Annotated in this window: 57 protein-coding genes (1 of these 57 cut by a window edge); 20 read left to right on the forward strand and 37 right to left on the reverse strand. The window is 55.5% G+C overall.

What is annotated here, in order from left to right; all coding sequences use genetic code 11:
- Window positions 1–102: 102 nt before the first annotated feature.
- The 4 genes from ABLU86_RS19835 to ABLU86_RS19850 are packed head-to-tail and all read right to left on the reverse strand — an operon-like array spanning window position 103 to window position 4820.
- Entirely contained in the window at window positions 103–1575 is a 1473-nt protein-coding gene (locus tag ABLU86_RS19835; protein WP_032715765.1) for an MdtP family multidrug efflux transporter outer membrane subunit, read from the reverse strand.
- Window positions 1572–3503 carry an FUSC family protein gene (locus tag ABLU86_RS19840; RefSeq protein ID WP_047466429.1) on the reverse strand — a complete coding sequence of 644 codons (1932 nt, stop codon included), beginning with the start codon at window positions 3501–3503 and terminating at the stop codon, window positions 1572–1574. The genes ABLU86_RS19835 and ABLU86_RS19840 overlap by 4 nt, the downstream gene beginning before the upstream one ends.
- A 9-nt stretch (window positions 3504–3512) precedes the next feature.
- A complete protein-coding gene (mdtN, locus tag ABLU86_RS19845; RefSeq protein WP_032706346.1) occupies window positions 3513–4541 on the reverse strand; it encodes a multidrug transporter subunit MdtN in 1029 nt (342 codons plus the stop codon).
- 6 nt (window positions 4542–4547) lie between these two features.
- A complete protein-coding gene (locus tag ABLU86_RS19850) occupies window positions 4548–4820 on the reverse strand; it encodes a YtcA family lipoprotein (protein ID WP_015369860.1) in 273 nt (90 codons plus the stop codon).
- Window positions 4821–5242: 422 nt separating this feature from the next.
- On the opposite strand from ABLU86_RS19850, the gene yjdI reads away from it, so the two are divergent.
- Both yjdI and ABLU86_RS19860 read left to right on the forward strand, forming a co-directional pair.
- On the forward strand, window positions 5243–5473 hold the full coding sequence (yjdI, locus tag ABLU86_RS19855) for a 4Fe-4S mono-cluster protein YjdI (RefSeq protein ID WP_020078004.1): 231 nt from the start codon (window positions 5243–5245) through the stop codon (window positions 5471–5473).
- A gap of 11 nt (window positions 5474–5484) precedes the next feature.
- Complete coding sequence (locus ABLU86_RS19860) at window positions 5485–5757, forward strand: GNAT family N-acetyltransferase (protein ID WP_015369862.1); 273 nt, start codon at window positions 5485–5487, stop codon at window positions 5755–5757.
- A 36-nt stretch (window positions 5758–5793) separates the two neighbouring features.
- Here the strand turns inward: ABLU86_RS19860 and ABLU86_RS19865 are convergent, their stop codons facing one another.
- From ABLU86_RS19865 to ABLU86_RS19915, 11 genes are all read right to left on the reverse strand, one after another.
- A complete protein-coding gene (locus ABLU86_RS19865) occupies window positions 5794–7272 on the reverse strand; it encodes an EAL domain-containing protein (RefSeq protein WP_221914136.1) in 1479 nt (492 codons plus the stop codon).
- Window positions 7259–8164, reverse strand: coding sequence for a fimbrial protein (locus ABLU86_RS19870; RefSeq protein ID WP_045359466.1), 906 nt, complete (start codon window positions 8162–8164; stop codon window positions 7259–7261). The genes ABLU86_RS19865 and ABLU86_RS19870 overlap by 14 nt, the downstream gene beginning before the upstream one ends.
- A 17-nt stretch (window positions 8165–8181) precedes the next feature.
- Window positions 8182–8685: a fimbrial protein gene (locus ABLU86_RS19875; RefSeq protein ID WP_020078006.1), complete on the reverse strand. Its 504-nt coding sequence runs from the start codon at window positions 8683–8685 to the stop codon at window positions 8182–8184.
- A 12-nt stretch (window positions 8686–8697) separates the two neighbouring features.
- Window positions 8698–9225 carry a fimbrial protein gene (locus tag ABLU86_RS19880; RefSeq protein WP_171824740.1) on the reverse strand — a complete coding sequence of 176 codons (528 nt, stop codon included), beginning with the start codon at window positions 9223–9225 and terminating at the stop codon, window positions 8698–8700.
- Between the two features lie 13 nt (window positions 9226–9238).
- On the reverse strand, window positions 9239–11872 hold the full coding sequence (locus ABLU86_RS19885) for a fimbrial biogenesis usher protein (RefSeq protein WP_348796379.1): 2634 nt from the start codon (window positions 11870–11872) through the stop codon (window positions 9239–9241).
- An 81-nt stretch (window positions 11873–11953) separates the two neighbouring features.
- Window positions 11954–12640: a fimbria/pilus periplasmic chaperone gene (locus ABLU86_RS19890; RefSeq protein WP_020078009.1), complete on the reverse strand. Its 687-nt coding sequence runs from the start codon at window positions 12638–12640 to the stop codon at window positions 11954–11956.
- 74 nt (window positions 12641–12714) lie between these two features.
- The gene (locus ABLU86_RS19895) at window positions 12715–13254 is read right to left on the reverse strand and encodes a fimbrial protein (protein ID WP_046883054.1); all 540 of its coding nucleotides are present in this window, start codon (window positions 13252–13254) and stop codon (window positions 12715–12717) included.
- 72 nt (window positions 13255–13326) lie between these two features.
- Window positions 13327–13875, reverse strand: coding sequence for a type 1 fimbrial major subunit FimA (gene fimA, locus ABLU86_RS19900; RefSeq protein WP_015369870.1), 549 nt, complete (start codon window positions 13873–13875; stop codon window positions 13327–13329).
- A gap of 495 nt (window positions 13876–14370) precedes the next feature.
- Window positions 14371–14967: a type 1 fimbria switch DNA invertase FimE gene (gene fimE / locus ABLU86_RS19905; RefSeq protein ID WP_045373908.1), complete on the reverse strand. Its 597-nt coding sequence runs from the start codon at window positions 14965–14967 to the stop codon at window positions 14371–14373.
- Window positions 14968–15549: 582 nt separating this feature from the next.
- A complete protein-coding gene (locus tag ABLU86_RS19910) occupies window positions 15550–16155 on the reverse strand; it encodes a tyrosine-type DNA invertase (protein WP_045396578.1) in 606 nt (201 codons plus the stop codon).
- Between the two features lie 833 nt (window positions 16156–16988).
- Window positions 16989–17600, reverse strand: a complete 612-nt coding sequence (locus ABLU86_RS19915; RefSeq protein ID WP_045396582.1) for a LysE family translocator — start codon at window positions 17598–17600, stop codon at window positions 16989–16991.
- 138 nt (window positions 17601–17738) lie between these two features.
- On the opposite strand from ABLU86_RS19915, the gene ABLU86_RS19920 reads away from it, so the two are divergent.
- The gene (locus tag ABLU86_RS19920; protein WP_032706451.1) at window positions 17739–18212 is read left to right on the forward strand and encodes an Lrp/AsnC family transcriptional regulator; all 474 of its coding nucleotides are present in this window, start codon (window positions 17739–17741) and stop codon (window positions 18210–18212) included.
- Window positions 18213–18248: 36 nt separating this feature from the next.
- Here the strand turns inward: ABLU86_RS19920 and ABLU86_RS19925 are convergent, their stop codons facing one another.
- Window positions 18249–18494, reverse strand: a complete 246-nt coding sequence (locus tag ABLU86_RS19925) for a hypothetical protein (protein ID WP_045396584.1) — start codon at window positions 18492–18494, stop codon at window positions 18249–18251.
- Between the two features lie 350 nt (window positions 18495–18844).
- On the opposite strand from ABLU86_RS19925, the gene ABLU86_RS19930 reads away from it, so the two are divergent.
- From ABLU86_RS19930 to ABLU86_RS19945, 4 genes are all read left to right on the forward strand, one after another.
- Window positions 18845–19411: a fimbrial protein gene (locus tag ABLU86_RS19930; protein WP_045396586.1), complete on the forward strand. Its 567-nt coding sequence runs from the start codon at window positions 18845–18847 to the stop codon at window positions 19409–19411.
- A gap of 51 nt (window positions 19412–19462) precedes the next feature.
- Complete coding sequence (locus tag ABLU86_RS19935; protein WP_045396589.1) at window positions 19463–20146, forward strand: fimbria/pilus periplasmic chaperone; 684 nt, start codon at window positions 19463–19465, stop codon at window positions 20144–20146.
- A gap of 18 nt (window positions 20147–20164) precedes the next feature.
- Window positions 20165–22648: a fimbrial biogenesis outer membrane usher protein gene (locus tag ABLU86_RS19940; RefSeq protein ID WP_348796378.1), complete on the forward strand. Its 2484-nt coding sequence runs from the start codon at window positions 20165–20167 to the stop codon at window positions 22646–22648.
- A 487-nt stretch (window positions 22649–23135) separates the two neighbouring features.
- On the forward strand, window positions 23136–23657 hold the full coding sequence (locus ABLU86_RS19945) for a hypothetical protein (RefSeq protein ID WP_226933607.1): 522 nt from the start codon (window positions 23136–23138) through the stop codon (window positions 23655–23657).
- 43 nt (window positions 23658–23700) lie between these two features.
- On the opposite strand, the gene ABLU86_RS19950 is transcribed toward ABLU86_RS19945, so the two are convergent.
- The 11 genes from ABLU86_RS19950 to ABLU86_RS20000 all read right to left on the reverse strand — a co-directional run bounded on the left by ABLU86_RS19950 (window position 23701) and on the right by ABLU86_RS20000 (window position 33535).
- Complete coding sequence (locus tag ABLU86_RS19950) at window positions 23701–24981, reverse strand: MFS transporter (RefSeq protein ID WP_045359475.1); 1281 nt, start codon at window positions 24979–24981, stop codon at window positions 23701–23703.
- A 131-nt stretch (window positions 24982–25112) separates the two neighbouring features.
- The gene (locus tag ABLU86_RS19955; protein WP_045396603.1) at window positions 25113–25607 is read right to left on the reverse strand and encodes a flavin reductase; all 495 of its coding nucleotides are present in this window, start codon (window positions 25605–25607) and stop codon (window positions 25113–25115) included.
- 11 nt (window positions 25608–25618) lie between these two features.
- Window positions 25619–26587, reverse strand: a complete 969-nt coding sequence (locus ABLU86_RS19960; RefSeq protein WP_045396606.1) for a PDR/VanB family oxidoreductase — start codon at window positions 26585–26587, stop codon at window positions 25619–25621.
- A gap of 24 nt (window positions 26588–26611) precedes the next feature.
- Window positions 26612–27352, reverse strand: a complete 741-nt coding sequence (locus ABLU86_RS19965) for an SDR family NAD(P)-dependent oxidoreductase (RefSeq protein WP_045396610.1) — start codon at window positions 27350–27352, stop codon at window positions 26612–26614.
- 7 nt (window positions 27353–27359) lie between these two features.
- On the reverse strand, window positions 27360–27839 hold the full coding sequence (locus ABLU86_RS19970; protein WP_045396614.1) for an aromatic-ring-hydroxylating dioxygenase subunit beta: 480 nt from the start codon (window positions 27837–27839) through the stop codon (window positions 27360–27362).
- Complete coding sequence (locus ABLU86_RS19975; protein WP_348796377.1) at window positions 27839–29143, reverse strand: aromatic ring-hydroxylating dioxygenase subunit alpha; 1305 nt, start codon at window positions 29141–29143, stop codon at window positions 27839–27841. Before ABLU86_RS19975 ends, ABLU86_RS19970 begins: the two co-directional genes overlap by 1 nt.
- A gap of 22 nt (window positions 29144–29165) precedes the next feature.
- A complete protein-coding gene (locus tag ABLU86_RS19980; RefSeq protein ID WP_047044174.1) occupies window positions 29166–29678 on the reverse strand; it encodes a nuclear transport factor 2 family protein in 513 nt (170 codons plus the stop codon).
- Window positions 29679–29696: 18 nt separating this feature from the next.
- On the reverse strand, window positions 29697–30863 hold the full coding sequence (locus ABLU86_RS19985; RefSeq protein ID WP_045396622.1) for an acyl-CoA dehydrogenase family protein: 1167 nt from the start codon (window positions 30861–30863) through the stop codon (window positions 29697–29699).
- A gap of 39 nt (window positions 30864–30902) precedes the next feature.
- On the reverse strand, window positions 30903–32048 hold the full coding sequence (locus ABLU86_RS19990; RefSeq protein ID WP_348796376.1) for an amidase family protein: 1146 nt from the start codon (window positions 32046–32048) through the stop codon (window positions 30903–30905).
- Window positions 32049–32395: 347 nt separating this feature from the next.
- Complete coding sequence (locus tag ABLU86_RS19995; protein ID WP_015369893.1) at window positions 32396–32866, reverse strand: MarR family transcriptional regulator; 471 nt, start codon at window positions 32864–32866, stop codon at window positions 32396–32398.
- A gap of 162 nt (window positions 32867–33028) precedes the next feature.
- Entirely contained in the window at window positions 33029–33535 is a 507-nt protein-coding gene (locus tag ABLU86_RS20000; RefSeq protein WP_020078023.1) for a MarR family transcriptional regulator, read from the reverse strand.
- 80 nt (window positions 33536–33615) lie between these two features.
- On the opposite strand from ABLU86_RS20000, the gene ABLU86_RS20005 reads away from it, so the two are divergent.
- Complete coding sequence (locus ABLU86_RS20005; protein ID WP_015703345.1) at window positions 33616–34482, forward strand: EamA family transporter; 867 nt, start codon at window positions 33616–33618, stop codon at window positions 34480–34482.
- A gap of 112 nt (window positions 34483–34594) precedes the next feature.
- On the opposite strand, the gene ABLU86_RS20010 is transcribed toward ABLU86_RS20005, so the two are convergent.
- Window positions 34595–34807 (reverse strand): YdgH/BhsA/McbA-like domain containing protein, encoded by a 213-nt coding sequence (locus tag ABLU86_RS20010; RefSeq protein WP_015369896.1) that lies wholly within the window; start codon window positions 34805–34807, stop codon window positions 34595–34597.
- 369 nt (window positions 34808–35176) lie between these two features.
- Here ABLU86_RS20010 and ABLU86_RS20015 point away from each other — a divergent pair, with 369 nt between their 5' ends.
- Both ABLU86_RS20015 and ABLU86_RS20020 read left to right on the forward strand, forming a co-directional pair.
- Window positions 35177–35494: an antibiotic biosynthesis monooxygenase gene (locus tag ABLU86_RS20015; RefSeq protein WP_142689278.1), complete on the forward strand. Its 318-nt coding sequence runs from the start codon at window positions 35177–35179 to the stop codon at window positions 35492–35494.
- Between the two features lie 21 nt (window positions 35495–35515).
- Complete coding sequence (locus ABLU86_RS20020; protein WP_015369898.1) at window positions 35516–36217, forward strand: winged helix-turn-helix domain-containing protein; 702 nt, start codon at window positions 35516–35518, stop codon at window positions 36215–36217.
- Between the two features lie 21 nt (window positions 36218–36238).
- Here the strand turns inward: ABLU86_RS20020 and ABLU86_RS20025 are convergent, their stop codons facing one another.
- The 5 genes from ABLU86_RS20025 to ABLU86_RS20045 form a co-directional block, all read right to left on the reverse strand.
- A complete protein-coding gene (locus tag ABLU86_RS20025) occupies window positions 36239–36829 on the reverse strand; it encodes a helix-turn-helix transcriptional regulator (protein ID WP_015703343.1) in 591 nt (196 codons plus the stop codon).
- Window positions 36829–37533 carry a hypothetical protein gene (locus ABLU86_RS20030; protein WP_015369900.1) on the reverse strand — a complete coding sequence of 235 codons (705 nt, stop codon included), beginning with the start codon at window positions 37531–37533 and terminating at the stop codon, window positions 36829–36831. Before ABLU86_RS20030 ends, ABLU86_RS20025 begins: the two co-directional genes overlap by 1 nt.
- Before the next feature lie 400 nt (window positions 37534–37933).
- Complete coding sequence (locus tag ABLU86_RS20035) at window positions 37934–38800, reverse strand: aldo/keto reductase family oxidoreductase (RefSeq protein ID WP_348796375.1); 867 nt, start codon at window positions 38798–38800, stop codon at window positions 37934–37936.
- A 115-nt stretch (window positions 38801–38915) separates the two neighbouring features.
- Window positions 38916–40145 (reverse strand): amino acid permease, encoded by a 1230-nt coding sequence (locus ABLU86_RS20040; protein WP_015369902.1) that lies wholly within the window; start codon window positions 40143–40145, stop codon window positions 38916–38918.
- 139 nt (window positions 40146–40284) lie between these two features.
- Window positions 40285–40746 (reverse strand): multidrug/biocide efflux PACE transporter, encoded by a 462-nt coding sequence (locus ABLU86_RS20045; RefSeq protein WP_015369903.1) that lies wholly within the window; start codon window positions 40744–40746, stop codon window positions 40285–40287.
- Window positions 40747–40848: 102 nt separating this feature from the next.
- On the opposite strand from ABLU86_RS20045, the gene ABLU86_RS20050 reads away from it, so the two are divergent.
- From ABLU86_RS20050 to ABLU86_RS20065, 4 genes are all read left to right on the forward strand, one after another.
- Window positions 40849–41724, forward strand: a complete 876-nt coding sequence (locus ABLU86_RS20050) for a LysR family transcriptional regulator (RefSeq protein WP_020078028.1) — start codon at window positions 40849–40851, stop codon at window positions 41722–41724.
- Window positions 41725–41835: 111 nt separating this feature from the next.
- Window positions 41836–43014, forward strand: a complete 1179-nt coding sequence (locus ABLU86_RS20055; RefSeq protein ID WP_015369905.1) for an acetyl-CoA C-acetyltransferase — start codon at window positions 41836–41838, stop codon at window positions 43012–43014.
- Window positions 43015–43380: 366 nt separating this feature from the next.
- A complete protein-coding gene (gene kduD / locus ABLU86_RS20060) occupies window positions 43381–44142 on the forward strand; it encodes a 2-dehydro-3-deoxy-D-gluconate 5-dehydrogenase KduD (RefSeq protein WP_015703339.1) in 762 nt (253 codons plus the stop codon).
- A gap of 294 nt (window positions 44143–44436) precedes the next feature.
- Window positions 44437–45855 (forward strand): sugar porter family MFS transporter, encoded by a 1419-nt coding sequence (locus ABLU86_RS20065; RefSeq protein WP_015369908.1) that lies wholly within the window; start codon window positions 44437–44439, stop codon window positions 45853–45855.
- Here the strand turns inward: ABLU86_RS20065 and ABLU86_RS20070 are convergent, their stop codons facing one another.
- Window positions 45856–46851: a LacI family DNA-binding transcriptional regulator gene (locus ABLU86_RS20070; RefSeq protein WP_015369909.1), complete on the reverse strand. Its 996-nt coding sequence runs from the start codon at window positions 46849–46851 to the stop codon at window positions 45856–45858.
- 223 nt (window positions 46852–47074) lie between these two features.
- On the opposite strand from ABLU86_RS20070, the gene ABLU86_RS20075 reads away from it, so the two are divergent.
- The 4 genes from ABLU86_RS20075 to ABLU86_RS20090 all read left to right on the forward strand — a co-directional run bounded on the left by ABLU86_RS20075 (window position 47075) and on the right by ABLU86_RS20090 (window position 52002).
- The gene (locus ABLU86_RS20075) at window positions 47075–48316 is read left to right on the forward strand and encodes an MFS transporter (protein ID WP_015369910.1); all 1242 of its coding nucleotides are present in this window, start codon (window positions 47075–47077) and stop codon (window positions 48314–48316) included.
- 18 nt (window positions 48317–48334) lie between these two features.
- A complete protein-coding gene (locus ABLU86_RS20080; RefSeq protein WP_048229795.1) occupies window positions 48335–49765 on the forward strand; it encodes a glycoside hydrolase family 32 protein in 1431 nt (476 codons plus the stop codon).
- Window positions 49766–49874: 109 nt separating this feature from the next.
- Complete coding sequence (locus ABLU86_RS20085) at window positions 49875–51230, forward strand: carbohydrate porin (RefSeq protein WP_063402483.1); 1356 nt, start codon at window positions 49875–49877, stop codon at window positions 51228–51230.
- Window positions 51231–51309: 79 nt separating this feature from the next.
- A complete protein-coding gene (locus tag ABLU86_RS20090; protein ID WP_046883046.1) occupies window positions 51310–52002 on the forward strand; it encodes an aspartate/glutamate racemase in 693 nt (230 codons plus the stop codon).
- Here ABLU86_RS20090 and ABLU86_RS20095 read toward each other — a convergent pair.
- Entirely contained in the window at window positions 51989–52915 is a 927-nt protein-coding gene (locus ABLU86_RS20095; protein WP_046883045.1) for a LysR family transcriptional regulator, read from the reverse strand. The genes ABLU86_RS20090 and ABLU86_RS20095 overlap by 14 nt on opposite strands.
- Window positions 52916–53051: 136 nt before the next feature.
- On the opposite strand from ABLU86_RS20095, the gene lysA reads away from it, so the two are divergent.
- The gene (lysA, locus tag ABLU86_RS20100) at window positions 53052–54314 is read left to right on the forward strand and encodes a diaminopimelate decarboxylase (protein ID WP_015369915.1); all 1263 of its coding nucleotides are present in this window, start codon (window positions 53052–53054) and stop codon (window positions 54312–54314) included.
- On the opposite strand, the gene ABLU86_RS20105 is transcribed toward lysA, so the two are convergent.
- Window positions 54307–55308: a LacI family DNA-binding transcriptional regulator gene (locus ABLU86_RS20105; protein ID WP_161798777.1), complete on the reverse strand. Its 1002-nt coding sequence runs from the start codon at window positions 55306–55308 to the stop codon at window positions 54307–54309. The two genes, lysA and ABLU86_RS20105, sit on opposite strands and share 8 nt — an antisense overlap.
- Window positions 55309–55504: 196 nt before the next feature.
- Between ABLU86_RS20105 and ABLU86_RS20110 the strand changes: the two genes are divergently transcribed.
- Complete coding sequence (locus ABLU86_RS20110; RefSeq protein WP_348796374.1) at window positions 55505–55984, forward strand: GNAT family N-acetyltransferase; 480 nt, start codon at window positions 55505–55507, stop codon at window positions 55982–55984.
- Here the strand turns inward: ABLU86_RS20110 and galR are convergent.
- Window positions 55945–56233: the end of an HTH-type transcriptional regulator GalR gene (galR, locus tag ABLU86_RS20115; protein WP_015703331.1), read on the reverse strand. 728 nt of this gene lie beyond the right edge of the window; 289 of the gene's 1017 nt are visible here — the last part of the coding sequence; its start codon lies beyond the right edge, outside the window — the gene reads right to left on this strand; the stop codon is at window positions 55945–55947. The two genes, ABLU86_RS20110 and galR, sit on opposite strands and share 40 nt — an antisense overlap.

Raw genomic sequence — 56233 nt, forward strand, 5'->3', positions numbered from 1 at the left:
GGTTCTGCGCAACCCACTGCCGGGGCTTCATCAGAACGGTAGCCCGGATAAGGCGTGAGCCGCTATCCGGGGATTTCCCTGCTCGCGCTACGCTTAGCAGGGTTACGGTTTTGCGGAACCCACCGCCGGGCCGCGGTAATCGCCGCCGAGGGCCTTAATCAGCGTGATATCGGTGCTAAGGCGCTGGGCCTGAATATCCAGCAATAACAGCTGCTGGGCGATGGCCGGTCGCCGCGCTTCTTGTGCGGCATAGCGGCTTAACAGGCCGCGCTGGTGATGGGCGCTGGCGCTGCGGGTGGTAGCCATCGCTGCCGTCACCTTCAACTCCTGCAGCGCCACCTGCTGGTTGAGATCGTTAAGCTGACTGGAGCTTATCGCCACGTCCCGTACCGCATCCAGCACCGCCTGGTTGTACTGCTTAATCAGGATATTGCTCGCCGTACGTACCGACTTGAGATTGGCGTTCAGGCGGCCGCCATCGAATATCGGCAAATACAGCCCCGGCAGCAGGTTAATCTGCTGGAAGGACGACTTAAACAGATCGCCGACGCTCAGCGCGTTATATCCCCAAAAGGCTTTAATATCAAAATGCGGATAAAAGGCCGCTTTCGCCGCATCTACCTGGCTCATAGAAGCGGTCACATAACCGCGCAGGGCCTGCAGATCCGGGCGACGCGCCAGCAATTCGAAGGAGAGTGAATCCGGCAGCGTTTCCTGCAACGCCGGCAGGGCGACCGGGTGGATCTCCGGCATACTCTGCGCGTCGGCGCCAATCAGCGCCCGCAACGTTTCACGGTACTGGGTTAGCGTGCCGCGGGCGGTAATCACCTGCTGCTGCGCGCCCAGCAGTTCCGCCTGCGCATTGGCGATATCGACGCTATCCTCCACGCCGCGCTGGGTGCGGTGTTCATGCGCCTGTACCGACAGACGCGCTATTTCTTCTAGCTGCTGCAGCAGAACGATCTTCTGGAAGGTGGCCTGCATGGCGAAGTACAGCTGCGCCACGCTGCTGGCGAGGTCCAGTTCGATACCGGCGGTTTCCGCCTGGCGAGCGTTCTTTTCGCCAATAGCCGCCGCGACGCGGGCCCGGTCGGCGCCCCATAAATCGATATTCAGCGTTGCGCCGACGCCCACGGTATTGAGCGTGTACCACGGGCCGTTTTTATCCACCGGCAGAGAATAGGAGTAGGGCCAGCTAAAGGATTTATCGGTTATACGCATCCGGTTCTGCGCCGCCACGGCGGTCGCCTGCACGCCCATTGCCGACTGCGCCAGCTCGACGGTGGATTGTGACTGTGAGATGCGTAGCCGCGCCGCCTGCATGGTCGGCGAATTTTGCAGCGCGCGGTTTACCAGCATGTTGAGCTGGGGATCGTGATACCCTTCCCACCAGCGGGCCGCCGGCCAGCCGCTATTCGCCAGGTGGATCACCTGCGCCAGCTGCGCCTGTTGCGGATTAACGATCGGCACTTCGCCAGGATCGTCCTGAATCAGCGCGCATCCTGTCAACAGGCTGATGACGAAGGCCAGCGGTGAGTAGCGCAGAAAACGTGCTGCGGCATCCATTTTTATCATGACGGTTCTGCCTGTCGCGTAAATTCAGAAGGTTTGTCTGACCAGTCCGGCAGGGTGGCCAGTAAAGCCGCCAGCGGTTCGCCGAACGGATTAGCCGGATCGACAACCAGCGGCGCGACGGGTGTCGTCGGCTGCTGACGTTCAATATCATCGGCATACGCCTGTAACTGTTCGGCGCAGCGGCTTAAGAAGGGGTCTCCCGGTGCGGCATAAAGCCGGTAGCCCTCGCTCAGGCGTACTATCTCCTGCGCCTGCTGCCAGGTGGCTTTGCTCGGCCAGGATTTCGCCTGCGGCCACGGATGCGCGAATGTGCCCAGCGGCTCGGCGGCGACCCGATGCATCAGCGTTTCGCTGGTGGTCAGCGCCTGGAACAGCGGTACCATCTGCGGCTTATCATCTTTCGTGCGCAGGAAGTCGGCTATCTGGCGATAGAGTTGCGCCAGCCGCGATTTCAGCTGTGGCGCTTCGCTATCCGGCCACAGGTAAAGATGGACGATCGATGAGACCAGTACGCCGAGCAAAATACCGATGACCCGGTCGCGCAGTTCAGTCAGGTTGGTCAGTGGGCCAAACCAGCTGAGGAAGGCCAGCGAGAAGGTAAAGCCGATTTGGATCCCGGCGTAGGCAATACGCTCTGACCCGGCGGCAATCCATGCCGAGAGCGCCATTACCGGCAGAACCATCGCCAGCAGGCCGACGATGGACTCGGTCCATGGCTGTACAAAGACGATCAACAGCAACGCCAGCAGCGTGGCGAGCAGCGCGCCGCCGATACGCAACCAGGTTTTTTGCATCGTCGCCCCCAGCCCCGGCTGGGCGACAATCACGCAGCTCAGCATAATGGTGTGGATCCCTTGCCAGTCCGCGGCGGTATAGAAGACGTAGCACAGCAGCGTCGCCAGCAGGGTTTTCAGGGCGAAATGCAGATAAGCGGGATTGCGCCAGGCATCCGGCAGCAGCAGCGGCGACTTCTCGGCTTCACCCTGCGGCAGGTCGATAGTTTCACCGCGCGCCAGCTTCGCCAGCACATCAGCCATCTTTTGTAAAATCAGCGTATTGGCGCCGCGATCATCAATGGCCGGCGCGGAGAATGAAAACGGCGTACCCTCGTTCATCGACGGCGCCAGCGCCTGTAGCGCGGCGGCGATCTGCTGGCGCGCCGCGGCGTGATCGTCGCCCGGTTGCAGCAGCGCCGCGAGGTGATAGCAGCGCAGGGTGGTCGCCATCAGCGCCTGCCAGCGCGACGGATCGGCGGCAATTTCCGGCGCCGCAAAACGGGCCTGCTTAAACAATCCTTGCAACTGATTAAAACGCCCGGCGATCTCTTTGAAGGTCGGCGGCGCGGCGTTCTGCGTCAGCACGTCGGCGACCTGCCGCTGCATCACCACCAGTTGGGCGCGGAATTGGTAGCCGGGGAAGGCCTGGCGAAAGCAGGCGTTGACCAGGAGCGTGACCAGCGTTGCGGTATTGATCGCCACCCAAAGCCACAGCAGCAGGCGCACCAGAACTTCACTTTGGCTGGTCATCGACGGGAAGGTCTGGGCATAAATCACCGCCAGCGCCACCACGAAAAACGCCAGCCCGAGTTTGCCCAGCACGCGCATCAGATACATCGCGCCAAAGAACAGGCATACCGAAGCGACCAGGCGAATCAGCGGGAAATCATAGGTCCACTTGATGATCAGCAGCACCAGCCCCAGCGCCACGCTGATGGTGACAAAAAACAGGACGCTGCCCAGCTTAATCATCAGAATGTTCGGCTGGCTGACGTAAAACACCACGATCAGCGCCACGGCGAGAAACGGGATCTGCAGGGTCATAAACAGGGTGATCAGCACTGCGCAGCTCAGCGTCAGGCGCAGGGTATAGTTGGCCCGCCCCGGCGCGTCGGCGAGCTCCCGTTGCAGAAACAACCAGAAATTATGCATGCCGGACCCTTATTTCGCCTGCAGCACGGCGCTGGCGGAGGCGCCCATGCGGAACAGTTCCGGGTCGGGATTTTTCACCGCGATTTTAACCGGGAAGCGCTGCGACACATGTACCCAGTTAATGCTCTTCTGAATCACCGGCAGCCCGCCAATGACGCTACCGCCCTCCGGCAGTACGCCTGAACCAACGGAATCGACGACGCCGTCAAAGGGGCGGCTGTGGTTGGTCATCACCGTCACGGTTGCCGGCACGCCAGGCCGAACGTTTTGCAGATCCGTTTCGCGGAAGTTCGCAATCACATACCAGTGGTCGTTATCCAGCAGCGTGAAGACCGGTTTCAGGGCGGATGCATATTGTCCGACGGTGGTTTTCAGGGCGATAACCACGCCGTTAAACGGCGCGCGAACTTCGGTGAACTCCAGGTGCAGTTCCGCAAGGGCGATTTGCGCGACGATCCCGGCGCGCTGCGCGACCATCGCATCGACGCCGGTGACCGCGGCATCAGCCTGTTTAGCCTGCAGCAGCGTAGCTTCCAGTTCGGCGCGGGCGGCTTTTTCCGCGGTACGCGCCTGATCGAGATCTTCCTGCGCGGCGAATCCCTGCGGCACCAGCGGTTCCAGGCGGATACGGGTCGAGGTGGTCTGTTTCACCAGCGCCTTTGCCCGCTCTACCGCGGCGCTCACTGATTGGGCGTTATACTGCTGGGCTTTGATGGTGCGTTGGGTCAGCATAATCTGCGCATCAAGCGCCGCCAGCCGTGATTTAGCATCGTCCAGCATCGCCTGATAGGGGCGCGGATCGATGCGGAACAGCAGATCGCCTTTCTTCACCCGCTGGTTATCGCGGATCGGCATTTCAACGATTCGCCCGCTGACTTCCGGCACCACGTCGATGGTGTCGGCGTAGACGTAGGCGTCGTTGGTTTCCGGCGAAGTCTGTAACTGCCAGATAACCACGATCAGCGCCACAATGGCGGCGAGGACGAGAGCCAACAAGGGCCATTTTTTCCGTAAAACGCTTGGGCTGGATTGAGTCATAGGTATTTAATGTGCGAAAAGAAGAAACCACAGAATAGTGGCAAATAGAAACATTAACGCCAGGTAACTTAATACCAGCGGGGAAAAGCGCGCCTGCCAACCTTTACGGGCAATCAGGATATGACAAGGGATCAGCAGTAATGCGCCGCCTAAAAAGCAGAAGAACCAGCCGGGGAATGCTGCGCCTAATACCGGTATGGCGGGGGATAAAGAGCAACCGGAGACCGCCAAAAGAAGTAATAACAATGCCGGGCGCGCCCGTTTTACAATTTGCTTCAAAGGAAGATACCTGAATGTTCATGCCATTGAACAATTGAGTTTATTCGTTTTTGATTAAATAAACCCTCATACACCGCCTAAATTATAGCGCTGATGGTTTGCTTAGCCGAGTTATGGTTATCCTCTGATAATAGTTTAATTTCGCGTAGGTATTAAAAAGTCGCTTTATCATTAGCGAAATAATTGAAATAGGGCGTTTCTCATTTCTCCATAGTCAGCGGCTATGCCGCGAGCTATTCTTAGAGCCTATCCCAGTAGGCGTAATTGGCGCAGCCAGTTTGAACACGGACAGCGCGCAGAAACCGGAGCGTACACGTAGTACGTGAGGATTTTGAGCACTGCCCAGGTTCAAAATGGCAAGCAAAATAGCCCTAATGAGATAGGCTCTTAGGTAAACATAATAAAAATACTGAGGCAATGTCATGGATAAAGAACTACTGGACGCGGGCTACCGGGCCTATACCGGCGAGAAGATAGATGTCTATTTCAATACCGATATCTGTCAGCACTCGGGTAACTGCGTGCGCGGCAGCGCGAAGCTGTTCAATCTGAAACGTAAACCGTGGATCATCCCCGATCAGGTGGATGTGGCGACGGTGGTCAAAGTGATCGATACCTGTCCCAGCGGCGCATTGAAGTATCGCCACAAATAAGCGAGGAAATGATGGAAATTCTGGAAGGCCATAACAAGTTCTACGTTAATGACGCCGAGGGAAACCAGGTGGCGGAAATTGTCTTTGTTCCAACCGGTGAACATCTGAGCATTATTGAGCATACCGATGTCGATCCCAGCCTGAAAGGCCAGGGCGTGGGTAAACAGCTGGTAGCGAAAGTGGTCGAAAAAATGCGCCAGGAACAGCGCAAAATCATTCCGCTGTGCCCGTTTGCCAAACACGAATTCGATAACACCCGCGAGTACGACGACATTCGCGCCTGAAATATGGCGCCAGCTGTGGCTGGCGCCGTGCTGCGATTATCCGGCCAACCGGCAGGTGGCATGATCCGGTAAAAATCGCGAAATGATCTCTCCCAGATGCTCGCGAGTGACCGGTGGTGAGAACAGATACCCCTGGAAACGATCGACTCCCAGCGCTTTTAGCTGATTAAATTTCTCCAGACTATCTACCCCCTCGGCGATGCAGCGGTTCTGCGTTAGCTGGCAGTAGTAGACCAGGCTTTTAATCAACACCAGCGCGTGCGGGTCGCGCTGAAAATCATTGACGATGCTCATATCCAGCTTGTAGCCGCTAAAACGCGCCGTGCGTACCGGGAACATCACGCTGCTGTGCGAGAAGCAGTCGTCGAGAAAGATGCGAAAGCCCTGCTGCTGAATATTACTCATATTCTCCACCGCTTTTCCTTGCTGCTGTAAATCGACGGTTTCAGCAAATTCCAGCACCAGCCGGTTGGCCCACTGCGGGTTCTGTAGCTGTTGCCAGGCGGTTTCCATCATACGGGCAAGATTATCGTGATAGGCGATGCAGGGAGGGATATTGACCGAAAAATAGAACTCGCCCTGATAGCGATTGATATTCTGCACCGCTTCCTGCAGGACAAAGGCGGTCAGTAATAGCCAGGCGTATTCGGAGTGAATATGCGGGAGAAATTCGCCCGGCGGCAGTACCACGCCATCTTTGCGCCAGCGGGATAAGATCTCGATGCCCTGCAGGCGTAAGCGCTCGTCGACAATCGGCTGAAAGACCGGAAAGATCTGCCGGCTGTGAATAGCATGGATAAACTCACGTTCGAAGGGGGTCAGCGCGGTCATGCCCTGACCTGTTACGCGTTTGCTTCGGCTGCCCGGAAATCGGCTCGCCAGATGCGGATGATACTCCACCATCTTGTTTAGTCCTGAGGTTCTTTGGTTGTAGAGCGTTTTCTGACTGACGCCGCGGATCTGCGCCTGGCTGGTGATGCTGTGGCCATACAGCAGGGCGAGGGTGGCGTTAAGTTCGATTTTGCTTAAGCCCGACGGCGGCTTGCCGCGCGCCAGCGCCTCAATGGCGGAAAGCTGTTGCAGGCCGGGGTAGCTGACCAGGCCGCCTTGCAGCAATGCCGCCAGACGGCGGCACGGTAGATCGGATGAGACCGCCTGCACGGCGGCCAGCAGGCGGCGGTCGCCAACCTGGTGCAGTAAGGTTTGCCACAGCCACGGCGCCGGGCTGCGGCTTAAGATCACCATAGGCAAAGGTCGTTTGGCCTGGTTGAGTAACCAGGCGGCTTCGCGCAGGACGAACAGTAGCCACCAGGGATCGTCGGGCAGAAAAACCACGATTTGCCGGACGTCGGCTGGCGCAGATATCGACAACATGCTCTGCACTCGCGGCTGTAGCCATACCGGCTGGCGGCAACCGTCGTCGACCATGCGGGCTAATCCCGCCGCCGCCATGGCGCAGGGCGACAGGATGTAGTCTGTCGTCGCCTGCGGGATATCGGCTTTACTGGTAGACAAACGTCACCCCAATAATCGACTGGACGTTACCCGCCGTTACCTGGCCGCTGGTGCGCGCGTAGGTGGCGGTCAGCCCGAGATTCACCGGCGAAGTGCCAACTGTACCCAGTGAGACATTGCTGTTGGCCGGAACGACGGTACCGTTGCGTGTCATCTGGACGCCAATACCCTGCGCCGGCGAAGCGGAAGCGGTATTGGTGAAAATGGAGTTGGCGCTATCGGCGGTGGTGCCGGAAAGGTAATAGCCAAGATTCTGGTTCTGCGCGCAGTGAACGGTGACCGGCACCGCCATCGAGCCCGGATAATCGGGTAGGGTCACGGTCACATCGCGGGCGGAGACATCGCAACCGCCGGTCGGCACAACGACGTCGTTATTGGCGTAAATATTCCACACGAACTGGAAGGAGTCGCCGTTGTAGTTGTTGGTTTGATGCAGGATCAGTACGGCAATCAGCGATCCGGCGGTAATCGCCACCCCGCCCGCAGTGCTGACCGGAGTCAGATAGAGTACGGTCGGCCAGGGTTTATCGGTAGTCGAATCGTAGATCACCCGCGAAGTTTCCGTGGTGGTCGGGAACGGATAAGAGGTACCGTTATATTTTACGGTACCGGAAAAGCTCGACAGCACGCCGCCGTAGGCGGATCCGCGCTGTAGCGTCACATAGTCGGTAATGGTTTGCGGATAGTCGTTATGGCAGAAAATTTGCGTCGACAGGTCGACCACCAGGTTTTGCCCTACGTTAACGGCCGGGGTCAGATTGACGTATACGTTGGCCGAGCCGCCGCCGATGGGGATAGTTGCGCCGGTGGCGGTTTTACAGGCGAAGGACCAGGCGTTAATCGACCAGCCCATCAGCAGCAGGGCGGTAAACAGAGCGATGATTTTTTTCATGAACAAACTCTCCTGACTCAGGCGTAGGTATAGGTGACGCTAATCACCGCCTGAATGGTTCCCTGGGTGGCGCCGCCGTTAACCGACAGGGCCCGAACTTGCAGCGGAAAACGCGCCGACTGCGAGCTTTCGTCGACCTGAACCGACTTTTGCGCCCCGTTATTGAGCGTGGTGCCGCTGTCGTCCTGTAGTTCGAGCTGGATATTTCCTGCGGTACCCTGATTCTTGTAATAGCCGGTGCTGTCCGCGGTGCCGCTAAAGGTGGCGACGACGCGTGACGTGCCGACCGGGCAGTTGCTTAAATCCAGCGCGGTGCTGTGCCACGCTGAAGCGGAACCTGCCGACACCAGGCTGAAGGTATAAAGATCGCCGAGGTCAACATTGGCGTTGGTGGTGGAGACCGTACACGGCTTGGCCACCACTTTGCCGTTCACCGTGATGGTGATGTCGGCGGCCTGCAACGGGATAATGTTTAACGCCAGCGCGCCTGCCAGAAGCCATCCTGCGTAGTGTGCTTTCATCTCAGCCTCCGGTTACTGGAATTCAAGGGTAAAGGTGGCGGTGGCATAGACGTGACCGGCGGTCACCGGTACGCGGGTTGCCATCAACCGGGCGTAAAAACCGAGGGTGTTGGTCTGCCCCGGCGTTAAGGTGGTCCAGGCGATCGACGAAGAGGGCGCGTTGACCGGCAGCATCGTCTGCTGGCCGTTGAGGATCTGCACCGCCATGCCCGCCGCCGCGGAGGCGCCGCCGTCGATTTTTAACAGGTCGTTATTGTCGCTATCCGGGGTGCCGTTAAAGCCGACTTTGACCGCCGTCACCGAGCTGCCGCAGGGCGACAGCACGATGCGAAACGGCACCAGCGGCGTGGTCGCGCCGACGGCGTTAAACTGCTTCGCGGCGTTGTCCATCAGATCGACGGTAAACTCTTTCGATTCGGTGGCCACCGCGCAGGCGTTGTCGCGCACGTAGCCGCTGATGGTGATGGTGCTGTCCGCCGCAAAGGCGTTGGCGCAGACCAGCGTCAGGATGGCGCCGAACAGGTTAAGTGGTTTTTTCATCATCATGCGTTCCTTAACGGCACTCTGCCGATAGCTGGCTCAGCGCCTGCCGCTGACTCTCTTCCGGCAGGCGGTAGCTGGCCACGCAGCTGGCGTCCGCGCCTTCGCCCCATTTCACCTGCACGCTGCCGGCGAGCGGCATCCCGCTCAGGTAGACCTGGCCGTTATCGGCCACGATACTGCCGCTCTGATTGCTGCCCGAGGTGACCATCGCGCCAAACGGCACCGGTTTGCCGTTATGGGTCAGCGTCATCAGTAACTTGACCCCGACGTGGGCTTTGAAGTCCGCCCGCACGATAGCGCCGTGGGTAGGGACGACGCTGACCACCGCGTCATCGAGATCGACGTTATCGGCAAGGGTATTGGTATCCAGCGCCACCCGGTTTTCGCGGTATTCGGTGGCGTAAGGCAGCACCGCATAGCCGCGCCAGTCGGTACGCACCCCGGTCTGGTTTTCCACTTTGACATCACCGGCGCCGGGCGCTTTCACCAACACCACGGTGTCATTCAGCGGTTGGCTCAGGGTCACGCCGTTGGCGTGGGCCAGCACACCGCCGCTGACGCCGTAGTAGAGCTGTTTGAAACCGTCGCTGCGGCTGTAGCCGATGTTGGCGTTGCCGTAGCCGCCGCGATAGTTCAGCGCCGCATAGCCGGTGCCGCTGCTATCGCCTTCGCCGCCGCTGGCGTAGCCGGTCTGCACGCTATAGCTCAGGTTATTGTCTTCCAGCAGGGTGCCGTAAAGTCCCGCCAGATTGGTCATCCGACCATCAAGATCGTGCGACATGCTGTAGCTGGCGCTGGCGTGCCGCCATACCGATTTGCTGTCGGAACGCAGCCAGTGGCTGAACGGAATATTGACGTTGACCGCCAGCATCTGGTCGCGGCCCTGCTGCCAGGCGTTTTTGGTCAGGCTGTAGCTCAGCGTCCAGTTGATGTCGTCCACCGCCGCGTTGAGCCCGGCCTGCAGCTGCTGGTCCGCCTTGCCGGTCGACCAGTAGGTCTGATGGCTGCCGCTCAGATAGAGCGTGGCGGTACGCCCCAACTGTTGGGTGACGCTTAGCTGCACTTTGCCGCGCTTGTTGTAGGCGAGGTTGTAGTAATCGGTGAATTTCGGCTTCACCTGGATTACGCCATCCTGGGTCTCTACGTCATAACCGCTCATCCGGCGGTAGGTAGTATCGGCAAAGCTGTAATAACCTTTAGTAGAGTAGCGATAGCCCACCAGTTGGATATTGGTGCCGACATCGCTCAGCGACTTGTTATAGAGGAAGCGAATTGACTGCCCCTGATGATCGCTGTCGTCGGGTAGGGTGGCATTGGCCTGGGTGACATCCAGCGACACGGCGCCGAAATCGCCCATATTTTTCCCCACGCCGAGATTAAAGGCGCGGTAGCGGTCGGCGAGCTGCGTACCGCCATACAGCGTCCAGCCCGCAGGCAGACCGTGTAACACGGTACTCTGAAAGAACTTCGGCTCTTCTTGCTGATCGTTGCCGCTGCGATATTCGCCAGCGGTTAGCGCGTACCGGGTGTGCCCTTCGCGCTGCAGTACCGGCACCGTTGACCACGGCACGCTGAAGACCTGGCTGGTGCCGTCGTTTTCTTTAATCGTCACCTGCAGATCGCCGCCGTTGCCTGCGGCATAGAGATCGTTAATGGTGAACGGGCCCGGCGGGACCGTGCTCTGGTAAATCTCATAGCCGTTTTGTTTGATCGACACCTGCGCGGTGCCGCGGGCTATGCCATGGATCACCGGCGCAAAGCCCTTCTGGCTATCCGGCAGCATGTTGTCATCGCTCGCCAGCTGGGCGCCGCGGAAGTTTATGCCGTCGAAAATATCGCCGTTGGTGTAGCTATCGCCGAGGGTCAGGCGCGAGCGTAGCGGTGTGATGTCGCGCTCAAGCCAGGTGTTGACGTGTTGCCATTTGTTCTCATTGCTGGAACTGCTGCCGCCGCTGCTGTAGCTCCAGGTGGTGTTATCACGCAGCCGCCAGGCACCGAGATTGAGGCCGCTTTGCAGGTTTAAATAAGCGTAGTTGCTGCTGCCGCCGGTATCGTTATGGACGTTGTTACCGGTGAAGTTGTAGTTCAGCAGCCCAGCGTTGATGCCGTCATCCCACATTTCTGGCGGAATATAGCCGCGCGCGCGGTTGCCCATAAAAGCCTGCGGCACGGTGAGGTACAGGCGCTGCTGGCCGACATCGAAGCGCGTCGTGGCATCAGTGATAAGTTCGGTCAGCGGCACGCAGGCGTCGGCGGCGAGGGCGCTCATCCCGTTCACCGCCGCGGTATTGACCCCCATGCCCGCCAGTTGGCTGCGGGTCAGGCACGGGCTTAACCCATGGCCTTTTTCGCCGCGGTTAAAAGTGACATCGCGAGTGGTCATAAAGCCGTCGTTAAGGTAAATATCGACGCGGTAGGTGCCGGGCGGCACCTCTTGCCCGTTTTCGAAACCGGAAAGATCGGCCACCGCCGCAGGGTCGTCAGCTAAAAAACGCGGGTTAAAATAGAGTTCAGCCTGCGCGTAGCCCGCCTGCAGGACAAAACAGAGTGCCACGGGGAGTTTCGCCATGGCCAAAATAGCGCGTGGGCGGAGCCTCGCGCTGCGGGAACCAAAACGGTCCTGTCCATATTTGAGATGTGACATAGTCCCTCCGGTCTCAATTCGCCCGGCTGTCAGTTCTTATTGTTATGCGCGGTTTGGCCCGCCCGGCGGGCCAAACCTGTATTAACGCAGCACGCCAGTCATTTTTGGGGTCAGCGCGCCGTAATCATTAATCGTGCGATAAGTAATGTTGCTACCGGCATCCGGCGGCAGCTTGACGGAGGTTTTACCCATTGGCGGCACCAGCGCGTTTTCCAGCACCCGGGTGCCGGCGTTAAGTTCGGTGACGGTCAGGTAATAAGGGGTAGGGTTAGTCAACGTTAACGACGAACCGCTGCGGCTAAAGCTCAGTTTTTCCGCCGCCTGATCCGGCGGTAGCGCCAGCTTCGCCGGGCGGTAATAGAGCTTGATGCGGCTGATAATCGCCAACTGCAGGGTGTTGTCGCTCAGTTTGGATTTATCCATCGACGGGATGGCTTTCACGTTAATCCAGAACAGGCTTTCGCGATCCTGCGGCAGTTGTTTATTGGTGGCGTCAATGATGCGCAGGGTATTCTCTTTTTTGCCCTGCATGGCGAACAGCGGCGGCGTAATCACGAAGCGGCCATCTTTGCCGCCGTCGGCGTTTTCCACCCACGACTGAATCAGATAGGTGCTGCTGTCATCATTATTGGTCACCCCTAACTGCACCTGTTTTTGCCCGGCCGGATAGATAACCCGCGTGGCGCCTAGCGCAACGCCGGCCTGAGCCCAGGCGGAATAACCGCTTGCGACTATCATCAATAATCCCGCCAGTAGTCCGCGCGTCATCCCCAGTCTCTTTTTCACGTTTACCCCTTTTGTACTCACCGTTGTTTCCTGTTTCCGGCATATTTGCTGGTTAATTACTGATAGGTCAGAGAGAACCAAACTTGCGCGTTTGCCGCTCCCCCGGTGACCTGATTGCCGGTCGCCCGATATTTGGCTACAAAATGCAGCGTGGTGGGGCCGGTATACAGCCGCCGCCAGGCGCCCGGCGGGCTATTCAGCGGAATCAATTGATCTTCGTTATCAAATAACGCGATGCCGACGCCGGTGGCGATACCCGGTCCTTCGCCAACCGAGAGCACATCCGGATTTTTGCCATCGGCCACGCCGCGAAAAGACACGCCGACATGCTGGCTGACTGCGGTGCTGCAATCCTGAAGGTGAATATCGAATGGCACCGGGTTGGCATCTTCCCCGGCTGAATGAAAGCGATTACTGCTGATCTGCCCCATATTGACGGTCATCTGCTGGTCGCCGGCTTCAACACGGCAGGACTCAGCGATGATGACGCCTTGAAAACGCATGTTTCCCCCAGCCACCGTGACATTCCAGTGGTTGCCGGCCAGCACCAGCGGCGGAAACAGAAACATCAGCAGACCTGTCTTCACTCCTTGCATCGTTATCACCCCAATCCCGTAGTGGATAACGGGCCATCCTGGCCCGGAATGCTTCCCTGTCTGATGTTTGAATTACTCGTATTGCACTTTGAAGGTGGCGTCTGCGTTAGCAGTACCGGCAGTAGCCGCGCCAGTGGCGTAGTAACGCGCCTGGAAAGGAATGATGTTGGTGCCGTCGTTCAGCGTGGTGGCCGCGCTGAAGGTAGCGCCATCCAGGCCCAGCGGAGTGCCGGTTTTGTCGAGGATCTGTACGCCGACGTTGGTCGCGCCGCCAGCAGCGGAGCTCTGCAGAGCCAGAACGCTGGTGTTGGTGCTGTCAACCGCGGTACCAGAGAAAGCGACAGAGGCTTTGGTGGCGACAGAGGTATCACAGTCGTCTAACTGAATGTTGAAACCTACAGCGGAGCTGGTGCTGCCCGCGGTAGCCAGTTTTGCCGAACGAACCTGGCCTAACTGAACGGTCTGGTCGATAGAACCGGCATCGACTGCACAGGCTGCGTTGACGATTTCTCCTTTAAAATGCACTGTTCCGCCATTTACCGTGGTGGTATCGGCCAGGGCCGCCGCGGAGCTCAGGGACAGAGCTGACAGGACAACGATTGCCAGTGTTTTGATTTTCATGCTGTTTTCCTTTAAACAAAATCGATATTACGAACCAAAAATGGCAGTCGTCTTGCCTTCCAGGCATTCCATAAATCAGCCGAATGGTGCGACTGCCGGTTCTGCACAGTTTTTGCCCCTACTGATGAGTCAATTGGGGCCATTTTGACTCATCAGGATTTATGGCTTTTATTTTGTTAAGGTTGGTTTGATTTTGGATTTATATACTTCTAATGGTTTGTTTTATGGATTTAAAAGCTATGACTTTGCCGTGAATGGAAAAACGGCGTACTTGGCTTCGATAGCGAAAAGCGGGCGAATGCGAGATAGTCTGACGAGGATAAGTAAAGAAAGGTCGTTGGAGAATTCAATGTAAATCAATTAGATATAATTTTTTTTGATGAAATATGCACTTGTCAGTTGCAAAAGATTACAAAACATTTTTATGATATAGACAGTTTGGCCCCAATTGACTTGTTCGATATTAAAAATTTTCCTTTTTATCAATCGGTTATCCTATTTCTTCCGCGCTTGTAAATTTTCCTCTAACAGATTGTTTCTTTCCCAAATCCCGGCAAAACGCGCTGCATTACTGGCGGTATAACGGACAGTATGACGAATATTACGATGTCCGAGATAATCTTGTATCAAACGGGTATCAGCTCCTCTTTCCGCCAGTTCATAGCCGCAGGCATGACGCAGCATATGCGGATGCGTATGCGTCACGGTTCCCGCTTCTTCCCCGGCGGCGCGGATAATGCGATAGGCCTGTTGCCGTGAAAGCGGGGTGCCGCGGCGCGAGATAAATAGCGCGTCGCTTTTGCCTGCGGCCTTCCAACTGGCCCGTTGTTGCGTCCAGCGCTCTATCGCTTCGCGCTCATCAAAACGCAGCGGGTGCACGGTAGAGAAACCGTTCTTTAAACGCCGTACATTGATGCGCCCTTCGTTGAGATCGAGATCGCGATAGTGCAGATCGAGTAGTTCACTGATACGCATCCCGTGGCGAAACGCCAACAGGATCAGACAGTAATCCCGTTCACCGGTTGGGCCGTGCTGGGCCGCCTGCATCATTGCCTGTACTTCTTTGGCGGTGAGAAAACGACGTCGGTTCACAATTTTGAGCTCCTGAATTTACGTTTACTTATAAGGGATATCCTGAGAAAAAGATCCCAGGATGGATAAAAAATAATCTGAATGCAAAGGCCGTATTATTTGAAGGGGCTAATGACAAAACAGGTATCACATTACATTTACACATGCATAAATTATCGCCACGCGATAATTCTTATTTTTATCTATTTTATTGTTTACCACAATAGAGCCACGCCAGGTCGCTGGCAGGTGCATAAAATAGCAAGGAAAAAAGTTAATGCCAGCTATTTATTGAACGGAAAACATGTGCTGAAAGGATTAATTTAACAATAAATAACGAACTTATATCCTGATAAATTACAGGTGCATAGAAACGTTTTTTTTCATGTTCTAAATAAGAACTTTTAAGAACAATAAACATATTTAACGTATGGTTAATTTTTATTAATGTTTTGCAAGAAAAAATCTATATATGAGGTAAGCTGCTTTTTATCGCAGCCTAAACAGAGCAAATTTGCAACAGTCTTGCCGGGGATAGCGGGCAGGGGCTGGCAGTAGTAGGGGGAACCAATAACGAAACGCCATCCGTGGCGTAAGGTTACCTTACTGGAAAAGCGACGTTCTCTGCTTCTCACGGGATTTATCCCAAATCCCGTAAAAGCGTCCGGCGTTGCTGGCCGTGTACCAGACGGTATGGCGAATGTTACGGTGACCGAGGTAATCCTGGATAAGACGCGTATCGATACCCATATTGGCCAGCGCAAAGCCGCAGGAGTGACGCAACATGTGCGGATGAATTTCCAGCGGTAATCCTGCCTGATCGCCGGAGGCGGAAATAATCTGGTAAAACTGTTGGCGTGAAAGTGGATTACCTTTGCGTGATAAAAATAACCACTCGCTGGTGGATTGCGGATATTCATCACGAATATCCAGCCAGCGCTTTAGCGCCTGGATCTCTTTATTAAGCAACGGATGAGTGGTTGAGAACCCTTTTTTTAAACGGTGGATATAAATACATTTTGAGCGTAAATCAATATCTGAAATTCGCAGTCGGCAAATTTCACTGGCACGAAACCCATGAATAAAACAAAGCAATGTCAGGCAATAATTACGAGCAGCATGTGGTCCACTATTGGCAGCGTTAAGTAGTGACTCGATTTCATTCTGAGTCAGGAAGTTCCTTTTTTTTATTTCGCTATTATTCTTCATTATGTTCCCTTTCTATTGCAGGCGTACATTACTATCCCATAGGCTCTGGTTGGCCTATTACAGGATCCGAAGATAGGTTTCGCATTTTATGAGTAAGCATGATGCGGATCGTTTTTAATATCCCTCAAGTTACAAGGACTGTATCGCGGCAACGCTGCGCGAAATCCAGTGGGTATAATGAAGTCTCCCCGCCGCCGGGGTGAAGTGCGCTGGCGAATTTTTGATGCGATGCGCTCAGGCATTTGATGTATATCGCTTTTCCTGGGGGTTTACACGTCCTGTTCATCCTTTCTCCTCTTGAGTATGCGCGCTTACAGCAAGGTCATTGACTACCAGCTGATAAACTGAGTCCTGGCTGGATAACGTTGTGACCGTTATCCATGAGGATAATTGCCTCAATAAACAGGTTGGTATTGCGTAAATGTTTTACCGTAGGCAAACAGCGTCAGGCACTTGCTAGCATTCACTGCAACACGACAACAGCGATTAAACCATACTGCAAAAATCGTAGAGAGAATAGCGTTAATAAATGTGCAGACGTTTCAAAGAGAGATTTTACTTTTTATCGAGCAGTCGGAATTTTCCGCTCGAGTAATCAGTTAATGGATGACTAAATCGGAGTTTTTCAGCAGTTTTAGGAAGTTATCGATGTTGGCCATTCAGCCGTAACCACTTATGATACATAGATAATTCATCTTCAGGAGCTCAGGGAAATAGATGAGCCAGCTTCCGTGGTTTAGCAACTTAATAACTACCTGTGACCCACGATTATATTTGTTGGTAAGGCCATGCGGCGCTAAAGAAGTTACCCTATGAGCGCCGCTGCTTACGAATTATCTTAACTGCTGGTAGAACAGGATAATAGCGATGGCAATCATAATCACCCCAGAAACCATGCTTACTCCCTTAGCCGCCTGCGGGCGGGCTGCCAGTACCGCGCGCGAACCGTAGCCGACCAACAGATAAATTAGCGTACAGGTCATCAGGTGCATCGCGCCCAGCGCCGACATCTGCAGCGCCAGCGGCCAACTGCCGTGCGGATCGGTAAACTGCGGTAGCAGGGCGAGGAACAACAGAAAGACTTTTGGATTAAGGCCGCTAATACATAATCCTTTCATCGCCCACGCATTCCAGCTGCCAGCCGATTGTTGCGCCGCGCCTGGCGCCGCCGGATGGCGTAATATCGTAACCCCGAGCCACAGTAAATAGGCCGCGCCCGCCAGCGTGATCGCCGATAGCGCTAGCGGATGACCGGCGATTAACACCCCGACGCCAGCGACGACGATAATGGTCGCCAGTAAATGGCCTGACATCAGTCCCATCACCGCCGGAACGACGCGACGACCGTTGATACCAGCGCTAATGGCATAGGCCCAGTCGGCGCCAGGGGTAATAATCAATAGAAACGAAACTATCCAGAAGCTGGCGATCAGGCTCATTTCCATCAGCAACGCTCCGCAACGATATTAGACATCACACACTCGCAAAATTAGGTTATCGTGTGAGAAAGAATATCGACATAGAAGCGAAATGAGCTTTCAATGTTATGTTGAAAACCGGCGATTAAAGAGAAAATCTTCCAAATGGATAGCATAGATCGAAAAATTCTTGCTGAGCTGCAGGCGGATGGGCGTCTGTCGATAACCGAACTGGCGGAGCGGGTGAATTTGAGTCTTTCTCCTTGCCACCGACGTCTACGCGCGCTGGAGCAAGAGGGGGTAATCACCGGCTATCGCGCCAATCTCGATCCGGGAAAAATGGGGTTCAATTTTCTGGCTATCGTGTTCGCCACGTTAAAAGAGGGCGATAAGAAAGCGGTCAGCGCTTTTGAGGAGGCGGTGGCGGAGATCCCGCAGGTTGTGCTGGCGCAACGCTTGTTTGGCGATCCGGACTACCTGATGCACGTCGTCACACGGGATCTTCCTGCCTTTCAGAAACTCTATGATGACAAACTATCGGCGATGCCGGGCGTGCAGCATTTACGCTCAACGTTGGTGATGAAGACGGTGGTGCAGGATCGTCCTTTCCCACTGGAGACGTTAAACGCTTCCCGCTAATGCCCTGTGGCAGGGCATTAGCGCTCGTATGGCGAATCACCATTTCTCATCACGCGCGTTCTGGCGACCCTCACGGCGGTTGTCGCGTTTATCTACGCGACAGCTCATGTTGCTCTGTTGATCGTTTCTCACACAGTCGTGTTTTTCTTCGCGTCCACTCTGGCGCGCATCCTGACGGATATCACGGGCATCCTGGCGTTTTTCCGCGCGGTAGGTGGCGTGCGCGGTGAGCGTCGGCAGCAGCAGGGCGGCGGTAAGCAGAGGCAGGATCATTTTTTTCATTGTCGGAACCTTAAATATAAAAATAAATCACGGAAGGTTATAATTGTGGTTCGTAATCTTATGTAAATCGACACAAAATGTGCTGAACTCTCCTTTTTTTAGTTTATTATTAAACAAGCTTGGTAAATTCTCATTTTATTATTCTCGTTGCTACGTATTTTGGCTTATTACGCTAAAGAGATTACGAATATGGCATCAGGGCTCATTCGCTTTAAGTATTTGCATTGATTTTTATCAACGATCCTTATTCATCCTATTGTGGCGGATATTTAGCCATGCGATGCTCGCGGCATGAGATTTTTCTCAGTCCCCGCAAAGTTAAATGGAATTGTTAATAAAAGGAATATTATATGAAACGTTCAGTTATTGCTGCTGCAGTATTTTCAACCGTGCTGATGAGTGTTAATGCTTTTGCCGCGGCGCCAAATGAAGAGCAGGGTGAGTTAGTTATTATTGGTAATGTTATTAATTCTTCTTGTCGTTTTGAAACCGATTATAGCAGTACAATTCAATTGGCTGATGTTGATGCCACCCGTTTTGCCGGCATGTCGGCCGGTCAAGTCTTATCCGGTAATTTCGCCACCAGTAGCGATCCATTAACTATTGTTTGCCCGGAAGGCACGGTATTGAAATCGATTGATATTAGCGGCGGGACCTATACTGCCGGCGGCGTACTTAATCCTATCGCGACTACAACTTCTGCTAACGGGGTCGGTTTTAAATTAAAACTGGGTGAATCGGAGATTAATGAAAATACCATGTATGACGTCAATAATTTGCCGGGGGCGGTGACTTCTATGGGCAATGGCGTCTATCAAATGAACTTCTCTGCGCAATACGCCCGAATTAATGCCGCCACTCCGGTGACCGCCGGTGAAGTCCGCTCGGTGTTAACGATTGCCGTCTCTGCGGAGTAAGGACCTGTGCCGGCGCTTCGCCGGCAATTATTGTGCTAAGGGTGTGGTGCTATGAAACGGATTTTATTAGCAGGTTTATTTATCGCTATGCAGCCCGCGCATGCCGGAGTGGTGATTTTCGGTACCCGGGTGGTTTATCCGGCTGAGAAACAAGAAGTGGTCGTACAGTTGATGAATCATGGCGCCCGCTCTTCACTGGTGCAGTCGTGGATTGACGATGGCAATACCTCGTTGCCGCCGGAAAAAATCAACGTGCCGTTCCTGCTGTCGCCGCCGGTGGTGCGCATAGCGGGTAACTCCGGCCAGCAGCTGCGAATAAAAAAATTAGCCAACAAACTTCCGCCAAACAAGGAGTCGCTGTTTTATCTCAACGTACTCGATATTCCTCCGAATACGCCAGGAAGTGAGGGGGCGAATACGCTGCGGTTTGCCATGCAAAACCGTATTAAGCTTTTTTATCGTCCTAAAGGCATTGCGGCGGTAAATAAAGATACGTTTAAAAATATTTCGCTGTCTTCCAGAAAAAACGCTCTGCATATCGCCAATGGTACCGCAAATTGGCTGACGATTACTGAAGTTAAAGTCAGTAATGTTAAAGTTAATGAGCGCAGCGTGATGATTGCGCCGTTATCCAGTCAGGATGTCATTTTAAAAAATAATCTCGCCCGCCAGTATTCGCTAACGATGATTGATGATAATGGAAACTTTATTAGCGACAGGCTCAATGTAAAATAATAAATAATGGAGTTGGCCATGTTAAGGATGACGCCGCTTTCCTCAATGATATTGTTGGTTTTATTATCCGGTCAGCTGCAGGCCGCTGAAGAGACTTTTGATACCAATTTCATGATCGGCGGAATGAAAGGTGAAAAATCATCAAGCTTTCACTTTGCGGATAATCAACCACTGCCCGGTGAATATGAATTAGATATTTACGTCAATAAACAATGGCGTGGTAAATATCCAATCGTAGTCGCCAGTAATCCGGATGATACCTGCCTGTCATCGACATTATTAAATCAGCTGGGAATCAAAGCGGATAGCGCGCAGATGGCAAAGGATAACCAGTGCATGACGCTAAAATCCGCGGTGCGCAGCGGTAGTTATACCTTTAATATCAATATTTTTCAGCTTGATTTAGAAATTCCGCAGGCCTACGTGGAGGATCTTGAGCGCGGCTACGTCGCGCCGGAAAGCTGGGACCGCGGCGTTAACGCGCTGTATACCTCTTATTATCTGAGCCAGTATTACAGTGACTATAAAAATAACGGCAATAACAAAAGCACCTACGCCCGCTTCAATAGTGGGCTGAACCTGTTGAGCTGGCAGTTGCACTCTGATGCCACTTACAGCAAAGCCGATAGCGGCAGCGGCGACTGGAAAAGCAATACCCTGTATCTGGAACGCGGCTTTGCGCCGATTTTAGGCACCTTGCGCGCGGGCGACATGTATACCTCAGCGGATATTTTCGATGCGGTACGCTTTCGTGGGGTTCGTCTGTTCCGCGACATGCAAATGTTGCCAAACTCAAAACAGAACTTCACGCCGATCGTGCAGGGGATTGCCCAGAGCAACGCGCTGGTAACCATTGAGCAGAACGGCTTCACCGTCTATCAGAAAGAGGTGCCGCCGGGGCCTTTTGCGATTGCCGATTTACAACTCGCCGGCGGCGGGGCGGATCTCGATGTCACTATCCGGGAAGCCGACGGCTCGGTAACCACCTACCTGGTGCCTTATTCCTCGGTACCCAATATGTTGCAGCCGGGGGTATCTAAATATGACATTGCCGCCGGGCGCAGCCATATCGAAGGTGCCAGCAATCAGGAAGACTTTATGCAGGCCAGCTATCAATATGGCCTGAACAATCTGCTGACCCTGTATGGCGGTACCATGCTCGGTACCGCCTATCAGGCTTTTACTATGGGAACCGGGTGGAATACCCATCTCGGCGCGGTGTCCGTTGACGGTACCTGGGCGCGCAGCGATCAGGATAACGGTACTTTTGAAGGGCAAAGTTATCAGATTGCCTACAACAAATACCTCACCCAGACTAAAACGCGCTTCGGAATGGCGGCTTATCGCTATTCAACCAGCGACTATCGCACCTTTAACGATCATGTCTGGGCGAAGAACCGTAATAGTTATCACCATGATGATAATGACGTTTACAACATTGATGATTATTACCGTTATGATTTTGGCCGTAAAAATAGCTTATCCGCCAATATTAGCCAGTCGTTGCCGGAAGGATTAGGGTCTTTCTCACTGAGCGTTTTATGGCGTGATTACTGGGGAAAAAGCGGCAGTAATAAAGATTATCAACTGAGTTACACCAATAACTGGCAGCGGGTTTCCTGGACCATTTCGGCCAGCCAGACCTATGACGAGGATCATCATGAAGATAAGCGCTTTAACCTCTTCATTTCGATTCCGCTGCTCTGGGGAGAGGGCGATAGCGTGCTGGCACGTCGCCTGACGCTGTCGAATTCGACGACCTTCGATAACGACGGTTTTGCCTCCAATAATACCGGCATCAGCGGTACGGGCGGCCAGCGCGACCAGTTTGACTATGGCGTGAACCTAAGCCGGCAGCAGCAAAACCATGAAACCACCGCCGGCGGTAACCTTACCTGGAACGCGCCGCTGGCGACGCTGAGCGGCAGCTACAGCCAGTCGTCAAAATATACCCAGGCCAGCGGCAGCCTGTCTGGCGGGGTGGTGGCCTGGTCTGGCGGCATCAATTTCGCTAACCAGCTATCGGAAACCTTCGCCATTATTCAGGCGCCGGGCCTGGAAAATGCTTACGTCAATGGTCAGAAATATCGCACCACCAACGCGCAGGGAACGGTCATTTTCGACCATGTCTTGCCCTATCGCGAAAGTTCGTTGCTGCTGAATACCGCCAATACGCAGAGCAAAACCGAGTTGATTGGCAACCGGAAAGCGGTGGCTCCGTACCGCGGCGCGGTGGTGCTGGCGCGGTTCGATACCGACCAGCGTCAACCCTGGCTTATTCACGCCGAACGCCCGGACGGTACGCCGCTGAAATTTGGCTATGAAATTGAAGATAACGACGGACAGAATGTCGGCGTCGTCGGCCAGGGCAGCATGCTGTATATCCGCACCGATAACGTTCCGCCGTCGATTACCATCGCGGTCGATAAGCAGCAGGGCCATTACTGCACCATTACATTTAAACATACCATTGATGAAGGTAAGACCTATGTCTGCCGCTAAAAGGACGATTTTCATGAAATGGATAATTTTGCTGGTATTAAGCTTATGCTCTTTTTTAGCGCGGGCGGGGAACTGTGAATTAACGCCGAGCATCCCTCCGGCGTCGATTGAGGCTAGCGGCAACTACACTTTTAAACCGCTGGCCGCCAACGGGGAGCTCAATTTACGTGATAGTTCACTTCAGGCTAACGCATTCAGCTTTCGCTGCCCCAGTAACTCAAATATTACGGTCTCGGTCAGTCTGCAATCGCCACCACAAACCTCCTACTATGTTGAAGTAGGCAGTAAGATCTATGAGATTAATTTCTCCTTCGACCAGACAAAAATGGAATCGTTGGGAAACGGAAAAATTGTTGAAAACCAAGTATATAATTTGGCAGATATGTTTAATAGTTTGGTCGGCATACGCTATGAGATTAAAGAAGGTAGCGCTAACGGGCAGCGTGTTACTCCCGGTGTGCCTTTCCAGATGCGTTACGGTATAGTTTTGAAGTATTGTAAGAATAATGAATGCCATAACGTTAACATCAATTACACCTTTAACGTCACCCTGCAGGTAAATATCATGACCTGTGGTTTTAACGTCCCGAACCGCCTCATTAATATGGGCGATTACAGCTACTTTGATATTAAAGAAGACAAAGCGCAATATCGCCTGGAACGCGTTGATATCGACTGTAGCCGGGACGAGTCGGCGGTATTCGAACTGACGCCGGGTAAAATTGATTACTACTTTGTCGCCGCCTCCGGCTTTGCCGGCACCAGCAAAATATTGAAGAATGACGATCAGGATGCCGCCACCGGCGCCGGCGAAGTCGGTTTTCATCTGCTCGATAGTCAGGGCGGGGAACTCCAGTACGGCAGCGGTTTCCTTTATCACTCCGACGAGGAGGCCCGGCATGGCAGCAACAACCCGATTTATCTGCAAATCAAGCCGATGAAATATGGCGAGAATATCCGCGGCGGCACGATTAAAAGCCGGGTTATTATCGTCATCAACAATAACTAGCCGTCCGTGCCGCGCGCCTTCCTTTACGCGCGGCATGCCTGGGTTAGGTGGTCGCGACCGCTTCAGGTCGCGGCTGCGGCTGGCGAATACTTATCAGCGCTACCAGCGCCAGTAGCGCAAAGGCCAGCAGCATCAGCGCAATGGGGATATAGCTATCCCACATCATTAAAAAAGCTACCGCCAGCATCGGGCTAATACCACCGGAAATCACCGCCCCAATCTCATGCCCCAGCGCCAGCCCGGTGTAGCGTACCTCCACCGGAAACAGATCCACCATCAGACACGGCTGCGCGGCAATCATCGCGCCATGGCACAATGGCAATGCCAACAGCATGGCGAGCAGCATCGCCGGGAAGGTGTGCATATTCAGCAGCCAGAAGAAGGGGAAGGCGACCAGCGCCATGCCTATCACGCCGATATAGTAAAGCCGCTTACGGCCAATGCGATCGGAAAGCCATCCCCAGCCGAGAATCGTGGCGATCTCCACCGTCATGGCGATGGTAACCGCCGCGATCAGGTCGCGGGTGTCGATGCCGATATGTTTGCAATAGACCACTGAAAACGTGAAGAAGATATACACCGCGCCGTTTTCCGCCAGCCGCAGGCCGATAGCCTGTAATATCGCTCGTGGATGATTTTTGAAGGCGCTGAGCACCGGTAAATGATGGGCCTCATTTTTGCTGTCGTTTTCTGCTTTGCGCGCCACGAATTCCGCATTTTCCTGGATGTTACGGCGAATATAGACGCCCACCAGAAAGATAAACAGGCTGAGCAAAAACGGAATACGCCACGCCCACGACATCACCTCTTCCTGCGGCAGCAGCTGCACCAGATAGAATGCCAGCGAAGAAAGAACAAACCCGCCGCAGACCCCCACCTGGCTCCAGGCGGTGTAGTACCCTTTCTGGCTTTCCGGCGCGTTTTCGCTCAGCATCAACACCCCGCCGCCCCATTCGCCGCCGGAAGCCACGCCCTGTACAAAGCGCAGCGTAATCAAGGCGATTGGCGCCAATACGCCGATATGGGCGTAGGTTGGCAGCAGACCAATTAAGAACGTACTGGCGCCCATCAGCGTCAGGGTGATGATAAGCGTCATTTTGCGACTGTAGCGATCGCCGAGATGGCCGAATATCACGCCGCCGAGGGGGCGGGCGATAAAGCCGATGGCAAAGCCGGAAAAGGCTAAAAATGAACCGAGCAGCGGGTCATTCGTGGCCGGGAAAAACAGCGGCCCGAAGACCAGCGCCGCCGCGGTGCCATACAGGAAAAAATCGTACCATTCCAGCGAGTTGCCGAGAAAAGACCCGATGATTAATTTGCGCATAGGTTGCGCCGGGGGGACCGTTGTACCGCTCACAGCTCCAGACATAAGGTTAACTCCAGTGCAGGTGAATCAGGCGGCGCCTGCTGGCGCCGGGCGATGGGTCGGCAGGGTTTTTATGGTTATGATGAAACTTAACGGCACGACGCCATGCTAAGGGTATGGAACTGGCGATTAAACCAGACCAGCCCGTCGCTGGGGTTGCCGAAGCGGATCTGTTTGACCTCGCAGTAAAATACGCTGTGGCTGCCCACTTCGTGGCTGTCGGCAATGACGCAGTCGCAGTTCGCCACGGCGGAAGCCAGCGCCGGTGAACCGGTCTCCAGCGTCAGCCATTCGTCGTGCAGGAAGCGTTCTTCAGAGCGGATTTGGCCATTGGCGAAAATCCCGGACAATTGTTGATGCTGACCGGAGAGCACGTTAACGCACAGCACGCCGTTGTGCTGGAATTTGCCGTGCGCGAAGGACGAGCGGTTCATACATACCAGCAGCGTCGGCGGCGAATCCGTCACGCTACACACCGCCGAAGCGGTAAAGCCGAAGCGGCCCGCCGGGCCATCGGTGGTAATGATGGTGATCGCGCTGCCCAGCTGCGCCATGGCATTACGAAAATCAGATGTCAGGTTCATAGTAATACCCGTTATTTCAGTTTGACGTATTCGAAGCCTTCAATAACCAGCCGCGGGGTTTTAGCCCGCGAACAGCACAGCAGGATCTGGTCGTTATCTTCGCGTTCTTCTTCGGTTAAATACTCGTCGCGGTGGTCAGGTACGCCGCTACAAACGTTGGCGAGGCAGGTGCCGCAGACGCCCTGTTGGCAGGAGACTTTCACTTTGATGCCGGCTTTTTGCAGCGCGGCGACGATGGTCTCGTTTTCGCCGACGGTAACGCTAAGGTTGAGTTCCGGAACCTCAACCTCAAAACTGCCGCCGCTGGTTTCTACCTCGCGGTTGAAATACTCCTGATGCAGCCGCTCCGCGCTGAAACCGCACCCCTGAGCCGTTTCATTAATCCACGCCATAAAACCCTCCGGACCGCAAACGTACAGGTGACCGGCGGCGGCGTGAGGCGTCAGGAGTTCCTGAGGGCGGATCCTGCCGTTTTCATCGCTGATATGTAGCTGAACCTGGGCGCTAAAGTGGCAATCCGCCAGCTCGGCCAGAAACGCCATTCCCTCACGGCTGTGGCCGCAGTAATGCACTTCGAAGGATTTCCCGGCGCGAAATAGCGTATCGGCCATCGCCAGCATCGGCGTGATGCCAATGCCGCCGCCGATCAGAATGGTATGAGGCGCCGACATCTCCAGCGCGAACAGGTTGCGCGGGGGGCTAATTTGCACCTCGTCGCCGGGCTGTAAAGCGTGCGCCGCCAGCGAACCGCCGCGCGAGGCGCGATCTTTGAGGATCCCCAACCGATAGCGCTGCGGGTGATGGGCGCTGCCGCACAGCGAATACTGGCGCACGATGCCATCGCCAAGATGCAGATCGATATGCGCCCCGGCGCTAAACGAGGGCAGGGGAGCGCCGTCCGGCGAGGCCAGCGTCAGGACTACCACCTCGGCTCCCTGAATTTCGCGTTCTGTGACGCGTACCGTCAATGTTTCAGCCATAGTTTTTCTCCACCCGCGAAGGGCTTAACGCATATAAATGCCGCCGTTGATGTCCCAGGTCGCGCCGGTGATAAAGGTGGCGGAGGGCGCCGCCAGCAGTTCTACCGCGCGGGCGACCAGCAGCGGATCGCCAAGCCGCTTCATCGGGATCATCTCCAGCAGCGCCGGCATTTTCTCTTCCGGCACCGCGGCGCGAACGGAAGGAAGATCCAGCGGCCCCGGCGCAATCGCGTTGACGCTCACCCCGGAGTTGCTCAGGGCGCGGGCGAAGACTTTGGTCAGCGTAATAATGCCGCCCTTGGAGGCTGCATAGTGGGCGCCGGAGGCGGTGCCGCCGTTTTGCCCGGCCAGCGACGCGAGGTTAATAATGCTGCCCCGCTGGCGCTGGCTGAAATAGCGGCCGATGGTCTGGCAGCCGACGAAGGTACCACGCAGATTGGTGCTGGTGACGCGATCGAACTCCTCCACGTCGATCTCCATGATCGGTGTGGTCAGGGTTAAGGCGGCGTTGTTGACCAGCACGTCGAGTTCGCCGAAGCGCGCGCGGATCTGCGCCAGCGCGTCGCTGAACTGTTGCGGCTGGCGAATATCCAGCGCCAGCGGCAGCAGCCGCTGCTGGCTGGGATCGATCTCCTGGGCGCTACGGGTGACCGTATCGAGGTTGAGATCCGCCATCGCCACCTGATAGCCCTGTTGCCAGAGATGGCGGCTAATAACCAGCCCGAGGCCGTTGGCCGCGCCGGTAATAAGTACGCTACGTGTCATAAAGTCCTCACAGGATGTAGCCAATGCTATGCAGGTAATCGTCGCCGTTAATCAGGCGCACGACCTTTTGCAGGATGCGGAAACTGTCGCCCTCCGGCGCCAGCGTCCAGGTGACGTCAGCGGCGTAGTGCTGTTCATTGCCCTTGCGGTACTCGTAAAGGAATTGGGCGCAGCGTACTTCGACGACCTCATCGCTGGCGCTGAGCAGGCGATAACGGCCGCTCATGCGGATAGTGCGCGCGCGCGGGGTGGTGGAGATCGACTCGCCGCTGTATAAACGCTGCACGCGTTTTTCCCGCATCTCGTGGTTGTCGTAGGCGTAGTTGAGCACGTTGGCGAAATCGGTGGTCTGCTGGTCGATGGGGATGATGTACATCCCCTCGGTGCGCCACAGCGCCAGCCATTCGCGAAATTCGCCTTGATCGAGCAGGTCCGCTTCCAGGTTAATAAACTGAATGGCGGCGTTGAGGATAGGTGATGTATTCATTATTGCCCCCGGTGGTCAGCGGTCATGTACTTTTTCCATTGTTGATAGGCGGCGCGCATGCCGGTTTCGGCGCTGACGTCGCTGCGCAGGCCGTCGGCGGTGCGGACTTCGCCGGGCAGGCCGCGGTTGAGCATGATCCACAGATCGTCGCCCGCGCCGCCGCCGCGCTGCACCCGCTCCCAGGCCTCTGAATCATCGGGGGTGCCGAAGCCCATCGGCCCCTGGAAGTGTTCGTGCAGCCGCAGGCGCGCCTGGTTGGCGATCGCCGGGCCATCTTTCATGGTCAGCACCATGTGATGAATTTCCGTCTCTTTTACCGATATCGGCTGCAGCACGCGGAAGAAGGCCATTGAACAGGCGACATTGGGGAACAGGTTAAGGTTAAAACCGCTGCCGCCGACCGCGCGTACGATGCGCCGCACCTGCTGCTCGTCGTGGCCTTCCTCGCGCAGGGCCTGGGCCAGTTCGCTAAAGCGCTCCGGGATTGGCGCATCGAGATTGGCTTCCAGATCGATAAGCTCGGGGATCATCACCATCACGCTGTGGCCGTTGCCGAGATCTTCCACGAAGCCTTTGCCGTCGACGAAGTTGAGCATCTCTTCGGTCTGTTTATCGACCGAGCTTAAAAACGACTTATGGACGATAGGGAAGTGATAGCCGTCGGTGGTATTTTCCAGCTGGATTTTCCAGTTGCCGGGAAAGCGAAAACGGTGCGCGGTGGTAGCCTGCAGCGCGTAGCCAGCCCCCTGTTTCATGAACAAATCCATCCATTTCATCGCCGGGCCGAGGAAGTCGGTCAGCGGTTCAATGTCGTGGTTGAAGCTGGCGAAAATCATTCCGGCGTAGCTTTCAACGCGCAGGCGCACCATGCCGAGCTCAGATTTGTTCAGCGTATCGCCGTAGCTCTCTGGATGCGGTACCCCGCGCAGCGCGCCGTCGAGGCCATAGCCCCAGCCGTGATACGGGCAGGTAAACCCGTTCGTTTTCCCGCTGCGATGTTCGCAAACGGTGGCGGCGCGGTGGCGGCAGCGGTTGAGCAGCACGTTGATATTGCCTTTGCGATCGCGTACGACGATTACCGGCTGGGTACCCACCATCGAGGATTTATAGCTGCCGGCGTCAGGGATTTCGCTCTCGTGGGCGACCCACACCCAGGTACGGTTAAAAATGTTGTCGATCTCGAGGTCGAAAATTTCCTCGGAAGTATAGAGACAGGTATGGACCCGGTCGCTTTGCACCAGTGCCGCCAGCGTTTCGGCGGTATGGCGGGTATCGATATTTTTTACCGGAATACATTCAGACATTGTCACTCTCCACATATCTCTTTTAATGACCATCAGGCACCGGTAAATCGGCGAGCGAATGCCAGTCAGCTACCGGGCGGCTAAATAAATTACGGGTGGTAAAATGATGAATTAACCACTGTTGATCTTGTTTAATAAATTCAATGACGAGCTCCGCGCTATTTAAATGCGAGCCGCCGCGGCGAAACGTCGAAGCCTGCAGCATTTTCCAGCGGCCAACCGCGCGGTTATTTTCGCCAACACAAATATGCTCGGCCGTTAAATAATGTACGTTAATGGCGAAGTGTGACGGTTCGCTAATATAAGCGTTCATCATTCCGACGATCGCCGCTCTGCCGCAATGGCGCCCGAGCTTTTGTTGATATAATTCGCCAATACCTTCCCAAATAGCCGTTTCGCTAAATAGCGCGCCAATTTGCCGGGCGGTATCCGGATGCGTCAGGTCATCACAGAGATGCATATACTGGCTGATGGCGTTTCGGATCTGCACTACGGCTTCCAGCTTCTCCAGGCGTTGCAGCATTTCTTCATTCATTGCCGGCTCCGTGTTGACTTATAAATAGCCGGGCTGCGGCGAGTGGCCGAAGAACATATTGCCGGCGTTGATGTAGGTCAGCTCGCCCATAAAGGCGTGCTGGGTGATGACCATGGAGTCGCGGGCATAGCGCTGCAGCGGGCTACGCATTGAAATACCCGGCATCCCGGCCAGTTTCAGCGCGCGGGTGGTAACCGACGCAGAAACTCGGGTAATGTGGGTGGAAGAGAGGCGCATGGCGTTAATCCGCTCTTCTCCCGGTTCATCGCCGCGCAGAATCGCCTGCCAGACGTCGTCGATGGCGTCATAGAACCAGCAGCGCGCCGAACGCAGTTCCGCTTCACAGTGGGCGATTTCCATCTGCGCGAATTGACGATCCGCCAGGCATGGCGCGCCGGTGACCGAGCTCTGGCGTTCGGCAATGGCGTAAATTTCCGATAACGCCGCGCGGGCGATACCCAGCGCCACCACCGACAGTACCTGAGTGGCCAGCGACAGTACCGGGTAGCGATACAAAGGGCCTTCGAGGTTAAGTTCGCCGCCGCGAATAAAGGTCCACTCCTGCGGCACGAAGGCATTATTCAGCACTACGTCATGGCTGCCGGTACCGGAGAGGCCGACCGTATTCCAGACCGGATCGATGGTGAACTCCCCGGCGGGTAGCACCGCGATGCGCGGCAGCGGACGATCGCTGCCGTCATCGGTCAGAATGCCCACGCCGATAAGTTCGGCGCCGCTGCAGCCGCTGGCGAAGCTCCAGCGCCCGCTGACGCGGTAGCCGCCATCCTGAGTCGTCGCCTTTTGCGGCGGGAAGATCCCGCCGGCAAAGACGATATCCGGTCCGTGGCGGTAAAGCTCATCGAGACTGCTCGGCGGCAGGCCGCCAAGATAAAACGGATTCATGCCGAAACTCGCCACCCAGCCGGCGGATCCGTCAGCCGTTGAGAGCGTTTCAATTAACTGACAAAATTCCGCCGGCGAGATTTCATCGCCGCCGTAGCGTTTTGGCACCAGCGCGCGATAAACACCAATCTTTTTAAAGCGGGAAATAATATCCGCCGGGATATATTTCTGCTGCTCGAATTCCTCGCTGCGCTTTTTAATATCCGCGAGTAATTCGGCAAACTCTATTGTCGTGGCGTGCAGGGTCTTTTCCGCACGCGAAGTTGCAGAGGGGTTTAACATGCGATTTAGCCTCTTCCAGTTAATGAAAGTACGGTTTTATTATTTTAATTTTTCCAGCAAATACTCAGCGTAATTAAGTAAATCGAACTCTTTATTTTTATTGGCGACTAATTGCAGCGCCACCGGGCGATGATTAATTTCGCCAAGCGGCAGGCTCAGGGCCGGATGGCCGCTTAAATTAAATGGGCGCACCAGACGAGTCAGGTTGACCACCTTGAGCGGATCCGCCGCTTCTTCCAGCGTTGGCGGACATTCCGGCAGGGTCGGCAGCAGAATCAGCGGTGTTTTCGCCAACTGGGCGTCCACCGCGGCGCTAAATTGTTGACGCACGCTTTCCGCAGCCCGCCGCTGCTGAGGGCCGATTTCCGCGCCGGCGCGGATCCGCTGGGCGACGTCCGGCGCCAGATTCGGCGCGTTGATGATGCTGTGAAACGCCAGCCAGTTTTCCTGGCTTATCACCGTAAGCCCGGCCTGATGCGCCTCGTTGAACCCCGGTAGTTCAGCGCGAGTCCATGCCAGGCCCGCTTGCTGCAGACGTGAGACGATCAGTTGCTCAATTTCCGGCGTTGCCGTGCCTGCCAGGTAACTCAGTGCGGGCGCTTCCCGGCGCGCAGGAGGAGCCGGTTCCCTCAGCGCTTTTGCCAGCGCCTGACGCAATGTGGCGATATCGCGGGCGAACAGGCCGACGCAGTCTAGTGAACTTTCCGTCGGCATGACGCCTGCGCGGCTCAGACGGCCAAAGCTCGGCTTCAGGCCAGCCACGCCGCAGCAGGCCGCGGGCATCCGCACCGAGCCGCCGGTATCGGTGCCGACGGCGAAGTCGACTTCACCGGCCGCGACCACGGCGGCAGAGCCGCTGGACGAACCGCCGGGGATTAACTGCGGATAATGCGGATTGCGTGGCGTACCGCTATGCGGGTTGATGCCGGTGACGCCAAAGGCCAGCTCGTGCAGGGTGGTTTTTCCGCGCAGCTGACAGCCGTTATCCAGCAGCGCCTCGACTACGGCGGCATGGCGGACGGCGGGCGGCGCATCCTGCAATACCGGGCTGCCGGCGCGGGTCGGAAAACCGGCAATATCGAGACTGTCTTTAACCGCAAACGTCAGCTCGCCTTCGCCAAGGGTGAAGCGCGAGATAAACCCGGATTCTGCGTTTTCTGCCTCTGTACGATGTTCAGTAACCATGTTTCACATCTCCGTGAGGGGGATAATTACCGCGCGAAATGACTAAAAAACGACCCGCTGGCGTTTGAGGTAATCTTGTCAGTAAAACTTGAAATTTCAAGTAATTTGTCACCTGTTTTTTACATCGTAATTGACGATAAGATGATGCTATGAAAGAGAGGTTGTTTTTTAACTTATTGATTTAAATCATTAAATATTGGTGTTTAAATTTTAATCTCTTGAAGGGCGTCACAAAAATAAATGAAAAATATAAGTTAAAAAAATGATAAAAAAGTGTGCGAAAAACGCAGGGGAGGGCAAAACAAAATGAATAACCATTTAAAGTAAATGGTTATTTTCGCAGAGGATCAGTCATCGAGGTTGTGCAGAATGAGCGCCAGCACCTGATTCATCTTTTTTTCCTGCGCTGGGGTGACGCCCTTGAAGGCTTTAGCAAACACGGTTTCCGCTAATGCCCGGGCTTCGGCAACCTTGGCTTCACCGGCGGCAGTGAGTTCCGCTTCGGTGACCCGGCCATCGCTGACGCTAACGTGGGTCGTGAGCAGGCCATCATCGCGCAGACGGCCAACAATTTTGGTCACCGTCGGCATCTTACTAACGGCATATTCGGTGATCCGCGAAATACTAGCGCGGTGGTATTGGTGCACCAGCATCAGTACGCGGAAGCGGGAAAGGTCGATGTCGATTTTTTTGAGCTCGATTTCCATTAATTGGGTATAACGGGCGTAAACGTTAACCACCCAGAAGAAGGGGAACTCTTCTTTATGAAAGCGGCTTTCGTGGCTCTCTGGCGGGGTCGAAGAGTGAGTCTTATCCACAAGCATCTCCTTGCCTGATGACGATAGAATGTGCAGATGGTATGCGCATTTAGCGGTTATTGCAAAACGCAGTACTGCGAAAACCATGCGCTATGATGCCGGGAGGATGGCCTCTTTGTTAGCCGCGCGTTGTTCATCGTAGCAACCGCCTGTCGCCGGAGGTCACTCATTCTCCAGCAGACGCATAAATACCCGTAGCGCCTCGTCTAACTGCTGAAGTTGGGTCTCTGAAAGCCCCGCCAGCAGTTGTTGCTCATTCGCCACGTGGGTGGCAACCGCCTCATCGATCAGCGCTCGTCCCTCTGGCGTTAACGCGACCAGCATGCTGCGGGCATCCTGAGGATTTGCTAAGCGGGTAATCAACCCTCGTTTTTCCAGCGCCTTGAGGCGATGGGTCATCGTGCCGGAGGTAATCATCAGTGTCGAAAAGAGCTGGGTCGGCGACAGCACGAATGGCTCGCCGGCGCGGCGCAGCGTCGCCAGCATGTCGAACTCCCAACGTACCAGCCCATGTTTAACAAATGCCGCCTCCACCCGCGGCTCCAGCAGCATGGCGCAGCGCTTGAGGCGGCCAATCGGCCCCATTGGGCTGCAATCCAGATCCGGGCGCTCGCGCTGCCATTGGGCGAGAATGCGGTCAACGGCATCCGTTGGTGGTAATTTGTCCATGTGTGCTCACTTGTCTTGATATCAAGATATTTATCGATACATACTTGCTGCACAATTTAACTTGATATGAAGATAAAATCATGGCCTTTTTTACTCGTCATCTGGCGGTCGATCTGCTGCTGACCGCGCTGGCTCCCGCCATCTGGGGAACCACTTATATCGTCACTTCGCAATTCTTGCCGCCGGACCGTCCTTTTATCGCCGCGCTGTTGCGCGTGTTGCCCGCCGGGATTGCGTTGTTACTGTGGAGCCGCCAGTTTCCGCAGCGCGGTGAGTGGTGGAAGCTGATCATTACCGGAATATTAAATATCGGCGCCTTTCAGGCGCTGCTGTTTATCGCCGCCTACCGCTTGCCCGGCGGGCTGGCGGCGGTGATCGGCGCGATTCAGCCGCTGCTGGTGATGCTGCTGGCCTGGTGCGTGGATCGCCAGCGTTCGCCGTGGCTGGCGGTGGTTTCCGCCTGCGCCGGGATCATCGGTATGGCGATGTTGCTGCTTTCTCCGCGCACGGTGCTGGATTCGTTAGGTATCGGCGCCGCTTTTCTTGGCGCCGTCAGTATGGCGCTGGGCACCTGGCTGTCGCGGCGCTGGGCGCTATCGTTGCCGGTTGTGGCGATGACCGGCTGGCAATTGTTGATAGGCGGGATCGTGTTACTGCCCATCGCGCTGCTGGTGGACCCGCCGTTGCACAACATCACCCCATTACAGGCGGCAGGTTATGTCTGGCTGTGTGTGGCCGGAGCGATGCTGGCGTATGGATTATGGTTCCGAGGTATCAGCCGATTGTCGCCGGTGGCGGTATCGGCAATGAGCCTGCTAAGTCCGGTGACGGCGGTGCTGCTGGGGTGGATCTTTCTCGGGCAGAAAATTGAGGGGATGGCGCTGGCGGGCCTTATTGTAGTGCTGGCGAGTGTGCTCTCTATTCAGCGCGCGCTGGCGAAACGTTGACGCGAAAAAGCCCCATAAAGGGGCTCGACATTGCCGTGTTTTTTTACGTGGCGGGAGCCAGACCAGCCGTCCTGAGACGACCTGTCCGGCAGCTCCCTCTGCGACCATTCGGTTATTTAGACAGTTCCGCCGTCATGTGTACCTGATTACCGGTATAGGCTTCGGTAATGTGGTAAGAGGCGCCCTGATCTTTAGCGATAGCAGCGATTTTTGCTTCTGCGTTGTCTAGGGTATCAGAGGTCACGCTCACCGGGTGAGCCGCGAAGCTTGCGAAAGAAACCAGAGACAGCATACCAGCAGCAGCAAGTAATTTTACGTTTTTCATGGTGTTTATCCTTTTAACTTTTATGGTGGAAAGCGTTGTGCTTTCGATGGGTTTATAATAAGTCTGCTAACTATAACGTACGTTGCAAAAAGTGCGATTTAGATCACATTTTTATGACGGTTTGATGACTGTAAATGGGATTTTTATTGAAAAAAACTTTGAAAACAGAATGTTATATCTCATCTTCGAGAGTGCTTATTTCCGTTGACCCGCGTTTAGGTCTCAACAGAATTTCGCCTGGTATTGATTGTGTGAATGGTTTGGTGGTTTTTTGGCTTGTTGTGACGGCGATACTTCGCCCGCTGGCGAAGCATTGCTAGCCATCGGCGCGCTACAGTGCGGCTTCATTCATTGCTGGAGGAAAAAACCATGATTGCGGTACTCTTTGAAGCACAGGTCACGCCAGCGCAGCAGGAACGATACCTCGCGCTGGCGGCGCAGTTGAAACCGCTGCTGGAAACCATCGACGGCTTTATCGCCATCGAGCGTTTTCAAAGCCTCAGTGCGCCGGGAAAGATTTTGTCGCTGTCGTGGTGGCGGGACGAACAGTCGGTTGCAGCCTGGAAGCGCAATATTTGTCATCAGGCGGCGCAGCGGGAAGGGCGGGAGTCTATCTTTGTTGATTATCAGATTCGCGTGGCACAGGTACTGCGTGAATACCAGATGCAGAGTTCACGTTCTGCGTAACCAATATTAAGCGGAGGCAGTATGTTGCACCCTGCGGTTGTCATTGATGATGACGAAGCGCTGGCCGTCGCGATGGCGGCGGTTGCCTCGGCGATGGCTGACCCTTCACGAGTGAAGATACTCTGCGCGCTAATGGATGGCCGGGCATGGACGGCGACTGAGCTCTCCGGCGCGGCGGATATTTCGCCGTCGACCGCCAGCGCTCACCTTAGCCGTCTGGTCAACAGTCGCTTACTGATCTGCCTGGCGCAAGGGCGACATCGCTACTATCGGCTGGCGGGCGGCGATGTCGCCGGATTGCTGGAAAATATGATGACCATGGCGGGCAAAAGCGCAGTGCCGCTGACCACGCGAACGCCGGGAACGCTGCGTATGGCGCGTACCTGCTACGATCATCTGGCGGGTGAAGTGGCCGTCGCCATCTATGATTTTCTGCAGCAGCAAGCGTGGCTCACGGCAAATGGCACCGCGCTTACCGCGGCGGGGGAGGCGCATTTCGCCCGCTTAGGTATTACGTGCGATAGCGGATCCCGCCGCAAAGTATGCTGCGCCTGCCTCGACTGGAGCGAGCGCCGTTTTCATCTGGGCGGTGCCGCGGGCGCTGCCCTGCTGCAGTGGGGCGTGCAAAAAGGTTGGTTTATGCCGGTCCCGGGCTATCGCGAAGTGACAATCAGCGAGCCTGGGAAGCGAGCGCTGCGTCAGCACTTTGGCCTGGCGCTGTAGACCCGGCGACAGGATAGCCGTTCAGCAGTGATTCATATTGACGATTTGCTTATGCATCACCTGCGAGCTATTCATTCCCAGCTTTTTCATAATGTGAATGCGGTGGCTGTGTACCGTCTTATGATCGATATTCAGCAGCGAGGCAATTCGCTTGTTGTTATTGCAGGCGATAATAAGTTCCAGTACCTGCAGCTCTCTGGCGGTCAGCTTTCGCTGCGTGCGCAAATACCGGGTCTGCGGAGTTTCATCCTGCGTTCTGGTAATTGCCGAAAATGCGTCTAAAGAAGATTTTTCCGTCAGGATTAACAGGTTTTCCAGATCGATTAATTCCCGGCACAGATTGGCGATATCGCTTTTTACCATCAATACCAACAGTGTACAGCGCGAGAAATGAAAGCGCAGTTTGTTGAGTAATACGACCGTATCGGCGGCGGATATATCCTTGTGGATCATATTGAAGATCACCGTCTCAGCCAGGGGCGCGACGCCCCCTTGCACGATGTCCTGATAACTGGCCTGGGTGATATCCTGGTGAATATCGCTCAGATAATCATGAATAGATTGGCCAATGATATTGTCGTCAGTGTACAGCAAGATATTGTTCAAGGGCATTAAACTCTCTTCTTACGCTTGGCTTCCAGAATCAAATCGATCAGCGTTTTTTCTATTTTCTTCCTGTCATCGCTGCGGCGGAACTTAAACTGGCAGGAAATCTGATAGTAGTTTTCCGGACTCTTTTCTTCGCTATCCAGCGTGACCATCGCCACGTTCTTGATAATCAGATCAACGGTGATTTCGCCATATTCAGCCAGAGACAGAATGGCGTTTTTCAGCGTTGAGTTGTTGGCAAGGAATTTCAGATTTGGACTTTGCGCAATCAGCGCGCAGCCACCATCTGAAATATCTTTGATATCAAAAGCATAGTTTTCGCCATTTTTATGGCGCCCATGACAAAAGAAATCATTCTCATCGCGTAAACGAAATCGCGGATCTCGTCGTCTTTGTACAACCTGGATGCATTCCGGTAACGCAAATGCCACCTTATTGCTATTCTCCGCGCCGCCAGCGGAATTCTTCTGCCGCTGGGAGGTGAACTCGATCTTTCCTGAATCACTATGCAGAATAAATTTGAATTTATTCCCCGCAGGGATTTTGCTATCGCTCTGGATATGGAATTCGGCAAAATCTACACGCGCAATCTGAGTACTGATGCTTTTGTTATTAAAGAAAATTTCTATCTCTGTTTGCTTTCTCTGTTCCTCTCTGAAAATAGCAATGATTTCATACTTACTGGTTTTTATCGTTCCCTCTATCATGGGTAATCCTTGTTGAATCGTTACTGTGCATAGTTAATTTTTTTTACAGCAATAGCGACATACTGATTATGTTAACCAGATGTTTTTGTGAACGTTCGATGATATTGACTATCTTTGTAGCCAAATTGATTTGTATAAACGTCGAAGCCGATATTGTTTTTTCCTGTAATCAAGAGTGTTAACAAAAACCATGGAACAATACAAACGACAACAGCCTCCCAATTAGGAGGCCTAAGAAATAACGTAACTCAATGCAATTTATAAGGTTATTTCCTCGACGAGGAATCAGCATAACCCGATTTGTAGGATATATAGTGCCAGCAGAGATGGCCTAATTCCAGCTTAATATTAAGGGGATAGCCCTTCACGGCAAACGCCGTAAAGGGGGGAGTTGACGCCATCAACCGCTGATGCTATCCAGCTTCGCCAGTGCTCCGGCGGGGAGGGTAAGCGTTGCAGCGGCGAGATTTTCCCGTAAATGCGCCACCGATGAGGTGCCCGGAATCAGCAAAATATTCGGCGAGCGCTGCAGTAACCACGCCAGCGCCACCTGCATCGGCGTGGCGTCGAGCATGGCGGCAACCTCGTTAAGCTCTTGCGCCTGTAGCGGCGTAAAACCGCCCAGCGGGAAGAACGGCACGTAGGCGATGTTTTGCTGCGCCAGCGCGTCGATTAACGCGTCGTCACCGCGGTTAGCGATGTTGTACTGGTTTTGCACGCAGACGATGGGCGTCAGCTTCTGCGCATCGGCAACCTGTCTGGCGGTGACGTTACTCAGACCGATGTGACGTATCAGACCGCGGGCTTTTAGTTCCAGTAAGGTCGTTAGCGGTTCCTCCAGCGAACCCTCCACCGGGCCGTGGGTGCCGAGCATGCTGCGCAGATTGACCACCTCCAGCCTCTCCAGGCCGAGGTTACGCAGGTTATCTTCGACGGCCTGGGTGAGTTCCGCCGGCGACATCGCTGGTAGCCAATTGCCTTTCTCATCGCGGCGGGCGCTGACCTTGGTGACGATACACAAGTCGTCGCTATAGGGATGCAGCGCCTGACGAATTAGCTGATTGGTGATATGCGGGCCGTAGAAATCTGAGGTATCGATATGATTCACCCCGGCGGCGACGGCTTCTTGCAGAACGCGAATGGCGGCGCCGGGATCTTTTGGCGGCCCGAACACGCCGGGGCCGGCGAGCTGCATGGCGCCGTATCCAAGCCGGTAAACCTGACGGTCGCCTAAGGTCATGACCCCGGATAATGTTACGCTGGACATAATGACTCCCTCCGATGATAGGCAAGGAGTAAGTGTAATCCCGTCAGGGAGAAGCGATGGGCGAGAATGTTGGCAGAACGTGCGGCGACGCTGAAGGCGTCGTCGCGAGAGCGATTTAACTGAAGAACATCACCGAGACGCAGAGCAGGCCGACGATTAAGGTAATGAGATTACCCAGCGAACGGTAGGGCTTGAGCGCCGGAATGATATACGTCGACAACGTCGGCATGATGAACAGAATCATGGCGATAAGCGGGCCGCTGATGGCGTAAATCATCGAGATGGCGTTCGGATTGATAAAGCAGACGATAAAGGTCAGCGCCGAGACCAGCATAATCGACATGGCGCGGTTAAAGGCGCGGCTCTTACGAATGCCGAGCTGGCCGAGCGAGGTTTTAACGATTTCGCTGGCGCCTTCGATCACCCCAAAATAGGTGCCGAGGAACGATTTCGACATCGCGACCACCGCGACGATAATGCCGGTCACTGCAAGCCAGCCCGGCGCGCCCGGCGCCATGGAGAGCGCAGAGAGAATCGTCACCCCTTCATTACGCGCGGCTTCGATGTACGGCAGCGGAATGGACAGCAGGCAACTGAAGACAAAAAACAGCACGCTGGCGCAGATGATGGTGTAGGCCACCTTCATGATTTTTTTGCATTTACCCATGGCCAGCTCACCATATTTCTCCTGCTGATCGATAGCGAAGGTCGAAATAATCGGCGTATGGCTAAAAGCGAAAACCATCACGGGAATCGAGATCCAGATTTGGTGCCAGGTCTTTGCGTTCAGCTGCATCTGACTGGTGAGGTGTTCCGGTTGCCAGCTGCCAATCAGGTAGATGGAGAGGAACAGGAAACAGCCAATCAGCGGGAAGACGAGGAATCCCATCACTTTGATGGTCATATGACGCCCCATCAGGAAGATCAGATTCAGTACCAGCACCACGGCGAGGCTCAGCAGAGCGCGTACGCCAGGAGTCATCGCCACGTGTCTCGCCAGTTGTTCAGCCAGCGAATTAGTGATTGCCACGGCGTAGATCAGGATCACTACGAAGAAGGCGAGAAAGTACAGGCTGGTGATCAGATTGCCGACTTTTTTGCCGTAGTAATGATTGACCGCGCCGGTGATCCCTTCACCGGCCGCCACTTTGGCCGACAGGATGAATTGACACAGCGCTTTGTGCGGCCAGTAGGTTAACGGCCAGGCAACCAAAGCGGTAAGGAACAGCACGATGGCGCCGGCCGAACCGAGTTGAATCGGCAGGAATAGGGTGCCGGCGCCTACGGCAGTGCCATATAGAGCAAAACTCCATAGAGTTTCTTCTTTAGACCAAATTTTAGACATTATGCGAATTTATCAACCGTATAACCCAAAAAAAGGAGTGCAATTTACCACATTTATGAATCGTTTGCGGTGATAGTTTTCGGCGATAAATAAACCTGCGGATCGCCAAAGGGTTAGGCGATCCGCGCGATCGAGAACGTTAACTATTCGGCAGACTCTGCGGCTGGCGATACTTCAGGACGCGCACGCGCAGCGTATCCCACGCCCAGTTAAAGAACATGGTGTAGGGCAGGAAGAACAGCATAAAGCCGATTTCCAGCATAAATGCCTGCACCAGCGACACGCCAAGCACCAGCGCGACGACGGTGACGCCGATGATGATAAAGCCGCACTCAAAGCCGATGGCGTGCAGCGCGCGCACCCGCAGCGTACGCGCCAGGCGTGAAACCGGCCACAGACGGTCGAAGGCGGCGTTATAGATCAGGTTCCAGACCATCGCCATGGTGGCGAGCAAAATGGCCAAGCCGCCCATTTCGACCACCGATCGTTGCATTAGCCAGGCGGCGGTGGGGGCCAGAATTAACGTGGCGAGACCTTCAAAGCTTACCGCGTGGAGTACGCGTTCCAGCAGTGTCTTACGCTGCAGGTGATTGGTTTTCATTTTTGGATACCTCTTGTCAGTTCTGTCATCCAGATTTACCCGGCATTTTATGGAAAAATGTGATAAACAAAAGATAGATTCCATCGATAAAGTAGATAGTTTATGCACTATTCTCCCGAAGCCCTCACCGCTTTTGTAGAAGCCGCCGCCAGCGGTTCGTTCTCCGCCGCCGCCCGGCGGATGCGTAAAAGCCAGTCCACCATCAGTACCGCGATTTCGAATCTTGAAACCGACCTGGGGTTGACTCTCTTCGATCGTTCCACTCGCCAGCCGACGCTAACCGCGCAGGGCGAGCAGGTGCTGGGCTATGTGAAAGCAATACTGGCCGCCAGTTCGCGGCTGGATGAGCTCGCCAGTTCGTTATCCGGCAATACCGAACCGCGGCTGACCTTCGTCTTGTCGGATACCCTGCACCCGGATGTACTGGAGGATTTGCTGGAACAGTTCGATCGGCGTTTTCCGCATACCGAGTTTGAATGTCTGATTGGCGAAGATGAAGACGTGGTGGATCTGCTGCAAAAAGAGCGCGCTCAGGTGGGGCTTATCGAAGCCCGGGACAGCTATCCGATGGAGATCGGCAGCATGCGCCTGCCGTTGCAAACGGCGATGGGGATTTATGTTGCGCCGGGGCATCCGCTGGCCGGTCAGGGACGGGTTTTCTGGGATGATCTGCACGGCTGGCGTGAACTGCGGCTTAGCACTTATCTTGAGAGCGCGCCGGATCCTTCGCGCGGCCAGGTATGGTCGGCGCCCAACTATTTGCTGCTGCTGAGTATGGCGGTGCAGGGCTTTGGCTGGTGTATTTTGCCCTGCGCGCTGGTGGAAGAGTTCGCCGGTAGCGGCAAGCTTAAAACGTTGAATATCGCCGGCTGGCCGCGGTCGATCTCGGTGGATCTGCTATGGAACAAGCGTACGCCGCTGGGGGAAGCGGGCAGCTGGCTGCGCCAACACCTTGAAGGGCAAGGCCGCGAGTCGTGATGGCGAACTTTGTGAACTTCCTCACTTTTTTTAAACAATTGCGAAATTTTTTGATAACAATTCTCTACTATAACGGCATCTATTGATGGTTCTTTGCGCAGAAGGTAAAGGATGAAAGATGTCGTGATCGTCGGCGCGTTGCGTACGCCTATCGGCTGTTTTCAGGGAACGCTGGCGCGTCACTCGGCGGTGGAATTGGGCAGCGTGGTGGTGAAGGCGTTAGTCGAGCGGAGCGGAATCGATCCGCAGTGCATTGATGAAGTGATCCTCGGTCAGGTGTTGACCGCGGGCACCGGGCAGAATCCGGCGCGTCAGTCGGCGATCCGCGGCGGGCTGCCGAATACCGTTTCGGCGATCACCATCAACGACGTTTGCGGCTCCGGGCTGAAAGCGCTGCACCTGGCGACCCAGGCCATCCAATGCGGCGAAGCGGATGTAGTGATCGCCGGCGGCCAGGAAAACATGAGCCGCGCGCCGCATGTGCTTACCGACAGCCGAACCGGCGCGCAGCTGGGCAATAGCCAGCTTATCGACAGCCTGGTGCATGATGGGCTGTGGGACGCTTTCAATGACTATCATATGGGCGTAACGGCGGAAAACCTGGCCCGGGAGTATGGGATCAGCCGTGAACTACAGGACGCCTGGGCGCTTAGCTCGCAGCAAAAAGCGCGGCGGGCGATAGACTCCGGGCGGTTTCGCGATGAAATCGTGCCGGTCGCCACCGAGCATAACGGCAGTCAACGGCTGGTGGATACCGACGAGCAGCCGCGGATGGATGCCAGCGCTGAAGGGTTAGCCAGCCTGATGCCCACCTTCGACCAGCTTGGGTCGGTGACCGCGGGTAATGCATCGAGTATTAACGATGGCGCGGCGGCGGTAATGATGATGAGCGAATCAAAGGCCCAGGAGCTGGGGCTGCCGATTCTGGCGCGCATTCGCGCCTTCGCCAGCGTCGGCGTCGATCCGGCGCTAATGGGTATCGCGCCGGTACATGCCACCCGGCGCTGCCTTGAGCGCGCGGGCTGGCAGCTGGATGAGGTTGACTTAATCGAAGCTAATGAAGCTTTTGCCGCCCAGGCGATCTCCGTTGGCAGAGTGCTGGAGTGGGATGAACGGCGGGTTAACGTTAACGGCGGGGCTATCGCCCTGGGGCATCCGATTGGCGCGTCCGGCTGCCGTATTCTGGTGTCGCTGGTACATGAAATGATCAAGCGCGATGCGCGTAAAGGGCTCGCGACGCTGTGTATCGGCGGCGGTCAGGGCGTTGCGCTGGCGGTGGAGCGCGCATAATACGATCTCGCGCCGTCTTCGGCGCGATGTCCAACTTCCTCGCCGATCTTCTTTTCTTCGTTTTTCTCTCCGATTTTCTCTCTTCGCGGTTATTTTTCAAAGATAACCTAACTCACTGTATTTATAGCTTTTGTACAGGTTGCTAGTTCCTGGCGATGTGATCCGTTTTGCGTTTTTATCATTTTTAATCATAAAAAATGAAACGTTGTTTTAATTGTCGTTGAAAATGATTTTTCAGCGGTCTACTATGTGACCATCAGCAAAACGGAACTCTGTTTTATTTTTATGATGGGGATGTTCCAGGAGTTCTTCTTAACCTCAGAACCTTGCCTGTGGTGAGCAGGCCGTGAAAGAAAGGAACCAGATATGATTCTTGATGCATTCTCTCTTCAGGGGAAAGTCGCGGTAGTGACCGGCTGCGACACCGGTTTAGGCCAGGGCATGGCGGTTGGGCTGGCGGAAGCGGGCTGCGATATCGTCGGTATTAATATCGTTGAGCCGACGGAAACCATCGAGCGCGTTACCGCGCTGGGGCGTCGTTTTTTGAGCCTCACCGCCGACCTGCGGCAGATAGATGGTATTCCGCAGTTGCTTGAGCGCGCGGTGGCGGAATTTGGCCACATCGATATTCTGGTCAATAACGCGGGGCTAATCCGCCGTCAGGATGCTATCGAATTCAGCGAGAAGGACTGGGATGACGTGATGAACCTGAACATCAAAAGCGTCTTTTTCATGTCTCAGGCCGCGGCGAAGCACTTCATCGCTCAGGGTAACGGCGGCAAGATCATCAATATTGCCTCCATGCTGTCGTTCCAGGGCGGGATCCGCGTGCCGTCCTACACCGCCTCGAAAAGCGGCGTCATGGGCGTAACTCGCCTGCTGGCCAATGAATGGGCAAAGCATAATATCAATGTTAACGCCATTGCCCCCGGCTACATGGCAACCAACAATACCCAGCAGTTACGCGCCGATGAACAGCGCAGCGCGGAAATTCTCGACCGTATCCCGGCCGGCCGCTGGGGCCTGCCGAGCGATTTAATGGGGCCGGTGGTGTTTCTCGCCTCCAGCGCATCCGATTACATCAACGGCTACACCGTGGCGGTAGATGGCGGTTGGCTGGCGCGCTAACAGACATAGTCGAACAACCCGCCAACCGGCGGGTTGTTATCTGAACAATGATCGTCCATATCATGAGGTTTAAATAATCCATACTCGTTAGTAATGGAAAATAAAATACTCGCCATTCATCAGGGTTGTTTTGACGATCGGACAGCATTTTTTGCATAAGATAAAGTTTAATGTCCATCACAAAAACAATGCTGCCAGCCGTTTTATCCATATCTTCGCCATCTCCCGCCTGACACCTTAGCCCTGCGATCCCGTACTTTCACTGCACGCATACTCTGTTGAGGCAGGAAAAAAATGACTTCATTGACCACCGATCCGGGTTTACTCCCCAATGCGCAGCGCAACACCCGGCGCATGAACCAGTTTGTCTCCATTGCCGCCGCGGTGGCGGGTTTGTTATTCGGCCTTGATATCGGCGTGATTGCCGGGGCGCTACCTTTCATCACCGATCATTTCGTTTTATCCAGCCGTCTGCAGGAGTGGGTGGTCAGCAGTATGATGCTGGGCGCGGCGATCGGCGCGCTGTTCAACGGCTGGCTCTCTTTCCGTCTTGGCCGTAAATACAGTTTGATGGTTGGCGCGGTGCTATTTGTGGCGGGCTCTATCGGCTCGGCATTCGCCACCAGCGTCGAGATGCTGCTGGCGGCGCGTATTGTCCTTGGCGTCGCCGTCGGTATCGCCTCTTATACCGCGCCGCTCTATCTTTCTGAAATGGCAAGCGAAAACGTTCGCGGCAAGATGATCAGCATGTATCAGTTGATGGTCACCCTTGGCATCGTGCTGGCCTTCTTATCCGATACCGCCTTCAGCTACAGCGGCAACTGGCGGGCGATGCTTGGCGTGCTGGCGCTGCCGGCGGTATTGCTGATTATCCTGGTGGTGTTCCTGCCTAACAGTCCGCGCTGGCTGGCGGAAAAAGGCCGCCATATCGAGGCCGAAGAAGTGCTGCGCATGCTGCGCGATACCTCGGAAAAGGCGCGCGATGAGCTGAATGAAATCCGCGAAAGCCTGAAGCTCAAGCAGGGCGGCTGGGCGCTGTTCAAAGTGAACCGCAACGTGCGTCGGGCGGTATTCCTTGGCATGTTATTGCAGGCGATGCAGCAGTTTACCGGCATGAATATCATCATGTATTACGCGCCGCGGATCTTCAAAATGGCCGGCTTTACCACCACCGAGCAGCAGATGATCGCCACGCTGGTGGTCGGCCTGACCTTCATGTTCGCCACCTTTATCGCGGTGTTTACCGTTGATAAGGCCGGGCGTAAACCGGCATTGAAAATCGGCTTTAGCGTGATGGCGTTGGGCACCCTGGTGCTGGGCTACTGCCTGATGCAGTTTGATAACGGTACCGCCGGCAGCGGCCTCTCCTGGCTATCGGTGGGAATGACCATGATGTGTATTGCCGGATACGCGATGAGCGCCGCTCCTGTTGTGTGGATCCTCTGCTCTGAGATCCAGCCGCTGAAATGCCGCGACTTCGGCATCACCTGTTCGACCACCACCAACTGGGTGTCGAACATGATTATTGGCGCGACCTTCCTGACGCTGTTGGACGCGATTGGCGCGGCAGGCACGTTCTGGCTCTATACCGCGCTGAACGTGGCGTTTATCGGCGTGACCTTCTGGCTAATCCCGGAAACCAAAAACGTGACGCTGGAGCACATCGAACGCAAGCTGATGTCCGGGGAAAAGCTGCGTAACATCGGCAACTGATCACACGGATTCGCGCGGCAGCCACGGGCTGGGAACCTTAATGGTATCCCGATGGCTGTCGCCGTTAATAATATGCAGGGCGCTCAGGCGGCCAATTTCATAATGCGGTAACTGCACCGTTGACAGCGGCGGCAGGAACAGATCGCCAATCCCCACCATGTTGTCATAACCCACCACCGCCACATCTTCAGGGATTCGCAAGCCCTGCGCCAGCAACGTCTGGTAGACCATAAAAGCGATGCGATCGTTACCGCACACTACGGAATCAAACCGCGGTTTACCTTGATCAATATGGGCCAGCAACTGGCCGGGAATATCGCGATAGTGTTCGTCACCGTAGGTCATATAGCAGTGATCGAGCGTATCCGGATCGACCTGCGCCTCACGGCAGGCGCGTTCCATCCCCTGTCGGCGGCGTATCGTCGCCAGATGCCTGGCCGGAAGATGCAAACAGAGCGGGCGGCGATAGCCGGCGGCCAGCAGCGCTTTCACCGCGTCGTACTGGCCTTGCTCATCATCCGGAATATAGCTGGCGACGTTCTCGTTCAGGCTTTCGCAGTTGGCCAGCACGCAGGGCAGCGTCAACAATTTCGCCGGTAGCGGAACCTGGCGTAGCCCCATGGTGGTGTAAATGATGCCGTCCGGGCGGTGGGAAAGCAGCAGGTCAAGGATGGCATCTGGATTGTCATCCGAGAACATGTTAACCACAAAGCTGTTCCAGCCGTGGGCCCGCGCCGTCTCTTCGATAGAGAGCGTTATCTCTACCGAGAATGGAGTGGTCACCGTATCCAGCGCCAGCACGCCGATGGTGCTCGGCGTTGCCCGGGCGCCGCGAATTTTCTTCGCCGACAGGTCGGGGACGTAATTGGTCTGTTCGATAGCCGCCTGTACGCGGGCGAGCGTTTCCGCCTTCAGGCGCTCCGGGCTGTTCAGCGCGCGGGATACCGTCATCAGTGAGACGTTGGCTAGCTTCGCTACATCTTTCAGGGATGCCATGGTGATTACTCCGGTATACAACTAAGTCGCTGATGTAAAAGGATCATACGATAGTCTATCCCAGCCTGATGGTGAAGCATGGCGAGGAATAGTTGATCGCGATCTCATCTCCATTATGTTAACGTTAACTTTTGTGATTAACATCATGAATCGTCACAAAACCAGATGAGAGATGTTTTTTGTTAACGTTACCATTTGCGCATTACTCCAACACGAGAATGTCATGATGAAGATGCATCACTCTCACAGCTACCCCTTACTCAGTGCCTTACTGTTTTTCTTTTTTGTTACCTGGTCTTCTTCCGGCTCGCTGCTTTCCATCTGGCTACATCAGGAAGTGGGGCTGAAAGCTGGGGATACCGGCATTATCTACGCGGTGCTGTCGGTCTCGGCGCTATTCGCCCAGATTTGCTACGGCTTTATCCAGGATAAACTGGGGCTGCGCAAAAATTTACTCTGGTATATCACCGTCTTACTGATCCTTTCCGGCCCGGCCTATCTGCTGTTTGGCTATCTGCTGAAAATCAACGTGCTGCTTGGCAGTATTTTTGGCGGCATCTATATCGGCCTGACCTTTAACGGCGGCATTGGCGTGCTGGAGTCCTATACCGAGCGCGTAGCGCGGCAAAGCCAGTTTGAATTCGGCAAAGCGCGGATGTGGGGATCGCTGGGCTGGGCGGTGGCGACCTTTTTCGCCGGGCTGCTGTTCAACATTAACCCACAGCTGAACTTCGCCGTCGCCAGCTGTTCTGGTCTGGTTTTCTTCATGCTGCTGGCGCGGCTTAAGGTCTCTTCAGCGCCGCACGCCATGCAGGAGGCGGTCAGTGGCGGTAAAGTCACGCTGGAAGACGCGCTGCGCCTGCTGACGCTGCCGCGCTTTTGGGCGCTGGTGTTTTTCGTCGTTGGCACCTGTATTTACGGCGTTTACGACCAGCAGTTCCCGGTCTACTTCTCCTCGCAGTTCGCCACGCTCCATGAAGGGAACGCCATGTATGGCTATCTCAACTCCTTCCAGGTGTTCCTCGAAGCGGCGGGAATGTTCTGCGCCCCGTGGCTGGTCAATCGCATCGGCGCGAAAAACGGCCTGATCTTCGCCGGTATGGTGATGGCGATGCGCATGGTGGCCTCCGGGCTGGTGGAAGGCCCTGTTCTGATCTCGATTACGAAACTGCTGCACGCCGTGGAATTGCCGGTGCTGCTGGTGTCCATCTTCAAATACAACAGCCTGAACTTTGATAAACGCCTTTCTTCCACCCTGTACCTGGTTGGTTTCGCCTGCACCAGTTCGGTCATCGCCACCGTACTGTCGCCGCTGGCGGGCTATAGCTACGAAAAATACGGCTTCGCCGACTCCTATTTGATCATGGGACTGCTGGTGTTCTGCACCACCTTCATCTCCATCTTCCTGCTGCGATCCAATAAGCCCTCTTCGGATTCGCTCATGTCGCAGCCATCCACTATCTGACTGAAAAGAGAAATGAATATGATCTATTCCATTAGTAACGCGGAGCGGGAACTGCAGGCGAAAAGCGTGGATCTCAACCCGCGCTGGTATCCGCGTTATCACCTGGCGGGCCGTGCCGGTTGGATCAACGACCCCAACGGGCTGGTATGGTTCGACGGCTGGTACCACGCGTTTTATCAGCACCACCCGTATTCAAACCAGTGGGGGCCGATGCACTGGGGACATGCGCGCAGCAAGGACCTTGTGCAGTGGGAACACCTGCCGGTGGCGCTGGCGCCGGAAGGGCCGGAAGATAAAGACGGCTGCTTCTCCGGCTCGGCGGTGGTTGATGGCGATACGCTGGCGCTCATCTACACCGGCCATAAATTTCATGGCGATCCCGCGGATGAAAATAACCTGTACCAGGTGCAGTGCCTGGCGACCAGCCGCGACGGCATCCATTTTGAGCGCCAGGGGATGGTTATCGATACCCCGCCGGGGATGCACCATTTTCGCGACCCGAAAGTATGGCGTGAAGGTGAAAGCTGGTACATGGTGGTCGGCGCGCGGGTAGACGACGTCGGCCAGGTGCGGTTGTACCGTTCTGACGACCTGCGCCACTGGCAGGACGCCGGTATTCTTGCCCAGGCCGAAGCGGGGATGGGCTACATGTGGGAGTGCCCGGATTTCTTTGAACTCGATGGCAAGCGGGTGCTGATGTTCTCGCCGCAGGGGATGGCCGCGGACGGCTTTGCCCGGCGCAATTTATTCCAGAGCGGCTATCTGCTGGGGGACTGGCAGCCGGGGCAACCTTTTGTCCGCGAAGAGGCGTTTGTCGAACTCGACAGCGGTCACGATTTCTATGCGCCGCAAAGCTTCCTCACCCCCGATGGCCGACGAATTGTGATCGGCTGGCTGGATATGTGGGAGTCGCCGCTGCCGGAGCAGCAGGACGGTTGGGCCGGCATGCTGTCGCTGCCGCGTGAGTTAAGCCTCGGCGCTGATAATCGGCTGTTGATGCGCCCGGCAAAAGAGGTGGAAGTCCTGCGCCGCGACTGGTTCCCGTGGCCGGTCAGTTCGTTGAAGAATCAGCAGCTGACGATGGTAGAGCATTGTGAAACCATGGAGGTCAATCTGCATTGGGATATGGCCAATAGCTGCGCCGAGCAATACGGTTTGAGCTTTGGCGAAGGGCTGAAGGTATATGTCGACAATCAGATGCAGCGTCTGGTGCTGGAGCGTCGCTATCCGCAATATGGTTTGTGCGGCACCCGCAGCGTTCCGTTACCAGCCGGTTCGGCGCTGAAGCTGCGGCTATTTTTCGATAGCTCATCCGTTGAGGTTTTCGTTAATGACGGCGAAGCCTGCCTCAGCAGCCGTATTTATCCTGATGCCAAGCGCCGGGAATTAGCTTTATTTTCCTGGAGTGGTAGTGCGGCATTAATTGATGGCGGAGCATGGAACCTCTAATTAAATAATCATTAACCTGAATAACCCGTAAGCAAACGCTGGCGGGTTATTTAATATTCACCAAAATAATAAAACAATACCTTTAATATATAATAAGCAGGGTCTAACGATGAATAAAATCTGGGTTGGATGTCTTATCTCGTCTTTATTTATTCCCGCCGCCGGCGCGCAGCAAACGCTTTCGCTTGAGGAGCGTCTGGCGCAGATGGAGCAGCGCTTAAAAGCCACCGAGCAGCGGGCGCAAAACGCCGAGGCGGAAATCCGCGAACTGAAGCAACAGGAGCGCGCGACGGCTAAAAGCAGCGCGCCTGCGCCCGCGACGGTTGCCGCGCCCGCGCTGGCGGTGAATAAAGATGTCGATTTAAAATTTTACGGTGATGTTGAATTTAATATGGATGGCGCCAGCCGAACCGGCAGCCTGACCTCGGTAAAAACCAGCACGAATAAGAACTGGGCGCCGGGGGATAAAGAGCGCTGGGATATTAATGGGCGTATTTTGTTAGGGTTTGATGGCTTACGCAAAGGCGCTAATGGTAAATATTCCGGCTTTAGCGTACAACCGCTGGCGGATATGACCGGGAAAATGAATCTTGATGATGCCGTATTTTTCTTTGGTCAGGAAAATGACTGGAAAATAAAAATCGGGCGCTTTGAAGCTTACGATATGTTCCCGCTGAATCAGGATACGTTTATTGAATATTCTGGTAATACCGCCAACGATCTCTATAGCGACGGTTACGGTTATATCTACATGATGAAAGAGGGGCGCGGGCGTAGCAGCAGCGGCGGTAATTTCCTGCTGAGCAAATACCTCGATAACTGGTACTTTGAGCTCAACACGCTGGTGGAAGACGGTAGCTCGCTGTTTGTCGATCAAAACTACCACGGCAACGCGCTCGAAAATCATAAAAACGTGGTCTATGTGCGGCCGGTGGCGGCCTGGCAGTCCGGACCGTGGTCAGTGGCGGCGGCGGTTGAGAGTAATCTGGTGAACAATGCCTATGGCTATCAAAACCAGAACGGACGCTGGGTCGATCAGTCCAGCCGTACCGGCTACGGCCTGACCATGAGCTGGAATACGCTGAAAACCGATGCCGAGGATGGCATGGTGGTGAATCTCAGCACCGCTTATCTGGACGCGGCGGATGAAGAGGATTTCAGCGCCGGTATCAACGCGCTGTGGCATCGCGTCGAGCTGGGATATATCTACGCGCACAACAAAATCGACCAGTTCAACATGGCGGGGGTCAGCGGCGAGTGCGATGGCGACTGCGCGATTCTGACGCCGGGCCGCTATGACATCCACACGATCCATGCCTCCTGGCAACTCCCGAATATCATGGATATGCCGAACTTTAATATTTATCTCGGCGCCTATGCCTCATGGCTGGATTCGTCGGCCCAGCAGAGCGGGAACGACGACGAACGCTACGGCGCGCGCGTGCGCTTTAAATATTTCTTCTGATGGGGTCGCCGCCCAACAGCAACAGTGGAAAGTTATCGGCAGGTTTGCTTCACTGGAGCAAACCATAAAGGAGCAGATAATGAAAACCATCGGCCTGCTGGGCGGCATGAGCTGGGAATCCACCATTCCCTATTACCGGTTAATTAATGAAGGCATTAAAGCGCGGCTCGGCGGCCTGCATTCCGCCAGCCTGTTGCTACATAGTGTTGATTTTCATGAGATTGAAGCCTGCCAGTCGGCAGGGGAGTGGGATCGCGCCGGCGAGATCCTCGCCGCGGCCGCGCTGGGGCTACAGCAGGCCGGCGCCGAGGGCATCGTGCTGTGCACCAACACCATGCATAAGGTGGCTGATGCGATTGAAGCCCGCTGCGAGGTGCCGTTCCTGCATATCGCTGACGCCACCGGGCGGGCTATCAGCGCTAAAGGCCAGCGTCGGGTCGCGCTATTGGGCACCCGCTACACCATGGAGCAGGATTTTTATCGCGGCCGTCTACAGCAGCAGTTTGCCATTGAGACGCTGATCCCGCAGGCTGACGATCGGGCGCGCATCAATCAAATTATTTTTGATGAGCTCTGCCTCGGCACCTTTAGCGACGCCTCGCGCGACTATTATCTGCAGGTCATCGAGGCGCTGGCGGCACAGGGGGCGGAAGGCGTTATCTTCGGCTGCACCGAAATCGGCCTGCTGGTACCGGAAACGAGTAGTCCGCTGCCGGTATTTGATACCGCGGCGATCCATGCCGCCGACGCGGTGGAATTTATGCTCTCTTAAGTACCGCCGCCAGCGGCTGTTCGATACGCGGCAGGCTGGTTTGCAGATGCTGGACAAAGGCGTCGACCAGCGCGGAACCGGGGCGATGTAGCGGGCGGATGAGGCTGACGGTAAAGGGCACATCGACGCTGAAGCGCCGCACCACCACGCCGCTCTCAGCGTAGTCGAGGGCGGTGAGCGGGTTAACCACCGAAATGCCCGCACCAGCGCGCACCAGCGCGCAGATCGACGCCGCGCTGTGGGTTTCAACCACCATCCGTCGTTTCACCTGGTGCTCCATAAATAGGGCATCAAGCAGCTGACGATAGCTGTCGGTGCGCGACAGGCTGATATAGTTTTCACCGTGGAAGTCGGCGGGGGCGAGTTCGGTTTTAACGGCCAGCGGGTGATTTTGTGGCAGCACGCAGACTTCATTTAAGGTCAGCAGCGGCGTGCGCTCGGTGCCGGCCGGCGTATGCAGCGTTTCCGTTAACCCCAAATCATGGCGCTGGGCGGACAGCCACTCCTCCAGCAGCGGCGACTCCTGCGGCACGATCTGCAGGCTGACGTCCGGATAGCGCGCCAGGAACGGCTGCAGCAGCAGCGGCAGAAATGACTGCGAAAAGACCGGCAGACAGGCTACCGACAGCTCCCCCTGGCGGAATTCGCGCAGGCTTTCCGCGGCGCTAACGATGCGATCCAGCCCGTACCATGAACGCTGTACTTCTTCAAACAGTCGCAGCCCTTGCACCGTCGGCTGCAGACGGCCGCGGGCGCGCTCAAACAGCTTTAAGCCGAGTACTTTCTCAAAACGCGCCAGCTCACGGCTGACCGTCGGCTGCGAGGTGTGCAGCATCCGCGCCGCTTCGGTCAGGTTGCCGGTGGTCATCACCGCGTGGAAAATCTCGATATGGCGTAAGTTGACGGCTGGCATGGGCGGCTCCCGGTTAGCATCAGATAGCCATATCATTTTTGCATAGACTCGCGATAAAACGATATTTTTTATTCTCTTCCCGCTGTGGCGTAATCGGAAAAAACATCGACAAACACACGTACGCACCGGAGTCCTTATGCCACGCTCGCTGAACGCCACCGATACCGATCTGACCGCCGACAATCTACTGCGCCTGCCCGCTGAGTTCGGCTGCCCGGTATGGGTCTATGACGCGCAGATTATCCGCCGCCAGATTGCCCAACTTAGCCAGTTTGACGTGGTGCGTTTTGCGCAGAAGGCCTGCTCCAATATTCATATTCTGCGTCTGATGCGCGAGCAGGGCGTGAAGGTGGATTCGGTGTCGCTTGGCGAGATCGAACGCGCGCTGGCGGCAGGTTACGATCCCGTGCAGCATCCGGACGATATCGTCTTTACCGCCGATCTGATCGATCGTGCGACCCTTGAGCGGGTGAAAGCATTACAGATCCCAGTGAATGCCGGATCCGTGGATATGCTTAGCCAACTGGGCGAAGTCTCGCCGGGTCACCGCGTCTGGCTACGCGTCAACCCGGGATTTGGTCATGGCCACAGCCAGAAGACCAATACCGGCGGCGAAAACAGCAAACACGGTATCTGGTTCAGCCAGCTGCCGCAGGCGCTGGAGGTGATTCGCCGCCATTCGCTACAGCTGGTCGGCATCCATATGCATATCGGCTCCGGCGTTGATTACGGTCATCTTGAGCAAGTATGCGGCGCGATGGTGCGCCAGGTGGTGGAGTTTGGTCAGGATCTGCAGGCGATCTCCGCCGGCGGCGGTTTATCGATCCCGTATCATGAAGGCGAAGAGGCGATCGATACCGATCACTATTTTGGCCTGTGGAATGCGGCGCGCGAGCAGATCGCCAAACATCTGGGGCATCCGGTAAAGCTGGAGATCGAACCGGGGCGTTTCCTGGTGGCGGAGTCCGGCGTGCTGGTATCGCAGGTGCGTAGCGTGAAAGAGATGGGCAGCCGCCACTTCGTGCTGATCGATGCCGGCTTTAACGATCTGATGCGCCCGGCCATGTACGGCAGTTATCATCATATTACCGCGCTGGCGGCGGACGGGCGCGACCTGAGCGGCGAACCGCAGCTGGAAACCGTGGTCGCGGGGCCGCTGTGCGAATCCGGCGACGTCTTTACCCAACAGGAGGGCGGTAAAGTGGAAACTCGCCTGCTGCCGGCGGTGGCGCCGGGCGATTACCTGGTGCTGCACGACACCGGCGCCTACGGCGCATCGATGTCTTCAAACTACAACAGCCGCCCGCTACTACCGGAAGTGCTGTTTGATAACGGCAGCGCGCGCCTGATTCGCCGTCGCCAGACCATTGAAGAACTGCTGGCGCTGGAGCTTATTTAAAGAATGGCCCCGTCGTCACCGATTCACGCAGTACCAGCGTACCGGTGAACGGCGGGATGGTTTCGATCGGCTGTTCGTTGGCGAGCTTAATCGCCTGGTCGATGGCGGTGGTGATCATATTGTCGATCGGCAGATAAACCGTTGATAATCCGGGCTCCAGCCACTTCGCGCTAGGAGCGTCGTCAAAGCCGAAGAGCGATACGTCCTGCGGAATGCGCAGCCCCGCCTGATGCAGCGCTTTCGAGGCGCCCAACGCCATATCATCGTTACAGGAGAACAGCGCGCTAAACGGCGTTTTCTCTTCTAATAATTCCCGACACAGCTCATAACCGCGGGTCATCGTTGAATCGCCGTACTTGACCCGCGCCGGTTCCCACGCAATTCCGTGCTTTTCCAGGGCGCTGCGGTAGCCCGCCAGGCGCGCTTTACCCGTTGGGGTATGCATCGGCACGGTCAGGCAGGCGATATCGCGGTGCCCCTGGGAGATCAGATAGTCGACGGCCTGAAACGCCGCTTCCTGCTGTTCGAAGAACACGCAGCGTTCCCGCGCCTGGCTAACGTCGCGGTTAATCACCACCAGCGGCGTTTCAATGGTCTCGATAAGCGACATGATTTTCTGTTCGCTCATATGGCGGGTGTAGAGCACGATGGCGTCGCACTGACGGTCGGCCAACATTTGTACCGCTTCTTCTTCTCGTTCGGGCGCATCGTGGCCGTCGGTGACGATAAGCTGTTTGCCCCAGGCTTCCGTTTGGCGCGACGCCTGTTGCAGCAAGCGGCCAAAGTAAAAACCGTCGAATGTCGATACCACCAGTCCAATGCTGTTGCTGGTGCGATTCGCCAGCGAGCGGGCGAGAAAATTAGGCCGGTAGCCCAGCTCTTCCATCGCTTTGAATACCTGTTGGCGGGTACTCTCTTTTACCTGACCTGTGCCGTTCAACACGCGGGAAACCGTCGCTTTCGAGACGCCTGCGCGTATTGAGACATCCAGCATTGTTGCCATTCGTCGATTCCTGATAACCGGTGATAGGGCGCAGTTTACCACAGTCATTCAGAGGGATATGAGCCTGACGACGGCAAAGACTATCGCGATCACGCTTTTTGCGGAAATCCTGTTGAAGGCATTTTCCGACCCCTGATGCGCGGGCGCGAGCGGCGCGCTAGAATTCATCGATTCACAGGGGGAAAAAATGCAGATTCAACCGTTGTACGCCGCGCCGCAGCATGGGCCGCAGGTGGCGGAGTGGTTATGGCAGGCTTTTGCCGGCGATGCCTTACCGCAGGTGTTTTTTAGCAGTATTGTTGAACATAGCCAAACGCCGGGGGCGCTGCCGCTGACCTTTATCGCCACCGATGGTGAGGCGCTGCTGGGTACCGTGGGGCTGTGGCGTTGCGATTTGATAAGCCGTCAGGATCTGTTTCCATGGATGGCGGCGCTGTTTGTCGCCGAAACGGCGCGCGGGCAGGGGCTGGCCGGGAAGCTGCAGCGGCACGTCATCGACTATGCCCGCCAGTGCGGTTATCCGCAGCTTTATCTCTATTCCGCCTGCCGCGATTTTTATGAGCGCTTTGGCTGGCGCTATATCGGCGAGGGCCTGGATTACCCGGCCACCGCCGTGAGCCTGTACCGCTATGACTTGTCACTTTCCGCGGGCGTTATCACCGAGTGACGGCGCACCAGCGTCGGGCTGAAGAGGTGAGTGATTTCCGGCGCCGGACGCTGTTCTGCTAGTGCCAGGGCCAGCTCCGCCGCCTGGGTCGCCATGGTGACGATTGGATAACGTACGGTGGTCAGGCGGGGGCGCACGTAGCGCGAGATCAGCACATCATCGAAGCCAATCAGCGAAATTTCCTGCGGCACCTCGATACCGTTATCGTTGAGCACCCCCATCGCGCCGGCGGCCATTGAATCGTTGTAA

Source organism: Klebsiella sp. JN_Kp121, from assembly GCF_040062145.1.
GTDB classification, from domain to species: domain Bacteria; phylum Pseudomonadota; class Gammaproteobacteria; order Enterobacterales; family Enterobacteriaceae; genus Klebsiella; species Klebsiella aerogenes.

Bases quoted from the DNA above. Each gene is read 5' to 3' on its own strand.
- ABLU86_RS19875 (WP_020078006.1), bottom strand. From the start codon at position 8,685: ATGAAAGCACACTACGCAGGATGGCTTCTGGCAGGCGCGCTGGCGTTA.
- ABLU86_RS20020 (WP_015369898.1), top strand. From the start codon at position 35,516: ATGTTGCACCCTGCGGTTGTCATTGATGATGACGAAGCGCTGGCCGTC.
- ABLU86_RS20065 (WP_015369908.1), top strand. From the start codon at position 44,437: ATGACTTCATTGACCACCGATCCGGGTTTACTCCCCAATGCGCAGCGC.
- yjdI (WP_020078004.1), top strand. From the start codon at position 5,243: ATGGATAAAGAACTACTGGACGCGGGCTACCGGGCCTATACCGGCGAG.
- fimA (WP_015369870.1), bottom strand. From the start codon at position 13,875: ATGAAAATCAAAACACTGGCAATCGTTGTCCTGTCAGCTCTGTCCCTG.
- ABLU86_RS20050 (WP_020078028.1), top strand. From the start codon at position 40,849: ATGCACTATTCTCCCGAAGCCCTCACCGCTTTTGTAGAAGCCGCCGCC.
- ABLU86_RS19985 (WP_045396622.1), bottom strand. From the start codon at position 30,863: ATGTTAAACCCCTCTGCAACTTCGCGTGCGGAAAAGACCCTGCACGCC.
- ABLU86_RS19970 (WP_045396614.1), bottom strand. From the start codon at position 27,839: ATGAATACATCACCTATCCTCAACGCCGCCATTCAGTTTATTAACCTG.
- ABLU86_RS19920 (WP_032706451.1), top strand. From the start codon at position 17,739: ATGGATAGCATAGATCGAAAAATTCTTGCTGAGCTGCAGGCGGATGGG.
- ABLU86_RS20055 (WP_015369905.1), top strand. From the start codon at position 41,836: ATGAAAGATGTCGTGATCGTCGGCGCGTTGCGTACGCCTATCGGCTGT.
- ABLU86_RS20075 (WP_015369910.1), top strand. From the start codon at position 47,075: ATGATGAAGATGCATCACTCTCACAGCTACCCCTTACTCAGTGCCTTA.
- ABLU86_RS19990 (WP_348796376.1), bottom strand. From the start codon at position 32,048: ATGGTTACTGAACATCGTACAGAGGCAGAAAACGCAGAATCCGGGTTT.
- ABLU86_RS19910 (WP_045396578.1), bottom strand. From the start codon at position 16,155: ATGAAGAATAATAGCGAAATAAAAAAAAGGAACTTCCTGACTCAGAAT.
- ABLU86_RS20110 (WP_348796374.1), top strand. From the start codon at position 55,505: ATGCAGATTCAACCGTTGTACGCCGCGCCGCAGCATGGGCCGCAGGTG.
- ABLU86_RS19915 (WP_045396582.1), bottom strand. From the start codon at position 17,600: ATGGAAATGAGCCTGATCGCCAGCTTCTGGATAGTTTCGTTTCTATTG.
- ABLU86_RS19950 (WP_045359475.1), bottom strand. From the start codon at position 24,981: ATGCGCAAATTAATCATCGGGTCTTTTCTCGGCAACTCGCTGGAATGG.
- ABLU86_RS20035 (WP_348796375.1), bottom strand. From the start codon at position 38,800: ATGTCCAGCGTAACATTATCCGGGGTCATGACCTTAGGCGACCGTCAG.
- ABLU86_RS19860 (WP_015369862.1), top strand. From the start codon at position 5,485: ATGGAAATTCTGGAAGGCCATAACAAGTTCTACGTTAATGACGCCGAG.
- kduD (WP_015703339.1), top strand. From the start codon at position 43,381: ATGATTCTTGATGCATTCTCTCTTCAGGGGAAAGTCGCGGTAGTGACC.
- ABLU86_RS20040 (WP_015369902.1), bottom strand. From the start codon at position 40,145: ATGTCTAAAATTTGGTCTAAAGAAGAAACTCTATGGAGTTTTGCTCTA.
- ABLU86_RS20085 (WP_063402483.1), top strand. From the start codon at position 49,875: ATGAATAAAATCTGGGTTGGATGTCTTATCTCGTCTTTATTTATTCCC.
- ABLU86_RS19870 (WP_045359466.1), bottom strand. From the start codon at position 8,164: ATGAAAAAAATCATCGCTCTGTTTACCGCCCTGCTGCTGATGGGCTGG.
- ABLU86_RS20025 (WP_015703343.1), bottom strand. From the start codon at position 36,829: ATGCCCTTGAACAATATCTTGCTGTACACTGACGACAATATCATTGGC.
- lysA (WP_015369915.1), top strand. From the start codon at position 53,052: ATGCCACGCTCGCTGAACGCCACCGATACCGATCTGACCGCCGACAAT.
- ABLU86_RS20005 (WP_015703345.1), top strand. From the start codon at position 33,616: ATGGCCTTTTTTACTCGTCATCTGGCGGTCGATCTGCTGCTGACCGCG.
- ABLU86_RS20030 (WP_015369900.1), bottom strand. From the start codon at position 37,533: ATGATAGAGGGAACGATAAAAACCAGTAAGTATGAAATCATTGCTATT.
- ABLU86_RS19975 (WP_348796377.1), bottom strand. From the start codon at position 29,143: ATGTCTGAATGTATTCCGGTAAAAAATATCGATACCCGCCATACCGCC.
- ABLU86_RS19935 (WP_045396589.1), top strand. From the start codon at position 19,463: ATGAAACGGATTTTATTAGCAGGTTTATTTATCGCTATGCAGCCCGCG.
- ABLU86_RS20045 (WP_015369903.1), bottom strand. From the start codon at position 40,746: ATGAAAACCAATCACCTGCAGCGTAAGACACTGCTGGAACGCGTACTC.
- ABLU86_RS20080 (WP_048229795.1), top strand. From the start codon at position 48,335: ATGATCTATTCCATTAGTAACGCGGAGCGGGAACTGCAGGCGAAAAGC.
- ABLU86_RS20070 (WP_015369909.1), bottom strand. From the start codon at position 46,851: ATGGCATCCCTGAAAGATGTAGCGAAGCTAGCCAACGTCTCACTGATG.
- ABLU86_RS19885 (WP_348796379.1), bottom strand. From the start codon at position 11,872: ATGTCACATCTCAAATATGGACAGGACCGTTTTGGTTCCCGCAGCGCG.
- ABLU86_RS19940 (WP_348796378.1), top strand. From the start codon at position 20,165: ATGTTAAGGATGACGCCGCTTTCCTCAATGATATTGTTGGTTTTATTA.
- ABLU86_RS19880 (WP_171824740.1), bottom strand. From the start codon at position 9,225: ATGAAAAAACCACTTAACCTGTTCGGCGCCATCCTGACGCTGGTCTGC.
- ABLU86_RS19955 (WP_045396603.1), bottom strand. From the start codon at position 25,607: ATGAACCTGACATCTGATTTTCGTAATGCCATGGCGCAGCTGGGCAGC.
- ABLU86_RS20105 (WP_161798777.1), bottom strand. From the start codon at position 55,308: ATGCTGGATGTCTCAATACGCGCAGGCGTCTCGAAAGCGACGGTTTCC.
- ABLU86_RS19895 (WP_046883054.1), bottom strand. From the start codon at position 13,254: ATGCAAGGAGTGAAGACAGGTCTGCTGATGTTTCTGTTTCCGCCGCTG.
- mdtN (WP_032706346.1), bottom strand. From the start codon at position 4,541: ATGACTCAATCCAGCCCAAGCGTTTTACGGAAAAAATGGCCCTTGTTG.
- ABLU86_RS19960 (WP_045396606.1), bottom strand. From the start codon at position 26,587: ATGGCTGAAACATTGACGGTACGCGTCACAGAACGCGAAATTCAGGGA.
- ABLU86_RS20015 (WP_142689278.1), top strand. From the start codon at position 35,177: ATGATTGCGGTACTCTTTGAAGCACAGGTCACGCCAGCGCAGCAGGAA.
- ABLU86_RS20000 (WP_020078023.1), bottom strand. From the start codon at position 33,535: ATGGACAAATTACCACCAACGGATGCCGTTGACCGCATTCTCGCCCAA.
- ABLU86_RS19840 (WP_047466429.1), bottom strand. From the start codon at position 3,503: ATGCATAATTTCTGGTTGTTTCTGCAACGGGAGCTCGCCGACGCGCCG.
- ABLU86_RS19925 (WP_045396584.1), bottom strand. From the start codon at position 18,494: ATGAAAAAAATGATCCTGCCTCTGCTTACCGCCGCCCTGCTGCTGCCG.
- ABLU86_RS19890 (WP_020078009.1), bottom strand. From the start codon at position 12,640: ATGACGCGCGGACTACTGGCGGGATTATTGATGATAGTCGCAAGCGGT.
- ABLU86_RS20090 (WP_046883046.1), top strand. From the start codon at position 51,310: ATGAAAACCATCGGCCTGCTGGGCGGCATGAGCTGGGAATCCACCATT.
- ABLU86_RS19835 (WP_032715765.1), bottom strand. From the start codon at position 1,575: ATGATAAAAATGGATGCCGCAGCACGTTTTCTGCGCTACTCACCGCTG.
- ABLU86_RS19980 (WP_047044174.1), bottom strand. From the start codon at position 29,678: ATGAATGAAGAAATGCTGCAACGCCTGGAGAAGCTGGAAGCCGTAGTG.
- ABLU86_RS19965 (WP_045396610.1), bottom strand. From the start codon at position 27,352: ATGACACGTAGCGTACTTATTACCGGCGCGGCCAACGGCCTCGGGCTG.
- ABLU86_RS20095 (WP_046883045.1), bottom strand. From the start codon at position 52,915: ATGCCAGCCGTCAACTTACGCCATATCGAGATTTTCCACGCGGTGATG.
- ABLU86_RS20010 (WP_015369896.1), bottom strand. From the start codon at position 34,807: ATGAAAAACGTAAAATTACTTGCTGCTGCTGGTATGCTGTCTCTGGTT.
- ABLU86_RS19930 (WP_045396586.1), top strand. From the start codon at position 18,845: ATGAAACGTTCAGTTATTGCTGCTGCAGTATTTTCAACCGTGCTGATG.